This window comes from Pandoraea sp. 64-18 (assembly GCF_001899225.1).
In the GTDB taxonomy this organism is placed as follows: domain Bacteria; phylum Pseudomonadota; class Gammaproteobacteria; order Burkholderiales; family Burkholderiaceae; genus Pandoraea; species Pandoraea cepalis.
This window is the reverse complement of record NZ_MKVU01000006.1, coordinates 470,706-515,913: the sequence shown is the minus strand read 5'-3', so window position 1 is coordinate 515,913 and position 45,208 is coordinate 470,706. Positions and strand designations below refer to the sequence as shown.

Annotated in this window: 46 protein-coding genes and 1 tRNA gene (1 of these 47 running past the window's edge); 32 read left to right on the top strand and 15 right to left on the bottom strand. The window is 62.8% G+C overall.

Annotation, left to right across the window (positions count from 1 at the left end):
- The coding region (locus BGP02_RS05075) for a hypothetical protein (RefSeq protein ID WP_286798069.1) at window positions 1–215 on the bottom strand (215 nt) is incomplete at its 3' end.
- Between BGP02_RS05075 and BGP02_RS05070 the strand changes: the two genes are divergently transcribed.
- From BGP02_RS05070 to BGP02_RS04985, 18 genes are all read left to right on the top strand, one after another.
- Entirely contained in the window at window positions 214–2,139 is a 1,926-nt protein-coding gene (locus BGP02_RS05070; RefSeq protein ID WP_286798068.1) for a phage tail tape measure protein, read from the top strand. The genes BGP02_RS05075 and BGP02_RS05070 overlap by 2 nt on opposite strands.
- Window positions 2,136–3,095: a hypothetical protein gene (locus tag BGP02_RS05065; protein WP_286798066.1), complete on the top strand. Its 960-nt coding sequence runs from the start codon at window positions 2,136–2,138 to the stop codon at window positions 3,093–3,095. Before BGP02_RS05070 ends, BGP02_RS05065 begins: the two co-directional genes overlap by 4 nt.
- Window positions 3,088–4,218 (top strand): hypothetical protein, encoded by a 1,131-nt coding sequence (locus BGP02_RS05060; protein WP_286798064.1) that lies wholly within the window; start codon window positions 3,088–3,090, stop codon window positions 4,216–4,218. Before BGP02_RS05065 ends, BGP02_RS05060 begins: the two co-directional genes overlap by 8 nt.
- Window positions 4,219–4,259: 41 nt before the next feature.
- Window positions 4,260–4,868: a phage baseplate assembly protein V gene (locus BGP02_RS05055; protein ID WP_286798062.1), complete on the top strand. Its 609-nt coding sequence runs from the start codon at window positions 4,260–4,262 to the stop codon at window positions 4,866–4,868.
- Window positions 4,868–5,269 carry a phage tail protein gene (locus BGP02_RS05050; RefSeq protein ID WP_286798060.1) on the top strand — a complete coding sequence of 134 codons (402 nt, stop codon included), beginning with the start codon at window positions 4,868–4,870 and terminating at the stop codon, window positions 5,267–5,269. Before BGP02_RS05055 ends, BGP02_RS05050 begins: the two co-directional genes overlap by 1 nt.
- Window positions 5,266–6,390 (top strand): baseplate J/gp47 family protein, encoded by a 1,125-nt coding sequence (locus tag BGP02_RS05045; protein WP_286798058.1) that lies wholly within the window; start codon window positions 5,266–5,268, stop codon window positions 6,388–6,390. The genes BGP02_RS05050 and BGP02_RS05045 overlap by 4 nt, the downstream gene beginning before the upstream one ends.
- Complete coding sequence (locus BGP02_RS05040; RefSeq protein WP_286798056.1) at window positions 6,390–7,061, top strand: UCP028438 family phage-derived protein; 672 nt, start codon at window positions 6,390–6,392, stop codon at window positions 7,059–7,061. The genes BGP02_RS05045 and BGP02_RS05040 overlap by 1 nt, the downstream gene beginning before the upstream one ends.
- A 64-nt stretch (window positions 7,062–7,125) precedes the next feature.
- Window positions 7,126–8,841 (top strand): hypothetical protein, encoded by a 1,716-nt coding sequence (locus tag BGP02_RS05035; RefSeq protein WP_286798054.1) that lies wholly within the window; start codon window positions 7,126–7,128, stop codon window positions 8,839–8,841.
- Between the two features lie 2 nt (window positions 8,842–8,843).
- Window positions 8,844–8,996, top strand: a complete 153-nt coding sequence (locus BGP02_RS05030) for a hypothetical protein (protein ID WP_286798052.1) — start codon at window positions 8,844–8,846, stop codon at window positions 8,994–8,996.
- 66 nt (window positions 8,997–9,062) lie between these two features.
- Window positions 9,063–9,341, top strand: a complete 279-nt coding sequence (locus BGP02_RS05025) for a hypothetical protein (protein WP_286798050.1) — start codon at window positions 9,063–9,065, stop codon at window positions 9,339–9,341.
- A complete protein-coding gene (locus BGP02_RS05020; protein WP_286798048.1) occupies window positions 9,338–9,814 on the top strand; it encodes a lysozyme in 477 nt (158 codons plus the stop codon). Before BGP02_RS05025 ends, BGP02_RS05020 begins: the two co-directional genes overlap by 4 nt.
- Window positions 9,815–9,868: 54 nt before the next feature.
- Entirely contained in the window at window positions 9,869–10,111 is a 243-nt protein-coding gene (locus BGP02_RS05015; protein ID WP_174978294.1) for a hypothetical protein, read from the top strand.
- Window positions 10,112–10,171: 60 nt separating this feature from the next.
- The gene (locus tag BGP02_RS05010; RefSeq protein WP_286798044.1) at window positions 10,172–10,744 is read left to right on the top strand and encodes a hypothetical protein; all 573 of its coding nucleotides are present in this window, start codon (window positions 10,172–10,174) and stop codon (window positions 10,742–10,744) included.
- The gene (locus BGP02_RS05005; RefSeq protein WP_286798043.1) at window positions 10,741–10,956 is read left to right on the top strand and encodes a hypothetical protein; all 216 of its coding nucleotides are present in this window, start codon (window positions 10,741–10,743) and stop codon (window positions 10,954–10,956) included. The genes BGP02_RS05010 and BGP02_RS05005 overlap by 4 nt, the downstream gene beginning before the upstream one ends.
- Window positions 10,953–11,267 (top strand): hypothetical protein, encoded by a 315-nt coding sequence (locus BGP02_RS05000; protein WP_286798042.1) that lies wholly within the window; start codon window positions 10,953–10,955, stop codon window positions 11,265–11,267. Before BGP02_RS05005 ends, BGP02_RS05000 begins: the two co-directional genes overlap by 4 nt.
- 10 nt (window positions 11,268–11,277) lie before the next feature.
- Window positions 11,278–11,715, top strand: a complete 438-nt coding sequence (locus BGP02_RS04995; RefSeq protein WP_286798041.1) for a hypothetical protein — start codon at window positions 11,278–11,280, stop codon at window positions 11,713–11,715.
- On the top strand, window positions 11,712–12,074 hold the full coding sequence (locus tag BGP02_RS04990) for a DUF1353 domain-containing protein (protein ID WP_286798040.1): 363 nt from the start codon (window positions 11,712–11,714) through the stop codon (window positions 12,072–12,074). Before BGP02_RS04995 ends, BGP02_RS04990 begins: the two co-directional genes overlap by 4 nt.
- A 209-nt stretch (window positions 12,075–12,283) precedes the next feature.
- On the top strand, window positions 12,284–13,522 hold the full coding sequence (locus BGP02_RS04985; RefSeq protein ID WP_286798039.1) for a HEPN domain-containing protein: 1,239 nt from the start codon (window positions 12,284–12,286) through the stop codon (window positions 13,520–13,522).
- 285 nt (window positions 13,523–13,807) lie between these two features.
- Here the strand turns inward: BGP02_RS04985 and BGP02_RS22320 are convergent, their stop codons facing one another.
- The 3 genes from BGP02_RS22320 to BGP02_RS04970 form a co-directional block, all read right to left on the bottom strand.
- Window positions 13,808–13,990 carry a hypothetical protein gene (locus BGP02_RS22320; RefSeq protein ID WP_353744091.1) on the bottom strand — a complete coding sequence of 61 codons (183 nt, stop codon included), beginning with the start codon at window positions 13,988–13,990 and terminating at the stop codon, window positions 13,808–13,810.
- Window positions 13,991–14,066: 76 nt separating this feature from the next.
- The gene (locus tag BGP02_RS04975) at window positions 14,067–14,366 is read right to left on the bottom strand and encodes a hypothetical protein (RefSeq protein ID WP_286798038.1); all 300 of its coding nucleotides are present in this window, start codon (window positions 14,364–14,366) and stop codon (window positions 14,067–14,069) included.
- Between the two features lie 14 nt (window positions 14,367–14,380).
- Entirely contained in the window at window positions 14,381–14,638 is a 258-nt protein-coding gene (locus BGP02_RS04970; RefSeq protein ID WP_286798037.1) for a hypothetical protein, read from the bottom strand.
- A 128-nt stretch (window positions 14,639–14,766) separates the two neighbouring features.
- On the opposite strand from BGP02_RS04970, the gene BGP02_RS04965 reads away from it, so the two are divergent.
- The gene (locus BGP02_RS04965; RefSeq protein ID WP_286798036.1) at window positions 14,767–15,558 is read left to right on the top strand and encodes a DNA adenine methylase; all 792 of its coding nucleotides are present in this window, start codon (window positions 14,767–14,769) and stop codon (window positions 15,556–15,558) included.
- A gap of 66 nt (window positions 15,559–15,624) precedes the next feature.
- Here BGP02_RS04965 and BGP02_RS04960 read toward each other — a convergent pair.
- Window positions 15,625–15,699, bottom strand: a tRNA-Arg gene (locus BGP02_RS04960).
- A 158-nt stretch (window positions 15,700–15,857) separates the two neighbouring features.
- Entirely contained in the window at window positions 15,858–17,081 is a 1,224-nt protein-coding gene (locus BGP02_RS04955) for a CaiB/BaiF CoA transferase family protein (protein WP_017231884.1), read from the bottom strand.
- A 243-nt stretch (window positions 17,082–17,324) separates the two neighbouring features.
- On the opposite strand from BGP02_RS04955, the gene alaS reads away from it, so the two are divergent.
- The 5 genes from alaS (at window position 17,325) to BGP02_RS04930 (ending at window position 23,941) form a co-directional block, all read left to right on the top strand.
- The gene (alaS, locus tag BGP02_RS04950) at window positions 17,325–19,949 is read left to right on the top strand and encodes an alanine--tRNA ligase (protein ID WP_017231883.1); all 2,625 of its coding nucleotides are present in this window, start codon (window positions 17,325–17,327) and stop codon (window positions 19,947–19,949) included.
- A 373-nt stretch (window positions 19,950–20,322) separates the two neighbouring features.
- Window positions 20,323–21,588: a YbfB/YjiJ family MFS transporter gene (locus BGP02_RS04945; RefSeq protein ID WP_261938304.1), complete on the top strand. Its 1,266-nt coding sequence runs from the start codon at window positions 20,323–20,325 to the stop codon at window positions 21,586–21,588.
- A 54-nt stretch (window positions 21,589–21,642) separates the two neighbouring features.
- Entirely contained in the window at window positions 21,643–22,413 is a 771-nt protein-coding gene (locus tag BGP02_RS04940) for a class II aldolase/adducin family protein (RefSeq protein WP_017231881.1), read from the top strand.
- Window positions 22,414–22,520: 107 nt separating this feature from the next.
- Complete coding sequence (locus BGP02_RS04935; RefSeq protein ID WP_017231880.1) at window positions 22,521–22,721, top strand: 4-oxalocrotonate tautomerase; 201 nt, start codon at window positions 22,521–22,523, stop codon at window positions 22,719–22,721.
- An 86-nt stretch (window positions 22,722–22,807) separates the two neighbouring features.
- Entirely contained in the window at window positions 22,808–23,941 is a 1,134-nt protein-coding gene (locus BGP02_RS04930) for a threonine aldolase family protein (RefSeq protein ID WP_017231879.1), read from the top strand.
- A 42-nt stretch (window positions 23,942–23,983) separates the two neighbouring features.
- Here BGP02_RS04930 and BGP02_RS04925 read toward each other — a convergent pair whose 3' ends face one another.
- Window positions 23,984–25,210 carry a chloride channel protein gene (locus BGP02_RS04925; RefSeq protein ID WP_502688464.1) on the bottom strand — a complete coding sequence of 409 codons (1,227 nt, stop codon included), beginning with the start codon at window positions 25,208–25,210 and terminating at the stop codon, window positions 23,984–23,986.
- A 302-nt stretch (window positions 25,211–25,512) separates the two neighbouring features.
- On the opposite strand from BGP02_RS04925, the gene BGP02_RS04920 reads away from it, so the two are divergent.
- Window positions 25,513–26,043: an NUDIX domain-containing protein gene (locus tag BGP02_RS04920; protein WP_017231877.1), complete on the top strand. Its 531-nt coding sequence runs from the start codon at window positions 25,513–25,515 to the stop codon at window positions 26,041–26,043.
- A gap of 99 nt (window positions 26,044–26,142) precedes the next feature.
- On the top strand, window positions 26,143–26,370 hold the full coding sequence (locus tag BGP02_RS04915; RefSeq protein WP_017231876.1) for a sulfurtransferase TusA family protein: 228 nt from the start codon (window positions 26,143–26,145) through the stop codon (window positions 26,368–26,370).
- A 116-nt stretch (window positions 26,371–26,486) separates the two neighbouring features.
- Here the strand turns inward: BGP02_RS04915 and galU are convergent, their stop codons facing one another.
- Entirely contained in the window at window positions 26,487–27,371 is an 885-nt protein-coding gene (galU, locus tag BGP02_RS04910; protein ID WP_017231875.1) for a UTP--glucose-1-phosphate uridylyltransferase GalU, read from the bottom strand.
- Window positions 27,372–27,400: 29 nt separating this feature from the next.
- Window positions 27,401–30,262 carry a valine--tRNA ligase gene (locus tag BGP02_RS04905; protein ID WP_261938306.1) on the bottom strand — a complete coding sequence of 954 codons (2,862 nt, stop codon included), beginning with the start codon at window positions 30,260–30,262 and terminating at the stop codon, window positions 27,401–27,403.
- 111 nt (window positions 30,263–30,373) lie between these two features.
- Between BGP02_RS04905 and BGP02_RS04900 the strand changes: the two genes are divergently transcribed.
- On the top strand, window positions 30,374–32,695 hold the full coding sequence (locus tag BGP02_RS04900; RefSeq protein ID WP_286798032.1) for a UvrD-helicase domain-containing protein: 2,322 nt from the start codon (window positions 30,374–30,376) through the stop codon (window positions 32,693–32,695).
- Between the two features lie 88 nt (window positions 32,696–32,783).
- On the opposite strand, the gene BGP02_RS04895 is transcribed toward BGP02_RS04900, so the two are convergent.
- The 3 genes from BGP02_RS04895 to BGP02_RS04885 all read right to left on the bottom strand — a co-directional run bounded on the left by BGP02_RS04895 (window position 32,784) and on the right by BGP02_RS04885 (window position 35,093).
- Entirely contained in the window at window positions 32,784–33,593 is an 810-nt protein-coding gene (locus BGP02_RS04895; RefSeq protein ID WP_017231872.1) for a BPSS1780 family membrane protein, read from the bottom strand.
- Between the two features lie 31 nt (window positions 33,594–33,624).
- Window positions 33,625–34,596 (bottom strand): homoserine kinase, encoded by a 972-nt coding sequence (locus BGP02_RS04890; RefSeq protein ID WP_017231871.1) that lies wholly within the window; start codon window positions 34,594–34,596, stop codon window positions 33,625–33,627.
- A gap of 128 nt (window positions 34,597–34,724) precedes the next feature.
- The gene (locus tag BGP02_RS04885; protein WP_017231870.1) at window positions 34,725–35,093 is read right to left on the bottom strand and encodes a hypothetical protein; all 369 of its coding nucleotides are present in this window, start codon (window positions 35,091–35,093) and stop codon (window positions 34,725–34,727) included.
- Between the two features lie 355 nt (window positions 35,094–35,448).
- On the opposite strand from BGP02_RS04885, the gene BGP02_RS04880 reads away from it, so the two are divergent.
- Complete coding sequence (locus BGP02_RS04880; protein WP_286798029.1) at window positions 35,449–36,684, top strand: YeeE/YedE family protein; 1,236 nt, start codon at window positions 35,449–35,451, stop codon at window positions 36,682–36,684.
- A gap of 115 nt (window positions 36,685–36,799) precedes the next feature.
- On the opposite strand, the gene BGP02_RS04875 is transcribed toward BGP02_RS04880, so the two are convergent.
- Complete coding sequence (locus BGP02_RS04875; protein ID WP_026131582.1) at window positions 36,800–37,534, bottom strand: LOG family protein; 735 nt, start codon at window positions 37,532–37,534, stop codon at window positions 36,800–36,802.
- Between BGP02_RS04875 and polA the strand changes: the two genes are divergently transcribed.
- The 4 genes from polA (at window position 37,535) to BGP02_RS04855 (ending at window position 44,077) form a co-directional block, all read left to right on the top strand.
- Complete coding sequence (polA, locus tag BGP02_RS04870) at window positions 37,535–40,273, top strand: DNA polymerase I (protein ID WP_017231867.1); 2,739 nt, start codon at window positions 37,535–37,537, stop codon at window positions 40,271–40,273.
- A 215-nt stretch (window positions 40,274–40,488) separates the two neighbouring features.
- Window positions 40,489–41,880, top strand: coding sequence for an NAD(P)/FAD-dependent oxidoreductase (locus tag BGP02_RS04865; RefSeq protein ID WP_286798026.1), 1,392 nt, complete (start codon window positions 40,489–40,491; stop codon window positions 41,878–41,880).
- Window positions 41,881–42,144: 264 nt separating this feature from the next.
- Entirely contained in the window at window positions 42,145–43,020 is an 876-nt protein-coding gene (locus BGP02_RS04860) for a dienelactone hydrolase family protein (RefSeq protein ID WP_286798024.1), read from the top strand.
- Between the two features lie 139 nt (window positions 43,021–43,159).
- Window positions 43,160–44,077, top strand: a complete 918-nt coding sequence (locus tag BGP02_RS04855; protein ID WP_369751545.1) for a ZIP family metal transporter — start codon at window positions 43,160–43,162, stop codon at window positions 44,075–44,077.
- Here BGP02_RS04855 and BGP02_RS04850 read toward each other — a convergent pair.
- On the bottom strand, window positions 44,008–44,892 hold the full coding sequence (locus BGP02_RS04850) for a sulfurtransferase (protein ID WP_017231863.1): 885 nt from the start codon (window positions 44,890–44,892) through the stop codon (window positions 44,008–44,010). The two genes, BGP02_RS04855 and BGP02_RS04850, sit on opposite strands and share 70 nt — an antisense overlap.
- A gap of 51 nt (window positions 44,893–44,943) precedes the next feature.
- Window positions 44,944–45,208, bottom strand: partial view of a DMT family transporter gene (locus tag BGP02_RS04845; RefSeq protein WP_017231862.1) — the 3' end only. The gene runs 590 nt beyond the window's last position; 265 of the gene's 855 nt are visible here — the last part of the coding sequence; its start codon lies beyond the right edge, outside the window; it ends in the stop codon at window positions 44,944–44,946.

Here is a 45,208-nt window from a genome sequence, read left to right as displayed (position 1 = left end):
TGATTGCCGAAGCTTGCGAGCACGAAGAAGGCCACGACCAGCAGAACCGGCGCCCAAAGCCACCACATCAGAATCGCGAAGACGAGCCACTTCAACAGCGACCCCGCCCACGAGCCCGAAACTCGGTCCGCGCGTGCACGGCGGACCTTTGGGTATTGGACGAAGCTGAACCGATCAGCGGCCCATTCCTGCATCCGATAGAGAATCTTTCCCATGTTTGAAGCCTATTCGATTGGCATCCGCGTTCGGCTGGTCAATCTGGCCACGCAGGGGCTGGCGTTGCTGGGTAAGGACATCCTCAAGACGCACGGCCAAGCGGTCCAGCTCGAAAAGCAACTCAACGCGCTGAAGCTTGCGGGGGCGGGTTTTGCCGCGATGAAAATCGGCGACGGCATGCTCGGCTCGCTCGGAAAAACTCTTGAGGTGTCCAAGGAGTATACGCGACAGCTTTCCCTGATGGGAGCATCGGGGATGTCGCAGAAGGAAATCGCGGAGGCGACCGGAGCGGCATGGAAGACGTCCAAGGACGTACTCACGAGCAGTGCGGCCGAAAACCTGTCGGCCATCCGCGAACTGCGGTCCGTCTTTGGTACCGATCACATGCACGAAGCCTACGGCATTCTGCCTGTGGTGCAGCGCACGCGCGCAGTGATGGAAGCCCTGAGCGGCAAACCGCAAGAGCATGTCGCCTTCGATATGGTCAAGGCGATCGAGCTGCGCAACACGGGCGTGATGAGCATGGAAACCATGCAGCGCAACGCCGACATGATGGCCAGGACGCTGATGGCATTTGGCGGCACGCTGAATGTGCACGACTACCACATGGCACTCAAGACGGCGAAGACGTCCGGGATGCGTCTGGACGACGATTTCGTCTACAAGTACCTGCCGACGCTGATGCAGGAGGTCAAGACGGGCAGCGGCGGCGCGCAGTCCGCCGGTACGATTCTTGAGACCATGCGCCGCGCGATCGCGGGCGGCCGGATCCCCGAGAAGATGATTGGCAACTGGCTCGATGCTGGGCTGGTCAATGCGAATGGCGTCGGGCGGGGTGGGGCGGGCAATCGCCACATCAAGCCGGGGTCGATCGTCGGCACGGAACTGTTTCTGTCGAACCCGTTCGAGTGGGCAAACACGATTGCACGCCCGGCGATCGAGAAGCTGATGAAGACCCGCAACGTCGGCTTCGATACGGCCACGGCGATGCTCTTCGGCGATCGGAACGCAGAGTTCGGCGTTTCGACGCTGATCAAGAAGGCCGCTCAATTCGAGCGTGACCGCAAGCTGGTCGAGTCCGAAGGCAACAGCATGGACACGTACCAGAAGCTGCTGAAAACGAACCCTCAGTTGGCATCCGGCGCGATGCATAAGCAGTGGGAAAACGTCCAGGCTCGGCTTGGATATGAAGTGCTGCCGCGCCTGATCCCCTACATGATCAAGTTTGCGGATTCGCTCGACGGCATTTCCCAGTGGATGCAGCGCAACGGCGCGGCAACGAAGACGATTGTCCTCGGCTTTGCCGGTGTTGCCGTTGCGCTTTCCGTGCTTGGACGTGTGCTGATGACTGCTGGAATCATTAAGTTCCTCGGTCTGGGACCCGTCATCGGGCGATTTTTCGGTGTTCTCGGAACGGGGCTGATGTGGCTCGGCAGAGCGCTCCTGATCGCTGGTCGTGCGCTTCTTCTTAACCCCGTCGGGCTTGTGATAACCGCAATCGCTGCGGCCGCCTACCTGCTATGGCGGAACTGGGATGAAGTGGGGCCGAAGTTGACCGCCGCTTGGGAGATGGTGAAGTCGTCCCTTGGCGCCGTGGCCGATTGGATTGTCTCGAAATGGAAATGGGTGAAGTCGCTATTGCCATTCGGCGGTGACGACAAGGAATCGACTTCCCCGGCGGCGCCGGGAACGCCAAATGCGCCGAGCGTCGACGGCGTCAGGTACGAGAGCCGCCATATCGCAACCCGCGACCAGGGGCAGCGTCCACTTCAGGCGAAGCTCTTCCTGACCGAAAGCGGCCGGCGCGAGATTGCTTCAAGCACTTCCGCAATTCAGGCGCGGGAAGTGTCTCGTCCGCTCGGCTCTGGCATGTACGACGTCGGTCTCGGGCTGCCCCCGGTCGGCATGAACTACGCAAAATGACCCCAGACACTGTTCTCATGCTCGGCGACTTCAGCTTCACGCGCCATGAGGTCCCTGAAAGCATCCGCTTTGGCGGCCAGCAGGCGCTGGTCGTGCACAAGATGGTCGGTGGCGTGCGGCACGTTCAGGCAATGGGCGACGATCCGGAACCTTTGTCGTGGTCGGGCCTGTTTTTCGGTTCCAATGCCCTCGAGCGCGCGCTGTACCTGAAGACGTTGAAAGAGTCCGGCCAGGAACTCGAACTGATCTGGTCCGAGCTCTACTACCTCGTCGTCATCCGCGAATTCACGGCGGACTTCGAGCGCTGGCACCAGCTTCCGTACCGCATCACGTGTGAGGTCGTGGAAGACCTGACGCGCTCGGTGCGCGACGTGCCGGACGCGGGCATCGACGCTCTCGTGAGCGACGACATGCTATCGATCGGCGGCCTCTCTGACCTGGTCGGCGACGGTCCGCTGTCCGCGCTGGTAGGTGGCCTCAACACGGCAATCGGTCAGGTGTCGAGCTTCGCCAAGGCCGCGCAAAGCACCATAAACGGGGTGCTACAACCGCTCAATGCGGTGCGCTCGCGGGTTCAGACGTTGATTGCGTCGACGAACAACACGCTGCTCAATGTCACGACACTGGGCGGCATTCTGCCGAACAACCCGATTTCTCAGAATATCGCGCGCTTGACTCAGCAAGTGACCGCTGCAACGCAACTGCCAGTGCTGGCTCAGCTCAACACGGTGGTCGGGCGCCTCGGCAAGAACCTCGGCACGATCAACGCTGGAACGAAGAGCCTAACCCTCGCTGGCGGCAATCTCTATCGCGTGGCCGCCAACGAGTATGGCGACGCGATGGGGTGGACGACGGTCGCCGCGGCAAACGGCATCACCGATCCGGTGCTGAACGGCGTGAACTCGGTGAAGATCCCGCCGTACAACGTGCCCACGGGGGGCGTGTTCAATGCGTAGCCTCAACCAGGTGCCGATTGCAGCTGCTGCCACCCGGCCACGAGGGGCCGTAAAGCTGAATGACACGCTGATCACGGGCTGGGTGAGCTGGGAAGCTGAGTCGAACGGTTTCTACTCAGCGGACACCTTTCGGGTGACGTTCGTCGCCGACATGCTGCCAAGCGACCGCGACGCGCGCTGGTTTTCCGAGCAGTCGGACATGTTCGTCGAGCTTTTCGGGGGCTATCCAAATGACCCAGACAGGTATGAGTTGACGGACCTTGTCAGCGAACTGTACGGCCGCGTCGACGATATCGATTTCGACATCGTGGCCGGCACGATCGAGCTGGTCGGGCGTGATCTCACGTCGGTATTCATCGACGCAAAGACAACCGAGAAGTGGCCGAACCTGACCGCGTCGCAGATCGCCACGCAGCTCGCGCAGCGTCATGGCCTTACGCCGGTGGTCACTGCGACGAACGCCAAGGCTGGCAAGTACTACGAGATCGATCACGTCAACTTGACCGATCAGCGTAGCGAGTGGGACTTGCTGGCATATCTCGCGCACATCGAGGGGTTCGTCGTGTACGTCAAGGGCAAGGAACTGCACTTCGAGCCGAAGACGGATCCCGACTCGACGCCCTATCTGATTCAGTGGGTTCCGCCGGATGACACGAAGGGCTACCCCGAAGCGAATGTCGTGGACATGAAATTCAGCCGTGCGCTGACAGTGTCCCGGGGCATCCAGGTCGTGGTGCGGACGTGGAACGCCAAGCAAAAGAAGGGCTTCACGGTGTCGTACCCGAACAAGGCCAAGACGACACAGGCGGGCAAGGCGAAGCCATTCGGCGGCGCACAGATCTACAGCTACACCATTCCGGGCCTGACACAAGAGCAAGCGCTGGAACGCGCCCAGAAGATCTATGCGGAACTCATCGCGCACGAGATGAAGCTTCAGATTTCCCGCATGCCCGCCGACTCGATCCTCGGGGTCACAACGATGGTCGAGGTTGCCGGTACGGATACGGCCTGGGACCAGAAATATTTTCCGGACAGTGTCGTTCGCCGAATGAGCATGACCGATGGCTACGTGATGTCGCTGAACGCCAAAAACCATGCCCCTGATTCGACGGTGACGCTATGAACCCTCATGCGCTTGCGAACGCGATGCGCGGGCTGGCTCAGATGAATGCTGGCACGCGCTCGGAATCGCGCGACGGGACGATCAGCAGTTATGACCCGGCCGCGCACGCGGTCAAAGTGCTTCTGCAGCCGGAGGGGACGGAAACGGGCTGGATCCAGCTCGCGGCAGCGGCCGTCGGGGTAGGGTGGGGTGTGGTGTTTGCACCGTCCATTGGGGACGCGATAAAGGTCGATTTCGTCCTCGGCAACGCCGAGACGCCCGTTGCGGTGGCGCGATTCTTCAATGACGTCGACCAGGCGATGCGGGTGCCGTCCGGTGAGTATTGGATGGTGCACAAATCCGGCGCGTTCATGAAGATGACGAACGACGGGAAGGTCGCGATCAACAGCCTGGTCGAGATCGATGCCACGGCGCCGACGATCATGATCCAGGCCACCGGGAACGTGAACGTGCAAGCCGGTGGCCAGGCAAACATCACCGCGCCGGCCATCAACCTTGGCGCGGCGGGCCAATCGCTGCTTTCCATCATCACATCAGCGTTCATGTCCCTGTTCAACGGCCACACCCATAACGAGACGGGGACGGTCACGGCTGCCCCGAATCAACAGATGGGGGCGGCGCACATGACGTCTACGGTCAAGGCATCCTGATGAGCGATTTGAATCACATGTGGGGCTCAGACCTTACCGTCTCGGCCTCGGGCGATTTGCAGCTAGTCGGCGGAGCCGACCAGACGCAACAGCGTATCTTGCGGCGCCTGATGACCAACCCGCGCGGCCCGGCCGTTGGCGGGACGCCGCCGGAACCCGGCGATTACATCTTCCATCTGGATTACGGGGCGGGCCTGCCGCGCGAAGTCGGGCGCACGCTGGATGCGGGGCGCATCCGCGCCAAGATTCGCGGTCAGATCCTGCGTGAAGCCTCGGTTGCCCGCCGGCCGGCCCCTGTGATCGATGTTCAAGCCATCGCGCGCGGTGTCAGCGTGTCGATTCGCTATACGGACGCGGCCACCGGCCAGCCCGCCACCCTCAGTTTCAACGTGAATCAATGACCATTTCCACGAAAGACTTCGTGACGCTGGTGCGCGAGCAGGTGACGGCCATCCAGGGCGCTGCTGCGGGGCTCGTAGACCTCACCATCGGCTCGACGCTGCGCGCGGTCGTCGAGGCGACCGCAGCTGTTGCCTTGTGGCTGCAATCGCTGATTCTGCAGTTGCTGGTCATCACGCGGGCATCGACGTCGAGCGGTTCCGACCTTGATTCATGGATGGCTGATTTCGGGGTGACCCGAATTCCTGCTGACCCGGCCAGCGGGCTCGTGAAGTTCGCTCGGTTTACGCCGACGCTCAATGCGATCGTGCCGATCGGTGCGCGCGTGCAGACGGGGGACGGCACGCAGACGTTCGCAGTCACGCTGGATGCAACGAACCCGGCGTACGACGCGACTCAGAACGCCTATGTGTTGGGCTCTGGTACGCCTTACGTTTCGGTGCCGGTGCTCGCTCAAGTTGCTGGCGCGTCCGGCAATGTTGTTGCCGGTGCGGTGAACACGATCGTGCAGGGCATGCCCGGCATCGACACCGTGACCAACGCCGCAGCGTTTACCAACGGCGCCGATGCCGAGATCGACACGGCACTGCGCGCCCGCTTCGTCGCGTACATCGGCAGTCTGTCGAAGGCCACGAAGGCGGCGGTTCTCTATGCTGTGCTTTCGCTGCAACAGAACGTCAGCGCCACGGTTACCGAAAACCAGCAGCGCAGCGGCTTGGCGCAGCCCGGGTTCTTCTATGTGATCGTCGACGACGGCACGGGCAGTCCTTCGTCGACGCTGCTTGCGTCTGCGGCCAATGCGATTGAAGATGTGCGCCCGCTGAGCGTGACATACGGCGTGTATGGGCCCAATACGGTCATCGCCAACGTGGTCATGGCAATTGTGACAGCGAGCGGGTACGACCACGCTGCAACCGTCGCCCTCGTGGCAGCGGCGATTCAGAACTACATCAACACGCTCGGACTCGGCGTGTCGCTGAGCTTCACCCGCCTCGCGCAGGTCGCCTACGCGGCATCGGACGGGGTCACGAACGTTACCGGCGTCACGCTGAACGGCGGCACGTCGGACCTCGCTGCCACGTCGCAGCAGACCATCAAAGCCGGTACGGTGCAGGTGACGTGATGACGGGTGACCAACAGGACATGTTTCAGCGCCTGCGCGCGCTGCTCCCGACGGCCTGGTTCCCGGGCGTCGCCGAGATCCTCGACGCGCTGCTGGCGGGCATCGCGTACGGCCTGAGCTTTGTCTATTCGCTGTGGGCCTACGCGAAACAGCAGACACGTATTGCGACGGCCACCGACGGCTGGCTTGACATGATCGCGTGGGACTTCTTCGGCGCGGCGCTAATGCGCGAGCCTGGGCAGTCCGATGATTCGTTCCGTATTCGGATCGTCATCAACCTGCTGCGGGGAAAGGGTACCCGGCCGGCGATGGTCCAGGTGCTGAAGGATGTAACCGGACAAGCGCCGACCATCTTCGAGCCGAACCGGCCGATGGACATGGGCGCGCTGAACTCGCCAACGTCTGCCGGCTACTGCGGCGTCGCTCGGTTAGGCTCGATGGCCGTTCCTTACACGGCGATGATCACCGCGTTCCGTCCCGTCGCTACGGGCGGCACTGCTGGGGCGGCGTACTGCGCCGCGCCGTCGCAATCGGCACTGAACACGCCACTCGCTTCGTCCTACACGAACTCTTCGTCCTACACCCATTCGTCGGCGTCCGACGCCGACATCTACGCCGCCGTCGACGCTGTCAAGCCAGTGGGCACGGTCATGTGGGTGGCCATCCGCTGATTGCAGAATTTCTTCATTGACCAGGGTCGCCAAGTGCGGCCCTTTTTCATTTCGGGGGCAATCCTTGAACCGTCTCATTACCCAGATCGGGCAATCGATCTACGAGTGGTTTTTCACGAAGCCGGCGCAGGACAACATGATCGCGCACGGGAAGTTGGCTGCGGCTGTGCTCGGGACGTCCACAATCGCCAATGGGCTGGCGTGCGCGCCGACGTCGCCAGCCTCGCTGCAGGTCAGTCTCGGTCCAGGGGAAATTTACGCGCTTGCGCCGCTTGAGGCCACGGTGTTCGGGACGTTGGCTGCCGACACTACTCATCAGGTCTTTAAGCAGGGGATTCTTCTCGATCCGACGCTCGTGTCCTGCCCGCCGCCGCCGACCGCCGGCCAAGCGATCAACTACCTGGTCCAAGTCCAATATCAGGATCAGGACGTAAGCCTCGATCCGACGACTGGCAATGCAACGCCGGTGGTACTGCAGTTCTATAACTCGTCGAACCCTTCGCAGCCCTGGCAGGGGCCCAACAACAGCGGCCAAACCAGCAACACGTTCCGGAAAGGGATTGTTGCGATTCAGGCAAAGGCGGGCATCGCCGCGACGACGGGCACGCAGGTTACGCCGGCGGCCGACACCGGGTGGACTGGGATCTGGGTAGTGACGGTCGCGAACGGGCAGACGTCGATCACCGCGGGGAACATCACGCAATACAGTGGCGCGCCTATCTTGTCCGAGACGCTCACCCAGAAGATCAGCCAAGCAACGGGGGACGGGCGCTACGCGGCGCTTGCCGGGGCCGTAGCGCAATTGTTTTCCGTCGCTCCGGCGACGCAGCCGCAGCACGCGGTGCAGCTTGCCCAGCTTCAATCCAGTGTCGGCTCGACGGGGGCCGCGTCGTCTCGAAACAAGCTCTTCAACAGCGGCGCGCAGGTCGCGATCCAGTCGACTGTGCCGACGCTTACCACGTCGCCGCAGTACGGTCCGGTCGAGATGATTGCCGCGTGGGCGTCGGGCGGTGCGATCACCGCTGGCACGCTGACGCAAGACACGGCAGCGCCCGTTGGTCGAACTGGGTATGCGGCCAAACTCGCTGGCTGCACGCTGACCGGCGCCGGCCAAGTATCTTGGCGGTACCGAATGGAAGCGGCGGACGCAGTCAAATTCAAGAACCAGACCGGCACGTTTCAGATCGGTGTTCAGCACGATGTCGGCTCGGCCATCAATTACACGGTGGTGTTCCGCAAGCCGACCACGACCGCTGATGATTTCTCTGCGGTGACGACGATCGGCACCAGCTCGGCGTCGTCTGTGGCGAGCGCGACCGGCGCTGTGGTCACGGCAACTCAGGCTCTGGGCGATTGCTCGAAGGGCTTGGAGATCGAGGTTCAGGTCGCGTGCGGCGCGGTCACGACGAAGAATTTCTGGTTCACTGAGTGGCAGTTGGAGGAGGGCACGGTGGCTTCCGCCGTCACGCGCAAGAACTATCCGGACGACCTCAAAGACTGTCAGCGCTACGCGCTTAACGTGCCGGTGGGAGCGCTCTTCATCAGCGGTTGGGCGGGGTCCGTCAGTGCTCCGGTTGGAACCTGCGGAATTGACTATCCGGTCGAAATGCGAGTTGCCCCGTCCGTTCCGTCGATTTCATTCTCCCTGACTCAATGCAACACGCCTGTCATCAACTACAACTCAACACGCTGTTTGCGTCTGGCAGCTACCGGAACCGTAGCGTCTGGATCAGCAGGTGCAGCTAACAACGCCGCTTTCGTCATCACTGCGAGGCTCTGAACATGTATCAGCTCTACATCACCGAGGGCTTCGTCACGCGCCTTTCGGACGGCGCAACCATTCCGATGGCCGACGGTAACGTCGACTATGAAGAGTTCAAGCGATGGCTCGCGGCGGGTAACACGCCACTGCCAGCCGATAAGGTCGCGCCGTAATCCGGCAGCTACCACCCACGCATTCCACCGCCGCCTTCGGGCGGCTTTTTTCATTTCCGGGGAACCATGAATCAGGAACAGATCATGGAAATGTCCGAGAGCGATTTCCGCGCCTTCGTGACCCAGCATCTTGCCGCGATGCGGGCCGAAATGGTCGCAAACACAGAGCAGACCAAAGAGACCGGTGAGGCGATGAAGGGCCTGATCGAGGTCTTTCAGATCATGCAGGGCGGCATCCGTTTCCTGGGCGTGCTCGGGAAAATTGCCAAATTCCTGACGCCGTTCGTCGCGCTCGCGGGGGCAGTGTGGGCATTGATGCATGGCAAATGGCCGGATCGACTATGAGCGAGACGACCAATCCGCTAATCAAGCGGGCCGTCGCCGCGGCTGCGGGCGGCGCCATTGCGATCGCAGCCGTGATTGTGCCTGCGTTCGAGGGCTCACGGCTCTCGGCCTATCTCGATCCCGTCGGCATTCCGACGATTTGCTACGGCCATACGGCCGGCGTGAGGGTGGGGCAGGTGAAGAGCCAGGCGCAGTGCGACGAGCTGCTGCGCGGCGATCTGGGCATTGCGCTCACCACTGTCGACCGCATGGTCAAGGTGCCGATGCCTGAGACCCGCCGCGCTGCGCTCGCGAGTTTCGTCTACAACGCCGGCGCGGGCAATTTTGCGAGCAGCACCATGCTGCGCAAGATCAATGCTGGCGATCCTGTTGGGGCCTGCAACGAACTGCCCAAGTGGGTCTATTCCAAGGGGCAGGTGCTGCCAGGCTTGGTTCAGCGCCGCGAGCAAGAGCGACAGCTCTGCCTCATGTAACCGCCGCCATTTGAGCGGCTTCTTGCTTTTTCACCACCAGAAGGAACATCACTGATGCCCAACATGCGCGCCAAGGTCCAACTGAATCGGATCGAACAATTCCAGAGCAGCGAGATTCTGCACTTCAACGCCGTTGCAGCCAAGGCTTACCCGGCAGACGGGAGTGACGAGGACAACACCTATGCGAAGTACTCGCCGTCGGCCGAGTTCAAAATTCATATCAACAATCCATCCCTGTTGGGTCAGTTCAAGGTCGGCGAGAAGTACTACGTCGATTTCACCCCGGCCCCCGTCTGATCAAACTGCCATCGGCACCAACGAGACCGCCTTCGGGCGGTTTTTTATTTCCGAGGGCATATGTCCGACGTAACCCAGACCCACGAAGAGAAAGAAACCCTGAGCGTCGACGTGCTGCTGCCTGGCCACGTTCCGCGCACGACCACCGCGTTATTCACCCGCACGCGCAAGGCGCTGATCGAGCGCGAGGCTGGCAGGTGCTTCGTCTGCGGCGGAACCGATCACGACACAGGGCATCCGCTCGAGGCGCACCACAGCCCGATCGAGCGCAGCACCGCCAATCTGATCGACTGGTCGCGCTTTGCGGAAGACTGCCGCGCCGGTGTATGGGGTGCACGTGCCCAGGCATTCGACTGGGATGGTTTCCTCAAGGGCGCGCAGCAAATGACTGTCGCAGGCGAGACGCCACTTCACCCCGACGTCACCTACCTGGTGCCGGCTGATCCGTACCTGTTCATCGATGACATGACCGTCAACGGCTTATTGCTGTGCCGGGACCACCACATCGGCAAGGACGAGGGCATCCACGCGATGCCGTTCCCGCTTTGGGTCGCGCAGAAGTATGCGATCGAGGGCTACCGCTTCACGCCGACCGAGATCATTCACCACCACGAGAAGGACACGACGAAATGAACCAGACTTCGAGCGTAGTTACCGGCGGCATCACCATCAGCGCTGCAACCCTTGAGCCGGCCGTGAGCTGGGCCCTGGCCGCGATCTTCCATGCCCCGGTGCCCGACAGCGTGTCGGCCCTGGTCACGGGTGCGCTGGCCGCCAGCGCTCACCTTGCGATCAATGCGCTGAACAAGCGTTTCGCGGGCGCGGCCGCAGTTGCCCCGCAATGATCCGCGCCGCGCTCGCGTGTGCGGCTGGCCTGGCGCTGGCGGCCTGTGCCGGCACTGCTCGGTATGAGGTGCGGCCGTTCTATGACTCGACCGGCCGGCTGATCTGCTGCGAGGCGTCCGTCTCGAGCAGCAAGGACGTCGGCACCGTCACCGTGCGCGTCAGCAACACCCCCGACGGCTTCAGCCTCGACTTCGGCGAGACGGGCGTTTCCGCCAGCGCGCCGATCATCGCCGGCGGCGGCATCGCTTCCAGCATCTCGGCCGCAGTCACCAGCGCGGCGGCTGCCGCCGTCAAGCTCACCACCCCGTAAGGAAATCACCATGAAGCGTTTTGCCATTCTGGCCGCGTGCGCGGCCATGCTTTCGTTCGTCCTCGCGGCCTGTTCCACGACCGGCCAGACGGTACCGACGCCGGCGCAGGTCGCCGCCCGCGTGTGCCCGCCTGTCGAAGTGGCGCTCGCATCGCTGCAGCAGGTCAACGGCATGAGCGACACGGCGCTTCACGCGCTTTCCAACGCGCAGCCGGTCGTGAATGCGGTGTGTGCGTCGGGCTCGACTGTCGACGCCGTCAACCTTCAGACGCTCGCGAGCGCGGGCCTTCCCGCGATCATCACTGTGGCGAAGGCGTCGCCGCTGTCCGCGCAGGATCAGGACCGCATCGTGCTGGGCGTGACGTCCGCGCAGATTCTGTTGACCGCGGCGATCGCGGCCTGGCCTGCGGACATCCCGACGGGCGCGTCGGAGCCGACCGCGAAATGAGCCGGTTCCTCACGCGTCTGGTCATCGAGAACGCCACCGGTTGCGATGATGGCCGGTGGCGGCTCGCCGCGGCGCTCGTGTATCAATCCGACGTTGCCGACGAAGTTTTCATCGTGCCGCGCGGATTCATCACCGACCTGGCGTCGGTGCCCAGGCTGCCGGTCGTGTATTGGCTGACAGGAGGGACGTCGAACGAGGCGGCCGTCGTGCATGACTGGCTTTACACGACTCAGCCGGTGCCGCGGGCGCTAGCCGACAAAGTGCTGCGTGAAGCGTCAGCGGTGACGTGTGTGCCCGCGTGGCGCCGGTGGCTGATGTACTGGGGCGTGCGGCTCGGAGGTGCATCACATTGGGGTTGACGTTGGCAAAATTGTCTAAGCGGCCGGCGTCTCAGGCCTACACCGCGACTTGCCAGTCGTGCCATTGACGGCGATGAAGCGTCTACGCATTCGCAGAAAAGTGCGCGAGAGAATTGACATCTTGAGCCGAGATCACGTTCATAGGGGCAGGCACGATGGGATAATGATAGTTGTGATCCAACAATTGTTTTGAAGGACGGAGCGTCAGTATGACTGAGAAGTTGAGTATGCGAACCGCGCTTGATCTGGCGATTGAATCCGGCGCGCGGTTCCTTGAGCTTCCCGCCCATGACACTCCTGCGGGTGGGAGAGCTGTCTATGTGCCGCAGCAATTCTGCGAATATGTTGAACGTCTCCCGGAGTGTCGAGAGTTTGAGGGGAAACTGCTGAATAGCGGCATGGGAGCGTCCACGCTTCAACCATTTGCGCTTGCTAACGCGTTGATACAACGCTCTCTCGAGCAAGGAACGGAGTCAGCTGCTCAGGCCTTTGAAGATTTTTTTCGATCCGACTACTTGCCGAGTGTCGAGATCGTCATGTTGAGCGGGGTTAAGGTCACTGAGAAAGTAGAACTGATGGATGGAGTTTTCTTGGCGCCCATTGACGATGTGCCATCCAGCACGGTACGTTGGTTCCTATCTCAGGAAGCCAGAACGACGCTCAAAATGCATTTTCCTGACTTCAATTCTTTGGGTGCGCTGCCGGCCGGTGCGGTCCTATATCGCAACATTAATTTGCATCCGAAATATATTGCCCCTCTGCAACCCGGCGAGTTCCGTCCAATACGCGAAGGGGCACAGACTTTACATCAGGTGGCAAGGCTTCTCGCATTGATCGGGCCTAGTTCTCCGCATGTGTTCCGGGCATTTTTTGAGCTGAGGGACGGCGAACTTTTGAAGGGGCACTCTGGATATAGCTGGTCGATGACCAGCGAAGAGACCCGTGTTCAATCTCACGTTTCCGTCGGAGGTGGCGAAATCCGTGATCTTGTACCAATAATTCGCGCGTATTTTGAACTGAACGAGAGTGTGAGACGTCGCCTGGACGTGCCATTACATCGACTGAATGAAGCTGTAAGACATCAAACCGCTGTCGACCGGGCCCTCGATCTTGGCATCGCATTGGAATCCTTGCTTCTTCCAGGGAACGTAAAAGACCAACTGACCCTGCAGTTTCGACTCAACGGTGCTTGGTTGCTCGGTTCTGACGTCGCTCACCGAAAGGAACTGAACGAGAAACTGAAAGTTCTCTATAGCCTTCGATCCAAGGCTGCCCATAATGGCAAGTTTTCGTCTAAGGAAGGCAACGTAGAAGATGTCTTGAAGGATGGACTAGCGTTTTGTGCCAAGGCAATCCGAAAGATCATCTTGGAAGGGGGACATCCTCGCTGGGAGGATCTCGTGCTGGGTGCGGGATACGTTGTGGACGCACCCAAGGCGAATGGCTGACGTCCGACATGACCTTCACATTTCTTGTGACTGGCTGATTTGCTGTAGCGAATATCCCTCGCAGGGGGCATTTGATTGCTACCGCTCGGAGCGGGTAGAGATCATATACGAGAAATGCTCTCATGAATTATCATTCAATAAAAAATGATAATTAAAATGATCTTTTTTAATGGTGTTGATCTAGCTCGATCTCAGCCCCGATCTCACGCATTCGAGCAAGAACGCAATCCAACTCTTCTCGCACAAGCACCAAGCGCGCGGCACCGAAAAAGATCATCTGAGGGCTCATCTCGCGAGACTCCGCTCACCGGTGTACTTGCGCCATTGCTGACCGCCAGCAATCCCAAACAGTTCGGCGATTTGCTCGCCGGTTTTGTCGAGTTCGTTCTTAAGCGATTGGAAGTCGGATGCGGAGGGGGCTTTGTAGTGCATATGATAATGCCGCCTTCCGGCGGCTCTTGGTTTCATGCTGGGTGTCGGTCTGCACGCTGCGCACTGCCACCACACCATACATTAACACCGATGGGCGCGGTATCCAGCGCTTCTATCGGGGCGGCGCACCGGGTATTCCGTGAGGCTCTCCCCGGCGCTGCCTCTGGTCGGAGAGAATGGCCCGAAGGCACTCGAGCGCGATCAGTGTACCGAGGCCTGCATCCTTCCACTCCTGGTGGATGATCGCGTAGAGTTTTTCGATTTCCCCGAGCACCCTTTCCTTTCGCTGGGCATCGAGCCGACGAAACGCCACTTCCTCGATCGCTCGGCGCACGTTCGGATCCTTGTTCGTCAGCCACAGGCTGCGCAACTGATCGATGGTCAGGTCTGACGGGCGGGGATTCAACGGCATAGCACACCCCGCAGCTACGCCGCCGCGTACTCGTCGAGTACTGTGATTCGCCCGTGCTCGAACAGGACCTTCGGCGATTCCATGGCACCAGTCTCGGGGTCGAGCAGAACCTCGTAGGCTGCGACGCCGGCGTGCCGCTCGCGCATCGAGTGCGCGACACGCACGGCGCCGACGCTGGTGCTGGCCGGCCGCACTTCAACGGGAAGCAGCTCGTCGCCTTTCCCTTTGCGGAACGGGACGACGATGAATCGGGTGACGTGTGGGTCTCGCATGGTGGCCTCCCTCTCGCGCGGATGAGGGACGTAAACTAGCATGAATTACTGTATAAAAACACAGTATAATTTTGAGTGAAATTCGCTGGTCCCGGCGAATCTGTCTGATAGGACTTCTCGCTCACACCATGACCAAACCTATCATCCCGTGGATTGGCGGTAAGCGCCGTCTGGCTGATGATCTCATTCCCCGGTTCCCGCCCCACAAGACCTACGTCGAAGTGTTCGCCGGCGGCGCGGCCCTCTATTTCATGCGGCACCCCGCTCAAGTCGAAGTCATCAACGACATCAACGGCGAGCTGGTGAATCTCTATCGCGTGGTGCAGAACCACCTCGAGGAGTTCGTGCGCCAGTTCAAGTGGGCGCTTTCGAGTCGCGAGGTATTCAAGTGGTTGCAAGACACGCCGCCGCGTGTGCTGACGGACATCCAGCGCGCCGCGCGCTTCTACTATCTTCAGCAGAATTGTTTCGGCGGGAAGGTGCAAGGGCAGACGTTCGGAACGGCCGCGACGACACCGCCTGGACTCAACTTGCTTCGGCTTGAGGAGAACTTGTCAGCCGCGCATCTGCGCCTCTCGAGTGCATATATCGAGAACCTGGACTGGCACGCATGCATCGAAAAGTACGATCGCGAGCAGACCTTCTTCTACCTCGATCCGCCGTATTGGCAAACCGAGGGATACGGCGTTGAATTTCCGCTCGCAGAGTACGAGCGCATGGCGGCGCTCTTACGTAGCATCAAGGGCAGAGCGATCGTGAGTTTGAACGACCACGCGGACGTGCGGCGGGTGTTCGATGGATTCGAGATTGATACCTGCGAGATCAAGTACACGGTCGGCGCAGACAAGCCGGTCGATCGTACTGAGGTGATCATCTACAGTTGGGACCGGCACGCCGAACCCGCGGGGCTGTTTGGATGAGTGGCGATGAAGGCCCGCAGATTTGACACAAACGTGTCACGGCGAGCGCCGAAACCCTTGTCCGGCTGGTCCCCCCGACAGGAATCGAACCTGTATCTAGCGCTTAGGAGGCACTCGTTCTATCCATTGAACTACAGGGAGGGCGCGATGACGGTTTGACGCAGGCATCCTTCAGTCTCGCGAGCGCAAGAGTATAACAAAAAGACCTTGCGCGACACCGTCAAAGCAGCGATCGCGATCTGGCTCATGCCGCTGACGCGTCGCCGAACACGTCGGTTGTGTATGCGGGCGTGGCCGTGTCAAACCACACCCTCGGCGCGCAGCTGCTCGATCCTGGCGTCGTCGAAGCCGAGGCGTTCACGCAGGATGTCGTCGCTGTGCTGCCCCAACGTGGGCGGCGCGGTGCGCGCGATCGGCGGCGTCTCGCTCATCTTCATGGGACTCGCGACCACCCGGGCGACACCCCCAGACGGATGCGGCAACGCCACTTCCATGCCGCGCGCCTTCACCTGCGGATTCGCGAACACCTCCGGCAACGTGTTGATCGGCCCGCATGGCACGCCCGCCGCTTCCAGCTTGTCGATCCAGACATCCTTCCCGAACTTGCGCACCATGTCGGCGAGCATCGGCACGAGCACTTCCCGTTGCCGCACGCGCGATGGATTCGTCGCAAAACGTGCGTCGTCCGCCAGTGCCGCTTCGCCGCCAGCCTCCACGAACTTGCGGAACTGGCCGTCGTTGCCCACCGCCACGATGATCCAGCCGTCGTCCGCCGTCTGGAATGTCTGGTACGGCACGATGTTCGGATGCGCATTGCCCCAGCGAACCGGTGCCTCGCCGCTTGCGAGATAATTCGTGTTCATGTTCGCCAGCATCGCCACCTGCGTGTCGAGCAGCGCCATGTCGATGTGTTGACCGACTCCCGTGCGGTCACGATGCGTGAGCGCTGCCATGATGGCGATGGTCGCGTACATCCCGGTCATCAGATCGGCAATCGCGACGCCCGCCTTCTGTGGGCCGCCGCCCGGCAGGCCGTCACGCTCGCCCGTAATGCTCATGAAGCCCCCGATCCCCTGCACGATGAAGTCGTAGCCCGCGCGCGACGCGTAGGGGCCATCTTGGCCGAAGCCTGTCACCGAGCAATAGACGAGATCGGGCTTGATGGCGCGCAACGACGCGTAATCCAGCCCGTATTTCGCCAACTGACCAACTTTATAGTTCTCGACGATCACGTCGCTCTGCGCCGCCAATGCCTTGACGATCGCCTGCCCTTCGCCAGAGGCGATATCCAACGTGAGCGAGCGCTTGTTGCGGTTTGCGGCGAGGTAGTAGGCGGCTTCGCCCGTCTCGCGTCCGTCGGCGTCACGCTGATAAGGCGGCCCCCATCGGCGAGTGTCGTCCCCGACACCGGGGCGCTCGACCTTGATCACGTCCGCGCCCAGATCGGCCAGATTCTGTGTGGCCCATGGGCCGGCCAACACGCGCGAAAGGTCCAACACCCGGATATGACTCAGCGCACCCATCGTCCGCTCTCTCCTCGATTTCATCGTCTGATTGCTGTCCCGACGTTGTGATCGGAACATTGTTTTGCATTGCGGAACTAGCGCGTTGAAGTCTACGGTGTGCAATGCGCAACTGACCAGCGCCGTTTCGCAGTGCGGTTGTTGGCTGGGCGCTGTGGGGGGACTGATTTCCCGTATAATCAAAAGTTTGCAAAATACCCCGCCCAGCTTGACTGGCCCGGTCCCCACGCTCCTTCGCACGCTATGAAAGTCGCAGACATTCGGGAAAAATTCCTCACCTTCTTCGAGTCGAAGGGGCACACCATCGTGCGCTCGTCGAGCCTCGTGCCGTCCAACGACCCCACGCTGCTGTTCACGAACTCCGGCATGGTGCAGTTCAAGGACGTCTTCCTCGGTCTCGAAACGCGCCCCTACAAGCGCGCGACCACGGCCCAGCGCAGCGTGCGCGCGGGCGGCAAGCACAACGACCTCGAAAACGTCGGCTACACGGCCCGCCATCACACGTTCTTCGAAATGCTGGGCAACTTCTCGTTCGGCGATTACTTCAAGCGCGAAGCCATTCAATACGCTTGGGAACTGCTGACGGACGTCTACAAACTGCCCAAGGACAAGCTGTGGGTGACCGTATACCAGGAAGACGACGAAGCCTACGACATCTGGGCAAAGGAAGTCGGCGTGCCGACCGAGCGCATCATCCGCATCGGCGACAACAAGGGCGCGCGTTACGCGTCGGACAACTTCTGGCAGATGGCCGACACCGGTCCGTGCGGCCCGTGCTCGGAAATTTTCTTCGACCACGGCGCAGACGTGTGGGGCGGCCCGCCCGGATCGCCGGAAGAAGACGGCGACCGCTATATCGAAGTCTGGAACCTCGTGTTCATGCAGTTCAACCGCGACGAGCAGGGCAACATGACGCCGCTGCCCAAGCCGTGCGTGGATACCGGTATGGGGCTGGAGCGTATCGCGGCCGTGCTGCAACACGTACACAGCAACTACGAGATCGACCTGTTCCAGCACCTGATCAAGGCGGCCGGCCGTGAGACCGGCGTGACCGATCTCGCCGCGAACTCGCTCAAGGTGATCGCCGATCACATCCGCGCGTGCTCGTTCCTGATCGTCGACGGCGTGATTCCGGGCAATGAAGGCCGCGGCTATGTGCTGCGCCGAATCATCCGCCGTGCGATCCGCCACGGTTACAAGCTCGGCTGCAAGACGCCGTTTTTCTACAAGCTCGTGCCCGACCTGGTCGCCGAGATGGGCGCGGCCTATCCGGAACTGGCGCAGGCGCAGCAGCGCGTGACCGACGTGCTCAAGCAGGAAGAGGAACGCTTTGGCGAGACCATCGAGAACGGCATGGAGATTCTCGACGGCGCCCTGGCCGATCTGGCCAAGCGCGGCGTGACTACGCTCGACGGCGAACTCGCCTTCAAACTGCACGATACGTACGGCTTCCCGCTCGACCTGACGGCGGACGTCTGCCGCGAGCGCAGCATCACCGTGGACGAAGCGAGCTTCGACGCCGCCATGGCGCGTCAACGCGAACAGGCGCGTGCCGCCGGCAAGTTCAAGATGGCGACGGCCCTCGAATACAACGGCGACAAGACGCGCTTCCAGGGCTACGACAAGCTCGCGCTCGACGGCGCGAAGGTGACCGCGCTCTACGTCGACGGCACGAGTGTGAACAAGCTCGCCGCCGGGCAGCAGGGCATCGTAGTGCTCGATACCACGCCTTTCTACGCAGAGTCGGGCGGCCAGGTGGGCGATCAAGGGCTGATTACGGCGGGCAGCGCCCGCTTCGGTGTGTCGGACACGCAGAAGATTCAGGCTGACGTCTTCGGTCACTACGGCAAGCTGGAATCGGGTGAATTGACCGTGGGCGCGGCGGTCACGGCGCAGGTCGATGCCGTGCGTCGCGCACGCACCGTTCGCAACCACTCCGCAACGCACCTGATGCACAAGGCGCTGCGCGAAGTGCTGGGCGGCCACGTGCAACAGAAGGGCTCGCTCGTCGACGCCGACAAGACCCGTTTCGACTTTGCCCACAATGCCGCGATGACGGCCGACGACATCCGTCGTGTGGAGGACATCGTCAACGCCGAAGTGCTGGCCAATGCTCCGACGCAGGCCGCCGTGATGTCGTTTGACGACGCGGTGAAGGGCGGCGCGATGGCTCTGTTCGGTGAGAAGTACGGCGACGAAGTGCGGGTGCTCGATATCGGCACGTCGCGCGAACTGTGCGGCGGTACGCACGTGGCGCGCACGGGCGACATCGGCCTGTTCAAGATCGTGATGGAAGGGGGCGTCGCCGCCGGTATTCGCCGCGTGGAAGCGATCACCGGCGACAACTCGGTGCGTTTCGTGCAGAAGCTCGACGATCAGGTCAACGAAGCGGCTGCGGCGCTCAAGACCCAGCCGGCCGAACTGACGCCACGCATCGCGCAGGTGCAGGAACAGGTCAAGTCGCTGGAAAAGGAACTGGCGGCACTCAAGTCTAAGCTGGCGTCGAGCCAGGGCGACGAATTGCTCGAGAAGGCCGTCGATGTGAGCGGTCTGAAGGTGCTGGCCGCGCAACTCGAAGGCGCCGACGTCAAGTCGCTGCGCGAGACGATGGACAAGCTCAAGGACAAGCTGGGCAGCGCGGCAATCGTGCTCGCGGCGGTCGAGGGCGGCAAGGTCAGCCTGATCGCCGGCGTGACGGCCGACGCCACCAGCAAGGTCAAGGCGGGTGAGCTGGTCAACTTCGTCGCGCAACAGGTCGGCGGCAAGGGCGGTGGTCGTCCCGACATGGCGCAGGCCGGTGGTACCGATCCGTCGCAGTTGTCGCAGGCGCTCGCCGGTGTGCAGGGCTGGGTGGCTGGCAAGCTGTAACGGTGAGGCGAGCGCGGCGGTGTCCGTCGCGGCTCGCTGTGGGACCTGCCAGCCCCGGTAGCGCGTCGGGATCGCGCTTGCCGCTTGCCGCACGCAAGTTGCACAGAACCCCAAGCGTTGGATCGCGATCCGACCCTTGGGGTTTTTTTATCATGTGGCCTGATGCCCCAGCAGTACAGTTTCGGTATTCGAAAGGATCTGTAAGCGGGAGAGGTCAGTGTTTCGCAAGCGAAAGGATTCAGGCGGACGCGCACGGAAAATGCCGCGCATTGCCCCTGATGCCACAGGGGAACCCCCGCTTGTCCTGATGGTTTGCATGTAAAGTATTCGGCAGACCTCGCGTGTCGTCGCGCGATTTTCCCCCGCTACCGTTATGCCCGCCACTTTCACCGAATCCGACCGCGCCATCTCGTCGCGCCAGCCGTCCCCTGAGCGCGCGGCGTGGCGCATTGCGCTGTCTTGCATGCTCGCGCTCGCCATTGCCATGGGGATTGGCCGCTTCGCGTTCACGCCGATGCTGCCGCTGATGCTGCATGAGCACCTCACCGACATTCAACACGGCAGTTGGCTCGCGTCGCTCAACTATGCGGGCTACTTCGTCGGCGCGCTGTCGTGTATGTGGCTGCGCTTCACCCCGACGCGCATCGTGCGTTTCGCACTGGCGCTCACGGTCGTGCTGACGCTCGCCATGGGCCTGCTCGATTCGTTCGCCGTGTGGGCCGTCGTGCGTACGCTGGCGGGGATCATGAGTGCCTGGGCGATGGTGTTTTCGGCCGGCTGGGCCTTCCGAAAGCTCGGTGAGCTACACATGCCGAGTCTGGGGGGCGTGATTTTCGCGGGCCCCGGCGCCGGCATCGTGGTGACGGGGCTGCTCGCGAGCCTGAACAGCTCGCTCGCGTGGCCTGCGCGCGGGGGTTGGCTGCTGTGCGGGGGGCTGGCGCTGGCGCTGCTCGCGTTGATCTGGCGCACCTTCGAGCCGGATGGCCCCGCACCCGCGACGGCAGCTGGCGCGGCAAACCCCGGGCACGCTACGCACGCCGCACAGGCGCAAACCGCGGCGCATGCCGTCAATCATGGCAGCGGCGAGACGGTGATTCCCGTCACTGTGCTCTACGGATTTGCCGGCTTCGGCTACATCATCACCGCCACCTTCCTTCCGGTGATTGCGCGGCAGGCGCTGCCTGGCTCTCCGTGGCCGGATCTCTTCTTTCCGTTGCTCGGCCTCATGGTGATGCCCGGTGCGATCATCGGTGCACGGGCGCCACAGGCCTGGGACAATCGTCTACTGCTCGCGGCATGCTATGTCACGCAAGGGGTGGGCGTTGGCATCGGCATCGTGCTGCCGAACGTCGTGGGGTTCGCGGTGGGTAGCGTGCTGGTCGGACTGCCGTTCACGGCGATTACCGTGTACGCGGTGCGCGAGTGCCGACGCCTGCGTGGGGACAATGCCAATGGTCTGATCGGCCTGGTGACGGCATCCTACGGGATCGGGCAGATCGTTGGACCGCTGGTCGCGGCGCCTCTGGTCGCGGCGACCGGTAACTTCACGGCAGCACTGCTATGTGCGAGTGGCGCGCTGGTGTTCGGGGCGATCGGCTTCGTATGGGACTGGCGACGCTCGCTCGAGCGCGCACCTTGATGCGCCCGGGCGCCAAGGCGCCGCGGCGACACTCTCATCCCCTTGGAACTTGCTATGTCTTTTACCCTGCAGGCGGGCAGAAAAGCCGCCACCGCCATCAGCGACGCCGAGCGCCAGATGCGTGTCGACCTTGCAGCGTGTTACCGGCTCGTTGCGCTGTATGGCTGGGACGATCTCATCTACACCCATATCTCGGCGATGGTGCCGGGAGAGCCGGGGCACTTCCTCATCAATCCATTCGGTCTGACGTTCGATGAGGTGACAGCGTCGAACCTGGTGAAGATTACGATGACCGGCGAGATCGTGGGCGAGAGCGAACATCCGGTGAACGTGACCGGGTTTGCGCTGCATGGCGCGGTGCACGCGGCACGTCCGGACGCCGTATGCGTCATGCATTTGCACAACACGGCAGGTATCGCGGTGTCGATCCAGCCGCAAGGTCTGCTGCCGATCTCGCAGCACGCGCTGCGTTTTCACGAGCGTATCGGATATCACGATTACGAGGGGCTGGCGTTTTCGCCGTCCGAGGGCGAGCGGCTCGTGGCGTCGCTCGGCGCGCATTCGGCCATGCTGTTGCGCAATCACGGCACGCTTACGACGGGACGCTCGGTGGCCGAGGCCTTCGTGCTGATGGCAACGCTCATCAAGGCGTGCGAGATCCAGTTGCAGGCGCTGGCGGGCGGTACGGCGCCCCATCTGCCGAGTCCGGCCGTGCAGGACAAGACCGCGCTTCAGCTCGAAGATGGGGGCGCCATCGAAGGCGTGCTCGAGTGGCCTGCGCTGCTGCGCAAACTGGATAGAATAGACGCCTCGTTTCGCGATTGAACGCCGCCCGGGCGCAACATCGGGAACGCACGGCAAGCCCGCGAGCTTTGAATGCGAGCATGGGCGGCGCTGCCGATCTTGATAACGACACAAGGAGAGAGACTGCAATGCCAACGTTTCACGTCGAGATGTTCGAGGGGCGCTCGATCGAGCAAAAGCGCGCATTCGTCAAAGCGGTCACGGAAGCGGCCGTCGCGACGATCGGTTGCACGCCGGAGTCTGTCGACATCATCATTACTGACGTCAAGCCCGAGAACTGGGCCACCGCCGGCGCGCTGTGGTCGGATCCGCGTCCCGAGTCAGTCTGAAGGTGCCGGTGGTCTCCCGCAGGGGCGCCACCGGTAGGTCGAAGGCAGGGGGCTCGCAGGATCCCTGCCGCATTGATGAGGTTGTCATGTCGCAAGTCCCGTCTGCATCGAACATTCTCGCCTCCGCCCTCACGAACGCTCCGTCCCTGACGGCCGCCGATGGTGGGGCGGCCCAAACGCCACAACATTTTGCCTCCGACAACTACGCCGGGATTTGTCCCGAGGCGTTGCATTATCTGATTGAGGCCAATGCCAGCGGCCACGAAGTCGCTTATGGCGACGATACCTGGACGCAGCGTGTCTGCGACGGTATTCGCAATCTGTTCGATACGGATTGCGACGTCTTCTTCGTCTTCAACGGCACGGCGGCAAATTCACTGGCGCTGGCCTCGTTGTCGCAGTCGTATCACTCCGTGATCTGCCACGAACTGGCCCACGTCGAGACCGACGAGTGCGGCGGTCCCGAATTTTTCTCCAATGGCGCGAAGCTGCTTACCGCCCGCGGTCGCGAGAACAACGGCAAGCTCACCCCGGACGCCATCGAGTCCGTCATCAATCGACGCTCCGATATTCACTTCCCGAAGCCCAAGGTCGTCACGCTGACGCAGGCCACGGAGGTCGGCACGGTCTACTCGGTCGACGAGGTCAAGGCGATCTCGGCGTTGGCCAAACGGCGCAACTTGCGCGTGCATATGGATGGCGCGCGCTTTGCCAATGCGGTCGCGACGCTGGGCTGTCATCCGGGCGACGTGACGTGGCGGGCCGGCGTGGACGTGCTTTGCTTCGGCGGTACGAAGAACGGGCTGCCGGTCGGCGAGGCAGTGGTGTTCTTCAATCGCTCGCTGTCGGAAGACTTCGCGTATCGGGTAAAACAGGCCGGGCAATTGGCCTCGAAGATGCGGTTCATTTCCGCGCCCTGGCTTGGCATGCTGGAGAACGACACCTGGCTGCGCAACGCGCGTCACGCGAATGCGATGGCGCAGTTGCTCGCGCAGCGCATTCGCGACGTGCCGGGTGTGTCGATCATGTTCGAGACGCAAGCCAATGCCGTATTCGCGGAACTGCCGCTGCATGTGATCGAGGCGCTCCGCGCCAAGGGCTGGCGCTTCTACACGTTCATCGGCGCGGGCGGTTGCCGCTTGATGTGCGCGTGGGACACCCGGCCGGAGACGGTCGAGCGTCTGGCGGCGGATATTCGGGCGCTGTGCGCGAACCGGTGACGCACACGTCATCGATCCCGGCACGGCAGTCCGTCGCGCGATTTATGCTTGTCGCGGTGTGGGCGCCGTGGGGGTGAGAAAACGATGCGCCAGCGCGTGATAGAACGACGGCGCGATCGTTTTCGACACCTGGGTCGAGAGCAGGGCCACGGCCATGAGCGGGATCACCATCTGGTGGCCGTCGATCATCTCCATGACAATCACGAACGACGTGATCGGTGATTGCGTGACCGCCGCCAGATACCCGACCATACACAACGCGGCAATGGCCGGGAGCGGTACCACCGATGTGAGATGGGCCATCACGTTGCCCAGCCCGGCCCCAATGGCGAGCGACGGCGCGAAAATGCCGCCAGGGATTCCTGACATATAGGACACGCACAACGCTGCAAACTTGAGCAGCGCGTAAAGCGGCGAGAGTGCGACATGCGACTCCAGCAGGCCGCGCGCCTCAGCGTAGCCGCTGCCGAAGGTTGTGCCCCCCGAGGCGAGTCCGATCAACGCGATCGCCAGGCCACACAGGAACGCGAATCGCACCGGATGCGCACGGCGCATGCCGACCAGCGGCCCGGGCAACCAGCGTGGCACGTTGAGCATCAGCCAGCCGAACAGTCCACCGGCCACGCCGCTCAGCAGACTGGCGGCAACAAGTACCGGGATCAGCGTCCAGTGAAAGTCGCTGATCGCCTTGATCTGTCCGAAGTACAGGTAGTTGCCCTGTAGACCGAGTGCCACGACGCCGGAAAAGATGATGGCCGTGATGAGCGTGCCACTGCTGCGTGCCACGAAGCTACGGCTCAGTTCCTCGATCGCGAACACGACCCCCGCGAGCGGGGTGTTGAAGGCCGCCGCGAGACCGGCGGCGGCGCCGGCCAGCGTTAATTGACGCTCGATGTGCACGCTGCTTCGCCGATACCCACGCCGCATCGCATACATGAGCGACGCACCGATCTGCACCGTCGGCCCCTCGCGACCGATGGTGAAGCCGCAAAGAATGCCGAGAAACGAAATCGCGATCTTGCCGATCATGATGCGCATCGACAACAGCGACGACGACAGCCGCGGCTCCTGGAGCGTTGCGATGACTTGCGGAATCCCACTTCCCTCCGAGCCGCGGAAGAACTTCTGCGTCAGCCAGATGGCCAGCGCGGCGCCCAGCGGCGTCACGATCAGCGGCATCCAGATGCCATACGACAGCATGCGCTGAAACAGCTCGAAACCGAAGTCGATCAGCTTGGAGTACACCACCGAGACCAGACCAACGAGCACCGCACCCAGCCAGAAGACGCCGTAGTTGTGCCAGAGGCGACGAGAGCGATGGATGCCTCGTTTGGCCAGGCGCGCGGAAAGCGATGCGGGCGCAGACGACGATGGTGACGGGGGCGGTGAAGCCGGCGTTGCGGCAGTATGGGGAGGGACGTCTGACACGTGGCGCGGGTGAGAATGGGAAGATAAACGATGATTATACGCCCCGCACCCCCTCGCCATTTTCCACAGGTGTCTCGGAATCTACCGAATGTGCAGCGCGTCATGAGTTCATTTAAGATATTCGAATTCGCCAAACAACGATCATGAACGAACTCATTTTCTGTCCCCGCTGTGCCTCGCCGCTCGACTCGCGCGCGGTCGCCGGGCGCATTCGCCGCGCCTGTCCCGACGCGGCTTGCGGTTTCGTCCACTGGGACAATCCGCTGCCGGTCGTGGCCGGACTCGTGGAGTACCGCGGCCAGATCCTGCTGGCGCGCAATGCCACCTGGACCGAGGGCATGTTTGCGCTCATCACGGGCTTTCTCGAGCGCGACGAAACGCCTGAAGACGGCATCCGGCGCGAGATCAAGGAAGAGACCAATCTGGATGCTGGCGCGATTTCGCTGCTCGGCGTCTACGAATTCATGCGCAAGAACGAGCTGATCATCGCGTATCACGCGGTCTGCGATGGCGACATTCGTCTGTCGGACGAACTCGCCGAGTTCCGGCTTGTCGAGCCTGAGCGGGTGCGTCCGTGGCGCGCCGGCACCGGGCACGCGGTGGCCGAGTGGCTGCGGCGGCGCAATCTGCCGGTCGAGTACGTCGAATCGGCCCGGCTATCCATTGCCGGCTGACAAGCGGGCGCGAGGACTGCGGTAGAATCGCAGCTTGCGGGCCAACCCCCGGTACACGATCAGAACGAGTCGGATCCAAGGGACATCAGGAACATGAGCATGGAATTTCAGAAAGAAGTCGACGCAAGCGGACTGAACTGCCCGCTGCCGATCCTGCGCGCCAAGAAAGCGCTCGCCGACATGCAGAGCGGCGAAGTGTTGCACATCATTGCCACCGATCCGGGCTCGGCGCGCGACTTCAGCGCGTTTGCCAAACAAACCGGCAACGAACTCATCGAATCGCGCGAAGAGGGCAAGACGTTTCACTTCCTGATGCGCCGCCGCTGATCGCGTGGCGGCATCTCGCCGAACCCGACCGCCGCAGCGTGATGGGCGGCACAGCGGGCACAAAAAAGCCGACGGACAACTGCCGTCGGCTTTTTCTTTGACACAAGGCCTGGCGCTTATGCCAGATCGAGTTGCGTCTCGCGCAGGTATTCGCGGAAGGCATCCTTGAGTTCCGGATGGCGCAGCGCGAACTCCACGGTGGCTTTCAAGTAGCCGAGCTTGCTGCCGCAATCGAAGCGCTTGCCCTGGTAGCGATACGCCAGCACGACTTCATCCTGCATCAGCTTCTGGATGGCGTCGGTCAACTGAATCTCGCCGCCAGAGCCCGGATCGATTTCGCGGATGCAATCGAAAATGCGCGGGCGCAGCACATAACGGCCGACCACGCCCAGATTCGACGGGGCATCTTCCGGCGCCGGCTTTTCGACGATATTCGTGAGCTTGACGATATCCTTCTCGCCCCACTCGTTGCCCGCGACGATCCCGTACGAGCGGCTTTGCTCGATGGGGATCTCTTCCACGCCGATGATCGAGTTGTGATAGTGGTTGTACAGGTCGACCATCTGCTTGAGCACCGGCGGCTCGCCGTCGAGCAAGTCGTCGGCGAGGATGACGGCGAACGGCTCATCGCCCACGAGCTTCTCGGCGCACAGCACGGCGTGACCCAGGCCCAACGCCTTGGGCTGGCGCACGTAGAAGCAATCGATATGCGGCGGCTTGATCGAATGCACCACGTCGAGCAGCGCCTGCTTGTTCTTGGCCTCGAGTTCCGCTTCGAGTTCGAAGGCCGTGTCGAAGTGGTCTTCGATCGCGCGTTTGTTGCGGCCCGTCACGAAGATCATCTCCGTAATACCGGCGGCCGCCGCTTCTTCCACCGCGTATTGAATCAGCGGCTTGTCCACGACGGGCAGCATTTCCTTCGGGCTTGCCTTGGTGGCCGGGAGGAATCGGGTGCCGAGGCCCGCAACGGGGAACACGGCTTTGGTCACAACGGTTTTCATTGGTATCTCCCTGGTGATATGAGCACGTCTCAGGCGGGCAGGCGAGCGAGCTGGGCCTGCAATTTACCGAGAACCGCTTCAAAGTCGACCAATCGTTGCTTCTCGAGTTCCACCACATTGGCGGGCGCACGTGCCACGAAGCTCTCGTTGGAAAGCTTGCCGCGGCATTTGGCGATCTCGCCTTCGAGGCGCTTCACTTCCTTGCCGAGTCGCTCGCGCTCCGCGGCGACGTCGACTTCCACCTTCAGCGCCAGTTTGTTCGCACCCACGACAGCAAGCGGCGCACCGGCCGCTTGCGCGTCGAGCGTTGCTTCGTCTGCCAGCACTTGCACTTCAGAGAGCTTGGCGAGCGTTTGCAGATACGGCGCAATCGACGTCAGGAAGTCCACATCGCCCGCGACCAGCAGCGGCACGCGTTGCGCGGGCGAGAGGTTCATTTCGCCGCGCAGGTTGCGGCAGGCGTCGACGGCGGTCTTCAACTGCTGCATCCAGGCTTCATCGCCTTCGTCGATCTTGCTCGCGTCGGCCACCGGATACGGCTGCACCATGAGACTGGCTTCGCCTGCTGCCTTGTCCGCCGGATAGCGGCCCGCCAGCGGTGCCACCTTCTGCCACAACGCTTCGGTGATGAACGGAATGATCGGATGCGCCAGACGCAGCACCGTTTCGAGCACGCGCAGCAAGGTGCGACGCGTGGCGCGTTGTTGTGCCGGGGTGCCGTTCTGAATTTGCCACTTGGCCAGTTCAACGTACCAGTCGCAGTACTCGTCCCAGACGAACTTGTAGATCGCGCTGGCGATGTTGTCGAAGCGGTAGTCGGCGAAGCCCTTCGCGACATCGGCTTCCACGCGTTGCAGCAACGACACGATCCAGCGGTCGGCGCGCGAGAAGTCGAGCTGGCCGTCCGGGCCGCAATCGCCTACGCACGGCGCAAGACCGCAGTCGTGACCTTCGCAGTTCATCAGCACGAAGCGCGTGGCGTTCCACAGCTTGTTGCAGAAGTTGCGATAGCCTTCGCAGCGCGCCAGATCGAAGTTGATGTTCCGGCCAAGCGTGGCCATCGAGGCGAACGTGAAGCGAAGCGCGTCGGTGCCGAACGGCGCGATGCCGTCCGGGAACTCCTTGCGCGTCTTCTTCTCGATGCTCGCTGCCTGCTTCGGGTTCATGAGACCCGTCGTGCGCTTGGCGAGCAGGGCGTCGAGCGACACGCCGTCGACGATGTCGATCGGATCGAGCGTGTTGCCCTTCGACTTGGACATCTTCTGACCTTCGGCGTCGCGCACCAGACCGTGCACGTAGACCGTCTTGAACGGTACCTTGCCGGTGAAGTGCGTGGTCATCATGACCATGCGCGCCACCCAGAAGAAGATGATGTCGAAACCGGTCACGAGTACCGACGACGGCAGGAAATGCTTGAGTTCGGGTGTTTCTTGCGGCCAGCCGAGCGACGAGAATGGCACGAGCGCCGACGAGAACCACGTGTCGAGCACGTCTTCGTCGCGCTTGAGCGCGCCGGTGTAGCCCGCCGCGCGGGCCTTTTCGGCCGCTTCTGCTTCCGTGCGGGCGACGTACACGTTGCCGGCGTCGTCATACCAGGCCGGAATCTGGTGGCCCCACCAAAGTTGACGCGAGATACACCAGTCCTGAATGTTCTCGAGCCACTGGTTGTATGTGGTCGTCCAGTTCTCCGGGACGAACTTGATCTCGCCGCTGCGCACGACGTCGAGCGCGGTTTCGGTGATCGACTTGCCCGGATGGAACGTGCCTTCGGGGGCCGGTTTGCTCATCGCCACGAACCACTGGTCGGTGAGCATCGGCTCGATGATCGTGCCGGTGCGATCGCTGCGGGGCACCATCAGCTTGTGCGGCTTGACCGATTCGAGCAGGCCGAGGGCGTCGAGATCGGCCACGATCTGCTTGCGCGCGTCGAAACGATCGAGCCCGCGGTACTTCTCCGGGGCGTTGTCGTTGATCTTCGCGTCGAGCGTGAGAATGTTGATCTGCGGCAGGTTGTGGCGCTGACCGACAGCGTAGTCGTTGAAGTCGTGTGCCGGCGTGACTTTCACCACGCCCGTGCCGAATTCGAGATCGACGTAATCGTCGGCAATGATCGGGATTTCACGATCGCACAGCGGCAGCCTGGCCGTCTTGCCGATCAGGTGCTTGTAGCGCTCGTCTTCCGGATGGACCATCAGTGCGGTGTCGCCGAGCATCGTTTCCGGACGCGTGGTCGCCACCGTGAGCGAGCCCGAGCCGTCGGCGAGCGGGTATCGGATGTGCCACAGCGAGCCGTCTTCTTCCTCGCTCACCACTTCCAGGTCGGACACGGCCGTGAGCAGGGTCGATTCCCAGTTCACGAGACGTTTGCCGCGATAGATCAATCCTTGCTCGTGGAGCGTAACGAACACGTCGCGCACGGCGCGCGACATCTTCTCGTCCATCGTGAAGTATTCACGGCTCCAGTCGATCGATGCGCCCAGGCGGCGCACCTGACGCGTGATCGTGCTGCCCGATTCTTCCTTCCATTCCCAGACGCGCTCGACGAATTTCTCGCGGCCGAGGTCATGGCGCGAGACTTTCTGGGCATCGAGCTGGCGCTCGACGACGATCTGCGTGGCGATGCCCGCGTGGTCGGTGCCCGGTACCCAGAGGGTGTTGGCGCCTTTCATGCGGTGATAGCGGGTGAGGCCATCCATGATCGTCTGGTTGAACGCGTGACCCATGTGCAGCGTGCCGGTCACGTTCGGCGGCGGCAACTGGATGCTGAAATCTTCGCGGGCGTCGTCGAAAGTCGGCCGGGCATAGCCGCGGCGCTCCCATTCGGGGCCCCAGTGGGCTTCGACGTCCTGCGGCTCGAAGCTCTTGGCAAGCGTATTGTCGCTGTCGCTCATGGATTGAATGGACCGTGTAATGCGTGAAACCCTGAATTATAAAAGATTCGGTGGCATTTCCGCGTCGCAGCAGGATTTATAATCGAGCTTCACTCGAATTTCCTTCCCGACATGCCCGATCTGCTCGCCAATCTGAACCCCGAACAACTGGCCGCCGTAACCCTTCCGGACGAGCCGGCCCTTATTCTGGCGGGCGCGGGTTCCGGCAAGACGCGCGTGCTGACCACGCGTATTGCCTGGCTGATCCAGCACGGGCACGTGGGGCCGGCCGGGATTCTGGCCGTCACCTTCACCAACAAGGCGGCCAAGGAAATGCAGGCCCGTCTGGGCGCGATGCTGCCGATCAGCACGCGCGCCATGTGGATCGGCACCTTCCATGGGTTGTGCAACCGTATGCTGCGCGCGCATTTTCGCGACGCCGGGCTGCCGCAGAGCTTCCAGATCCTCGACCAGGCCGACCAGCTCTCCGCGATCAAGCGTCTGCTGAAGGGTTCGAATGTCGACGACGAGAAGTATCCGCCGAAAAACCTGCAGTATTTCATCAACAACGCCAAGGAACAGGGCCTGCGCCCGCACGAGGTCGAGGCCAACGACGCCTTCAACCAGAAGTTCGTCGAGCTTTACGCCGCCTATCAGGCGCAGTGCCAGCGCGAAGGCGTGGTCGATTTCGCCGAACTGCTGCTGCGCTGTTACGAGCTGCTCAAGCACAACGAGCCGTTGCGCGTGCACTACCAGTCGCGCTTCCGGCACGTTCTGGTCGACGAGTTCCAGGATACGAACAAGCTCCAGTACGCGTGGCTCAAGATGCTCGCGGGATCGAACGCCGCGGTATTCGCCGTGGGCGACGACGATCAGAGTATTTATGCGTTTCGTGGCGCCAACGTCGGCAATATGGCCGACTTCGAGCGTGAATTCCGCGTGCGCCACCTGATCAAGCTGGAACAGAACTACCGCTCGCACGGCAATATCCTCGACGCGGCCAACGCTTTGATTTCCAACAATGCGCGGCGTCTGGGCAAGAATTTGCGCACCGACGCGGGGCACGGCGAGCCGATCCGTGTCTATGAGGCGGCCACCGACCTGCAGGAAGCGAGCTGGCTCGTCGAAGAGATCAAGGCACTCGTTGCGCAGGGTCTCTCGCGGCAGGACGTCGCCATTCTCTATCGCAGCAACGCCCAGTCGCGGGTGATGGAGCACGCGCTCGTGGGGGCGGGCATCGCCTATCGGGTGTATGGCGGTTTGCGCTTTTTCGAGCGTCAGGAAGTCAAGCATGCGCTGGCGTATCTACGCCTGATCGAGAATCCGAACGATGATACGGCGTTCGCGCGGGTCGTGAATTTCCCGACGCGGGGGATTGGCGCGCGTTCGTTGGAGCAACTGGCCGACGCGGCGCGACTCTACAACTGCTCGATGTATGCCGCAGTGCCCTACATGACCGGCAAGGCGGGCACGAATCTGACGGCATTCGTGCGGCTCGTGGAGCAGATGCGCCACGATACCGAGCGGCTCACGCTGCCGGAGGTGGTGGCGCGGGTCATCGACGCCAGTGGGTTGATGGCGCATTATCAGACCGAGAAGGAAGGCCAGGATCGCATCGAGAACTTGCAGGAATTGGTGCATGCGGCCACGGCATTCGTTGCCGAGGAAGGTTATGGGCTCGATGCCCCGGCGCGGTTGATTGCCATGCGTCCTGCGCTGCCGGGCGCGCCCGACGTGCTGGCCTCGCCCGACGGCGTGGTCGACGCCGATACGCCGGTGGAGATGACGCCGCTTGCCGGCTTCCTGTCGCACGCGTCGCTCGAAGCGGGAGACAACCAGGCCGAGGCCGGGCAAGACGCTGTGCAATTGATGACGGTACACGCGGCCAAGGGGCTTGAATTTACGGCGGTGTTCGTCACCGGTCTCGAAGAGGGACTCTTCCCGCACGAGAACAGTGCGCTCGAACTCGACGGTCTCGAAGAAGAGCGGCGCCTGATGTACGTGGCCATTACGCGTGCCAAGGAACGGCTGTATCTGTCGTTCACGCAAAGCCGCATGCTGCACGGACAGACGCGTTACAACGTGCGCTCGCGCTTCTTCGACGAAATCCCCGAGACGGTGTTGAAGTTCCTGACACCGCGGGCGCAGCCGGGCGCGCGGCTGGGGCAGGCCGAGCCGGCCTGGGGGCGCGATTGGTTCGGGCGGGGCAAGACGAGTGCGCCGAAGCCGGAAGAATGGGTGGCCACCCAGTCGGAGCAGGCGCTGGCCGACCGTTCGCGCGCGTCGGAGACGGGCTTCAAGTTGGGGCAGGGCGTTTTTCACACCAAGTTCGGCGAAGGCAAGATCATCGGCCTGGAGGGCGCGGGGGCGGAAGCCCGCGCCCACGTGAAATTCGGGCGACATGGTGAGAAGTGGCTGGCGCTGGCTGTCGCGAAGCTTCAGCCGATCGAGTAACGGCGCGGCCGTCATCGTCACCCACGACAAAGGGCACCCGCGGGTGCCCTTTGTTTTGCGCGTCTGACGGTGACGCCGACGTTTCCGCTTACGCTTCAGGCGGGGCGACGTTCGGATCGATGGCGCCGATCTCCTGCACGCCGAAGCAACCGCGATAGCTCGCGTAGAACGAGCAATACAGCACGGCCGTGAACAGGATCGAGTAAGGCATCAGCAAGAGCATCGCGTATTGATGAATGCCCATCGCAGCCATCGCCAGCGTCACGATCAGCGGCAACACGGTGGCGACGACCGCCGTGCACAGGCCGTAGACGACGAACGCACGGAAGTTGCGCACGCAGGCCGTCCAGCTGAAGAACAGCGCCTTGATGGGTGGGATGTCGTGCCAGGCCACGAGCACCGGCGCGAACCAGAACATCATCGCCACCGGTATGTAGGCCACCGCCACCGCCAGCATCGCCTGGCCCATCGAGCCGTTGGTGAGCGACTCTTCGCTGATGCGGCCATCGAAGAGCATCTTGTTGACCAGGTCGCCGCCGTCGAACAGCGCCGAGAACAGGAACACGACGGTCATCGCCACAATGTAGTAACCGCCTAGCATGAGCAGCCGGCGCGAGACTTCCTTGCCGTGGCCGCGAAAGCCGTCGAGCAATACGTGGGGCAACACCTGCTTGTTCTTGATGATGTCGCGACAGGCCGCCATGAAACCCACCGACAGGCCTGGGATGAACAGCAGCGGCAGGAAGGCGCCCACGACCGGCAGGATCGAAAGCACCATCACCCCGAACAGATAGGCGAAGAGCAGCGTCAGAATGGCGAGCGGGTTCTTGCGGAACAGCCAGATGCCTTGGCGCAGCCACACATATCCACTCTTCGGCGGGACTTCAAGCAATTGCATAGGGTTCGAATGACTCCGATAGGATGTCGAGTTACCGCCAGGGGATGGAATGGGCTTCGATGCGTTGGCGCAGGATTCGTTCGAAATGCCCCGGATCGTGCGGCTTGAGCATTTCGGCCGCCCGTGGCAGGTGAAAATCATACAGGCGCGACAGCCAGAAGCGCAGCGCGGCGGCGCGCAACATGTCGCGCCAGTGCGACGCTTCGATGTCGGTCAGTGGGCGCACCGTCTCGTAAGCGCGCAACATGGCATGCACACGCGCCTCGTCCAGCACGCCGGTCGACAGGTCGCAGCACCAGTCGTTGACCGTCACGGCCAGATCGAACAGCCATTTGTCGCAGCCCGCGAAGTAGAAATCGAAGAATCCGCCCAATCGTGGCGAACCGTCGTCGGCCTTGTCGAACAGCACATTGTCACGGAACAGATCGCAGTGGCACGGACCCGCCTGCATGGCACGATAGTGACTCGACGCGAAGAACGCCGTCTGATGCGCCATCTCGCTATCCAGTAAGGCGCGTTCGGCGGAGCTCAGGAACGGCGTGACCTCGGGGGCGGCTTCGCGCCACCAGGGCAGGCTGCGCAGATTGGCTTGCTCCAGCGTGAAGTCGCGCCCGGCCAGATGCATGCGTGCCAGCATCGCCCCGACATGCGCACAGTGTTCGGGCGTGGGGGCCAGCTCGGAGCGTCCGGCCAGCTTGGTGACAATGGTGGCGGGCTTGCCGTTCAACTCGCTCAGAATCTCGCCCGTGCGATCGGGCATCGGATCGGGCACCGGCACGCCGTGATGGGCGAGATGGCCCATCAACTGGAGGTAAAACGGCAGCTGCGTGGCCGTGAGCTTCTCGAACAGCGTCAGCACGAACTCGCCGCGCTCGGTCGTCAGGAAGTAGTTGGTGTTCTCGATGCCGGAGCTGATGCCCCGAAAATCGAGAACATTCCCCAGATCGTAGCGTTGCAGCCATGCCTGGAGCTGCTCGGGCGAGACGGTAGTGAAAACGGCCATGCGTGCGTTAAGTGGAGATGTCTCAGACAAACGGCCCGCGCACGTGCAGCGGGCCGCTGGTGTGAAACAGACAGGATGCAGGCGCACCGCTGGGCGGCGCGCGGAGGTGGCTCAGATTACCAGAGACGTCAGAACTTCAGGCCGACGGACGGCAAACGGTCGTTTTGCGACGTGTTGTCGCGCGTGCGCGGCGCGTTGTCCGGCGGCGTGGTCAATTGGTAATTGGTGCCGAAACGCGAATGGACATCGACCTCCGTGGGTTTGCCGCGGTCGCGGAACTCGGTCACGGTGGTGCCTTGGTCGTTGACGTAGTAGCTCGGCTTGCGCTCCTGGTTGACGTCGACCGACGATTTGCTGGTGGCGGCGGCGCGGGCGTCGGCCTCGCGTTTGGCGGCCTGCGCGGAGGTCTCCTGACCATCCTGGGCGAAGGCATGGCCCGCGAACAGCAGGCCCGCACCGATCATCAGGGGCAGGACACGGGAAAAGCGCGTTGTCATCATTATTCTCCGAGGGCGGGAACGCATTCGCGGCGCGTGAGGCAAGCCTGGCCGACGCAACGGGTTCCAATGTTTACATTCTATCAAACGTCCCCCGCTTCGCATCGTGAAATCGCGTCGAATGTGCCGTCGTGGCTGGCCTGTCGAGGGATGCCATGCCGTAGACGCGTATTTTTTCTCGTCATCGGCGCAGGGTTAAGCGATTCGATTGCATACGCTTAGCATCTTTATATTGCTTTTGGTTATAAATAAATCGCGAGACAATCGTTTTCGTTGAAGTCATCTTCTGGCATCCTGCGTCATTGTCTTGATGGGCGGCCGTGTGTCGCCCATCTGCATTCTGGAGTCCCAAATCATGTCGTTATCCGCCGCCTCGGCCGCCGTCAAAACGGCCCCGCCTTCGCCGTCCTCCTATAACGCGCGGCCGCTCGCCATCGCGCTGGTGCTGATCGTTGTGGGCATCGCCTACGTGCAGGCCACCGTAGGGCCGAAGCAGGCCGCACTGGCCGGTATCGGCGCCTTGCTTGGCGTGACGCTTTACCACGCCGCATTCGGCTTCACGTCGGCCTGGCGCGTGTTCATCGCCGACCGGCGCGGTGCGGGTCTGCGCGCACAGATGGTCATGCTCGCGGTTGGTGTCGTGCTGTTCTTTCCCGCGCTGGCGGATGGCGTGCTCTTCGGTAACAAGGTAGCCGGCTTCGTCTCGCCGGTTGGCGTGTCGGTGGCGTTCGGCGCCTTCATGTTCGGTGTCGGCATGCAACTCGGCGGCGGTTGCGCGTCGGGCACGCTCTATACCGTGGGGGGCGGCAGCACGCGCATGATCGTCACGCTAGCGGCGTTTGTCGTGGGGTCGGTGGTGGCAACGGCGCATCTGCCGTGGTGGGAAGCACTGCCGCATATCAAGCCGGTCTCGCTGGTCATGACGTGGGGCTTGTGGCCTGCGCTCGTCGCCAACCTGGCGTTGTTCGCCGCGATCGGTGGCTTGACGCTGTGGGCGGAGAAGCGTCGTCACGGCCGTGTCGTCGGTGTGCCGATGACGCGCAGCGCAACGGGCACGCCCGCGTTGCTGCGTGGCCCCTGGCCGCTGGTGTGGGGTGCGCTGGCGCTCGTGCTGCTCAATTACGCCACGCTGGCATTGGCCGGCCGTCCGTGGGGCGTGACATCGGCGTTCGCGTTGTGGGGCGCCAAGGCGTTCATGGCGCTGGGCATTGACGTAGCCTCGTGGCCGTACTGGGCGAAGCAGGCCAATGTACTGAACGCGCCGATCGCACAGGACGTCACCACCGTCATGGACATCGGGATCATTCTCGGCTCCCTCGCGGCCGCGTCCATCGCAGGCAAGTTTGCCCCCGTGTGGAAGATTCCAGCGCGTTCGCTGCTCGCGGCGGTCATCGGCGGATTGCTGCTCGGTTACGGCGCACGTCTGGCGTACGGCTGCAATATCGGCGCGTACTTCAGCGGCATCGTCTCGGGCAGCCTGCACGGTTGGCTGTGGTTGGCGGCGGCGTTTGCGGGCAACGTGTTCGGCACGCGCCTGCGCCCGTTGTTCGGTCTGGCCGTGGAAACGACACCACGCGACACCGGCTGCTGATCGACATCCCCCGCCGGCAGATATTCCGTCTGCCACATAAGAATACGGCGCCAGCGATCATTCGCGGCGCCGTATTGACTTTGGACGATGACGCTTGGGCGGCTGCCCGTCGCGATTACAGGTAGAACATCTTCTCGCTGCTTTCCGTTTCGGGCTCGATGTGGCCGTCGTAGAACGCGAACACCGCTTTGAGGATGTCGTCGGGGTCGTCCATGACCTGCACCAGATCGAGATCCTTTTCGCCGATGAGGCCCATCGGCAACATCGTCGAGCGCACCCATTCGAGCAGTCCCTTCCAGAATTCCGTGCCGACGAGAATCACGGGCACCTGGCGCGACTTCTGCGTCTGGATGAGCGTGAGGACTTCGGACAGTTCGTCGAGCGTGCCAAAGCCCCCCGGCATGATGACGAACGCGTCCGAGTTCTTCACGAACGTGACCTTGCGCGTGAAGAAGTGTCGGAAACGCAGTGAGATGTCCTGGTACTGATTGCCCTTTTGTTCGTGCGGCAGTTCGATGTTCAGGCCGACGGTCGGCGAGGCGCCACCGTGCGCGCCCTTGTTGGCGGCTTCCATGATGCCGGGCCCGCCGCCGGAGATGACGGCAAAGCCATTGTCGGAGAATTTCCGGGCGATGGTCATCGTCAGTTTGTAAAACGGCGATTTCGGCTTGATGCGCGCGCTGCCGTAGATGCTGACGGCCGGCCGGATCTCGGACAGGTACTCGGTCGCCTCGATGAACTCTGCCATAATCGTGAACATCTGCCACGACGCGCGCGCCTTTTTTGCGGTGGCGCGCTCATGGTCTGCCAGCATGCGCAGACTCGGTATTTCTTTTCTTCTCTTGGTCATATGTCGGAACAGCAAAGTCTGGAAGGTAAGACGCTCTTATTGGTCGATGGTTCGAGTTATCTCTATCGAGCCTATCACGCCCTGCCGGATTTGCGCGGTCCCAATGGCGAGCCGACGGGGGCGCTTCACGGCATCGTCAATATGCTGCGCCGCATGCGTAAAGACGTCCACGCAGAGTATAGCGCCTGCGTTTTCGATGCCAAGGGCAAGACGTTTCGCGACGATTGGTACCCCGAATACAAAGCGAATCGACCGTCGATGCCGGAAGATCTGCGCGCGCAGATCGAGCCGATTCACGAGGCGGTGCGCGCCATGGGCTGGCCGCTGTTGATGATCGATGGCGTGGAGGCCGATGACGTCATCGGCACGCTGGCAAGGCAAGCGGCCGAGCGCGGCATGCGCGTGGTCGTCTCCACCGGCGACAAGGATCTGGCGCAACTCGTGAACGACCGCGTGACGCTGGTCAACACAATGACGAACGAAACGCTCGATGCCGCCGGCGTCACCGCGAAATTCGGCGTGCCGCCCGAGCGCATCGTCGATTACCTCACGCTTGTCGGTGACACGGTCGATAACGTGCCGGGCGTGGACAAATGCGGGCCGAAGACGGCCGTCAAGTGGCTCGCGCAATACGGCGATCTCGACAATCTCGTGGCGAACGCCGCGGAGGTGAAAGGGGCGGCGGGCGAGAACCTGCGCCGCGCGCTCGACTGGCTGCCGATGGGGCGCAAGCTGGTGACGGTTGCGCTCGATTGCGATCTCGCACCGCAGGTCACCTCCATCGACGCGAGCTTGCAGTCGCAGCCCGAAGATGTCGAAACGCTGCGCGATTTCTTCGTGCGTCACGGCTTCAAGACCTTGCTGCGCGAAGCGCAGGCCGCCGTTGCCACGCAGGCCGGTGAGCCGGCGCCGGCACCTGTGGCCGACACGATCGAGCGAGAGTACGAAGCGGTGCTGACGTGGGCGCAGTTCGACGCATGGCTGAAGATCATCGAGTCGGCCGAGTTGACGGCATTCGATACCGAGACCACCTCGCTCGACGCGATGCAGGCGCAACTGGTTGGCCTGTCGTTGTCCTGCGAACCGGGACGCGCCGCCTACATTCCGGTGGCGCATCGCGCGCCGGGCGATGTCGACCAATTGCCGCGAGACGAAGTCCTGGCGCGCCTGAAGCATTGGCTCGAAAGTCCGGACCACAAGAAGGTGGGACAGAACCTCAAGTACGATGCCCACGTGCTGGAGAACTACGGCATCGTGTTGCGCGGCATTGCACACGACACGATGCTTCAGTCGTACGTGCTCGAATCGCACCGCGGCCATGACATGGACGGCCTGGCCGCGCGCCATCTCGGCGTGACGACGATCAAATACGAAGAGGTGTGCGGCAAGGGCGCCAAGCAGATCGGCTTCGACGAAGTGACCGTCGAGCGCGCGACTGCCTACGCCGCCGAAGACGCCGACATCACGCTGCGACTGCACCGCGCGATCTATCCCGATGTGGCGCGTGAAGCCACGCTGGAGTTCGTCTACCGAGACATCGAAATGCCCACGGCGCGCGTGCTGCAACGCATGGAGCGCAACGGCGTGCTTGTCGACACTGCCCGTCTGGCCGCACAGAGCGACGAGATCGGCCAGAAGCTGGTCGCGCTCGAAGCCGAAGCGTACACACTGGCCGGGCAGCAGTTCAATCTGAATTCGCCCAAGCAGATCGGCGACATTTTCTTCACGCAGCTGCAACTGCCGATCGTCAAGAAGACGGCGAGCGGTGCCCCGTCGACCGACGAGGAAGTGCTGCAGAAGCTCGCCGAAGACTATCCGTTACCGAAGGTGCTGCTCGATTACCGCGGCCTTGCCAAGCTCAAGTCGACGTACACCGACAAGTTGCCGAAGATGGTCAATGCCTCGACTGGCCGCGTGCACACGAACTATGCGCAGGCCGTGGCGATCACCGGTCGCCTGGCGTCGAACGATCCGAATTTGCAGAACATTCCCGTGCGCACGGCCGAGGGGCGCCGCATTCGCGAGGCGTTCATTGCACCCCAGGGCAGCCAACTGGTGTCGGCGGACTACTCGCAGATCGAGCTGCGCATCATGGCGCATATCTCGGGCGACGAAAGTCTGCTGCGCGCATTCGCCAACGGCGAGGACATTCACCGCGCCACGGCGGCGGAAATCTTCGCCGTCACGCCGATCGAGGTGTCGAACGAACAACGTCGCTACGCCAAGGTCATCAACTTCGGTTTGATCTACGGCATGAGCGCGTTCGGGCTGGCCGCGAACCTCGGTATCGAACGCGACGCCGCCAAGCAGTACATCGACCGCTATTTCATGCGCTACCCGGGCGTGGCGCGTTACATGGACGAGACGCGCAAGAGTGCGAAGGCGCGCGGCTATGTCGAAACGGTCTTCGGACGCCGTCTGTGGCTACCGGACATCAATGGCGGCAACGGACCGCGCCGCCAGGCCGCCGAGCGCGCCGCCATCAATGCCCCGATGCAGGGCACGGCCGCCGATCTCATCAAACTCTCGATGATCGCCGTGCAGCGCTGGTTGGACGACAGCGGCCTGCAGACGCGTCAGATCATGCAGGTGCACGATGAACTGGTGCTTGAAGTGCCCGACCATGAACTGGCCGAGGTTCGCAAGCGTTTGCCGGAACTGATGTGCGGCGTGGCGAAGTTGCGCGTGCCCCTCGTGGCCGAGGTCGGCGTGGGCGAGAATTGGGAACAGGCCCATTGAACGGCGTTGGGTTGACACCTAAAGTGAGTGCGTCGCACGGGCGGCCCCCCGCCTTGGCCGACGCCGCTGTCGGCCCGTATCGCATGGCTCAATAGCGGGAATAGGGTGACAGCCATACCCGAACTCCGCACTCTGCGGTAAGGTAATCGCTATCGCCGGCGCGGCAAATGCCGACCGGCCGGACGGTTTTCCAAGCACGGGGAGTTATTGTGAGTGTGCATCGTATCGTTGTGGTCGGCGGCGGCGCCGGCGGTCTGGAGCTTGTCACCCGACTGGGCGACAAGTACGGGCGTGGCAAGGACGTTCAGGTGACGTTGGTCGACCGGTCCTTGTCGCACATCTGGAAGCCGCTGTTGCACGAGGTCGCTGCCGGTGTCATGGACACCGCAACGCATCAGCTCTCGTATGTCGCTCAGGCCAACTGGCATCGATTCGAGTTTGCGGCCGGCGAGATGATCGGTCTGGATCGCGCGAACCGGACGATCCGGCTGGCGGCGGTGCCTGCGGCAGCCGACGAAGGCGAGGGCGATTTGCTGCCCGAGCGTACATTGGCGTATGACACGCTCGTGCTCGCCATCGGCAGCACGACCAACTTCTTCGGGGTGGCCGGCGCTCAGGAAAATACCATCGCACTCGATACCGTCGAGCAGGCCGAGCGCTTCCGTCGTCGGCTGATGGCCGCCTGCGTGCGCGCGCAGAATGAAGCCGAAGCGCCCGTGCCGAGCGCGCTGGCGGCGCCGGTCGCGCAAGACATTCATGACGTGCCGCCCGATACGGCGGTTTCACCGGCCCCCAAGGTTGAAGGCCGCCCCAAGGTCAACCTCGTCATCGTGGGGGCCGGCGCGACCGGCGTTGAACTGTCGGCGGAGCTGCGCAACACGGCGGAAGTGTTGCGCTCCTACGGGTTGAAGCTCGATCCGCGCAAGGACGTGCGCATCACCATCATCGAATCGAGTCCGCGCATTCTGAAGGCGCTGCCGGAGCGTGTATCGGGAGCGGTGGCCGGGTTGCTGGGCAAGCTCGACGTCGACATCCTGTGTGGCGATTCGGTCGCCGAGGTGCGCAAGAATGAAGTCACGACGACCGGGGGCCGTGTGCTGCCGGCGGACATCACGGTCTGGTCGGCGGGCATTACGGCGCCGCTGGTGCTGGGACAACTGGGGCTTGCCGTCAATCGTCTGAACCAGATCGAAGTGTTGCCGACGCTGCAAAGCAAGTCGGATCCGGACATCTTCGCGTTCGGCGACTGCGCGAGTTGCGAGTGGCCGGAGCATGGCTTCGTGCCGCCGCGCGCGCAAGCGGCGCACCAGCAGGCGAGCTTCCTGGTCAAGGCGATTGACGCCCGGCTCAAAGGGCAAAGCCTGCCGACGTTCACTTATCGCGATTTCGGTTCGCTTGTCTCGTTGGGCAAGTTCAGTGCGGTGGGCAATCTGATGGGCGGGCTCATCGGCGGCAGCATGTTCATCGAAGGGCTGTTTGCGCGGGTGATGTACACGTCGCTCTATCGCATGCACGTGGCGGCGCTGCATGGGGTCTGGCGCATGATGCTCGATACCGTTGCCAATCGCCTGCGTCGTTCGACCGTGCCGCGCGTGAAGCTGCACTGACGATGGGCTGACGCTGGGTTGGCGTTTTGCCGCTGGTCCGTTCGGACGGGGTCGCGGCCTGACCGTGTGCCAGGCGGCCTGCGCTGTGGCGGTGGGTACCCGTTTCGGAGGGTTCCGATCGCCGTCGCGCCGGCGTCCGAGTGCAAGCGCATCTTCACTCTAGTAAGATCCCAACGTCCGGCCCCGGGGCGGTGGCGCATCCCGACGTTTCCGTTGGCGGTCTCCCCGGCATGCCTTTACTGACGTGTTTCCCTGGAGTACGACATGTCGCAAGCGGATCTGGATAGTCTTGTGCCCGAAGTGGCGCCGAGCAACCGGCGCGATTTTCTGAAGACCGCCGTCGGTTCGGCGTTTGCGCTGGCCGTGCTGCCGGTGGCGGCCGAAACGATCACGACCGACACGCAAGGGCTGGAGGCGGGCGAAACCCTGCTCGACGTGCCCGACATCAAAATGCCGGTCTACTACGCGAAGCCTGCGGGCAAGACGCATCTGCCGACCATCGTCGTGGTTTCGGAGATCTTCGGCGTGCATCAGCATATCGCCGATATCTGCCGACGTTTCGCCAAACTCGGTTATTTGGCGGTCGCGCCGGAACTGTTCGCGCGCGCGGGCGATCCGCAGTCGCTGGGCACGATTGCCGAGATTCAGTCGCAGATCGTCGCCAAGACACCGGACGAACAGGTGATGCGCGACATCGACGCGACGCTCAAGTGGGCGCTGGCCAATGGCGGAGACGAGAAGCGTATCGCCATTACCGGCTTCTGCTGGGGCGGACGCGTCGCCTGGCTCTACGACGCGCACAATCCCAACGTGAAGGCGGCGGTGGCCTGGTATGGGCGCATCGTTGGTGACAGGAGTCCGGATTTCCCGAGCCAGCCGATCGATATCGCGGGCAAGCTGCACGGACCGCTGCTCGGCCTGTACGGCGGCAAGGACCAAGGCATTCCCGTGACAAGCGTGGAACAGGCACGCGAGGCCCTTGCACGGGGCAATGCGGCGTCGAGGGCCTCGAAGTTGAAGGTATTCCCGAATTCAGGGCATGCATTCTTCGCAGATTACCGGTCGAGCTATGTCGAAGCCGACGCGAAGGAAGGTTGGGCATTGGCATTGGCCTGGCTGCACAAACACGGCGTGGCGTGAGCCGCCGCTGTTGCGGGCCGGCTGGCGGAGCCATTGAGCCCGTCGGTGGGGCGGTACGCCACTGTGCTTCCGGACCCGACGGTTTGCCTGTCACGGGAAAAGCTGGTTAAATCGCCGCCTTGCCTGCGGGAGAATCACCATCGACGCCATCTTTCTATTCATCGTTATCGCCACGCTGGCTTCCGGCGTGCTGAGCCTTGCCGGCGCGGCGTCGCTGTCGCTTGGCCTGCTCTCGAAGCTCATCGACAAGATGGTCAGCTTTTCGGCGGGCGTGCTGCTTGGCACGGCGCTGCTGCATCTGCTGCCGGAAAGCCTTGAGTCGCACGTCGATGCGCACGTCATCACCGGTTGGCTGCTGGGCGGTTTGCTCGGCTTTTTCCTGCTGGAGAAGCTGGCGCTGTTGCGCCATAGCCATCATCACGAGGGCGATGGGCATCACCATGAGCACGGGCACGACGCCCATGAAGCAGGCAAAGGCGGCTGGATGATTCTGGTCGGCAGCGCGATTCACAACTTTGCCGATGGTGTCGTGATCGCGGCGGCGTTCCTCACCGATCCGCGCCTCGGGGTTGCGGCAACGGTATCCATCACGGTCCACGAGGTGGCGCACAAGCTCGGCGACTTCATGGTGCTGCTCAACGCCGGCTTTCCGCGTCGCAAGGCGTTGGTGCTGACGCTGGCCTCGAGCCTCACGGCGCTGGCCGGCGGTGTGCTCGGTTACTTCATGCTCGACCGTCTTCAGAGCCTGATCCCGTATTTGCTGGCGCTGGCGGCAAGCAGCTTCATCTATATCGCCGTGTCGGATCTGATGCCGCAGATGCAGCGCCGCACGTCGCCGCGCGACGCGCTGCCCCAGATTCTGCTGATCGCGGTGGGACTGGCGCTGGTGGTGTGGCTCAACGGCCACGATCACGAGCACGCCCACGGTCGCGACCATGAGGCCCCCAGCAGCGCCCTGGCGATGTCGTTGGCAGGTGCCGGCGGGGCTTACGGCTGGGCGCCGGTGGCGACCGGGCGGCGCTTGTCCGCACACCACTCGCTCCACGACCCCGCATAGAGGCTGGCCCCATGAAGGCCCGCGACCTCCATCGCCAGTAGATTGTGGCAAGCCGTCACGCCTGAGCCGCATTGCGATATGACGCGCTCGGGCAGGCGGTCCTTTCCTAGGACCTGCGCGAACGCTTCCCGCAGGGCGGCGGCGGGTTTGAAGCGCCCATCCGGGCCGAGGTTGTCCTTGAAGAAGTGATTGACCGCACCGGGAATGTGGCCGCCGATCGGATCGAGGGTTTCGTTCTCGCCGCGATACCGATCCGGTGACCGTGCATCGACGACCAGTCGCTCGTGCGACGTCAGGTTGCGCTCGATGGCCGCCGCATCGGCGGTGGTGGCGAGCGGCTCGCCTGCGGTGAAATCACCCGGTGGCGGCGCTTCGGGCGGGGCGGCGTCGAGCGTGAAGCCGGCCGCTTCCCAGGCCTGCAAGCCGCCATCGAGCACGGCAACCGACTCGTGGCCGAGCCAGCGCAGCAGCCACCACAGGCGGGCGGCGTAGACGCCACCTTGCGCGTCGTAAGCCACCACTTGCTGGCCCTTCGACAACCCGCACGCGGCGAGTTGGCGGGCGAGGGTGTCGCGCTCGGGCAGCGGATGGCGACCGTTCTTGCCTGTCGTCTTTCCCGACAGGTCGCGTTCGAGGTGAGTGTAGAAGGCACCGAAGAGGTGGCCGTCGACATACGCCGTTTCGCCGGCCGTCGGATTCGCGAGATCGAATCGGCAATCGAAGAGGATCACCGGGGCACCGCCGTCGGCGGCGGTTTGCATCAGCGCGTCAAGATTTTGCGGGCTGATGAGCGTGGTGAAGTGCGTGTGAATCATGGCGTCTCCGCAGGCGGGCGTGGGGGAACGGGCAGCGGGAACCGCCCGGCATCAGGCCGTGGCCGACGGTCGGCGCAGTGCGGTCATGCCGCTCGCCACAATGAGCAGCATGCCGATCCAGCCGGCCAGCGCGGGCCAATCGTCCCAGACAAGCATGCTGATCAGTGTAGCGAAGATTACGCCGGAATATTGCAGATTCGCAGTGACCAGCGTGTTGCCCAAACTGAAGGCTCGGGTGAGTGCCGTTTGGGCGACGAGCGCCGCGATACCGACTCCGAGCATGAGGCCGGCGCTGCGCCAGGTCAGCGCGTGCATG

What these genes read in the sequence shown, in the direction of transcription:
- BGP02_RS05070 (WP_286798068.1), top strand. Translation starts at nt 214, where the DNA reads ATGTTTGAAGCCTATTCGATTGGCATCCGCGTTCGGCTGGTCAATCTG.
- BGP02_RS05065 (WP_286798066.1), top strand. Translation starts at nt 2,136, where the DNA reads ATGACCCCAGACACTGTTCTCATGCTCGGCGACTTCAGCTTCACGCGC.
- BGP02_RS05060 (WP_286798064.1), top strand. Translation starts at nt 3,088, where the DNA reads ATGCGTAGCCTCAACCAGGTGCCGATTGCAGCTGCTGCCACCCGGCCA.
- BGP02_RS05055 (WP_286798062.1), top strand. Translation starts at nt 4,260, where the DNA reads ATGAATGCTGGCACGCGCTCGGAATCGCGCGACGGGACGATCAGCAGT.
- BGP02_RS05050 (WP_286798060.1), top strand. Translation starts at nt 4,868, where the DNA reads ATGAGCGATTTGAATCACATGTGGGGCTCAGACCTTACCGTCTCGGCC.
- BGP02_RS05045 (WP_286798058.1), top strand. Translation starts at nt 5,266, where the DNA reads ATGACCATTTCCACGAAAGACTTCGTGACGCTGGTGCGCGAGCAGGTG.
- BGP02_RS05040 (WP_286798056.1), top strand. Translation starts at nt 6,390, where the DNA reads ATGACGGGTGACCAACAGGACATGTTTCAGCGCCTGCGCGCGCTGCTC.
- BGP02_RS05030 (WP_286798052.1), top strand. Translation starts at nt 8,844, where the DNA reads ATGTATCAGCTCTACATCACCGAGGGCTTCGTCACGCGCCTTTCGGAC.
- BGP02_RS05025 (WP_286798050.1), top strand. Translation starts at nt 9,063, where the DNA reads ATGAATCAGGAACAGATCATGGAAATGTCCGAGAGCGATTTCCGCGCC.
- BGP02_RS05020 (WP_286798048.1), top strand. Translation starts at nt 9,338, where the DNA reads ATGAGCGAGACGACCAATCCGCTAATCAAGCGGGCCGTCGCCGCGGCT.
- BGP02_RS05015 (WP_174978294.1), top strand. Translation starts at nt 9,869, where the DNA reads ATGCCCAACATGCGCGCCAAGGTCCAACTGAATCGGATCGAACAATTC.
- BGP02_RS05010 (WP_286798044.1), top strand. Translation starts at nt 10,172, where the DNA reads ATGTCCGACGTAACCCAGACCCACGAAGAGAAAGAAACCCTGAGCGTC.
- BGP02_RS05005 (WP_286798043.1), top strand. Translation starts at nt 10,741, where the DNA reads ATGAACCAGACTTCGAGCGTAGTTACCGGCGGCATCACCATCAGCGCT.
- BGP02_RS05000 (WP_286798042.1), top strand. Translation starts at nt 10,953, where the DNA reads ATGATCCGCGCCGCGCTCGCGTGTGCGGCTGGCCTGGCGCTGGCGGCC.
- BGP02_RS04995 (WP_286798041.1), top strand. Translation starts at nt 11,278, where the DNA reads ATGAAGCGTTTTGCCATTCTGGCCGCGTGCGCGGCCATGCTTTCGTTC.
- BGP02_RS04990 (WP_286798040.1), top strand. Translation starts at nt 11,712, where the DNA reads ATGAGCCGGTTCCTCACGCGTCTGGTCATCGAGAACGCCACCGGTTGC.
- BGP02_RS04985 (WP_286798039.1), top strand. Translation starts at nt 12,284, where the DNA reads ATGACTGAGAAGTTGAGTATGCGAACCGCGCTTGATCTGGCGATTGAA.
- BGP02_RS22320 (WP_353744091.1), bottom strand. Translation starts at nt 13,990, where the DNA reads ATGAAACCAAGAGCCGCCGGAAGGCGGCATTATCATATGCACTACAAA.
- BGP02_RS04975 (WP_286798038.1), bottom strand. Translation starts at nt 14,366, where the DNA reads ATGCCGTTGAATCCCCGCCCGTCAGACCTGACCATCGATCAGTTGCGC.
- BGP02_RS04970 (WP_286798037.1), bottom strand. Translation starts at nt 14,638, where the DNA reads ATGCGAGACCCACACGTCACCCGATTCATCGTCGTCCCGTTCCGCAAA.
- BGP02_RS04965 (WP_286798036.1), top strand. Translation starts at nt 14,767, where the DNA reads ATGACCAAACCTATCATCCCGTGGATTGGCGGTAAGCGCCGTCTGGCT.
- BGP02_RS04955 (WP_017231884.1), bottom strand. Translation starts at nt 17,081, where the DNA reads ATGGGTGCGCTGAGTCATATCCGGGTGTTGGACCTTTCGCGCGTGTTG.
- alaS (WP_017231883.1), top strand. Translation starts at nt 17,325, where the DNA reads ATGAAAGTCGCAGACATTCGGGAAAAATTCCTCACCTTCTTCGAGTCG.
- BGP02_RS04945 (WP_261938304.1), top strand. Translation starts at nt 20,323, where the DNA reads ATGCCCGCCACTTTCACCGAATCCGACCGCGCCATCTCGTCGCGCCAG.
- BGP02_RS04940 (WP_017231881.1), top strand. Translation starts at nt 21,643, where the DNA reads ATGTCTTTTACCCTGCAGGCGGGCAGAAAAGCCGCCACCGCCATCAGC.
- BGP02_RS04935 (WP_017231880.1), top strand. Translation starts at nt 22,521, where the DNA reads ATGCCAACGTTTCACGTCGAGATGTTCGAGGGGCGCTCGATCGAGCAA.
- BGP02_RS04930 (WP_017231879.1), top strand. Translation starts at nt 22,808, where the DNA reads ATGTCGCAAGTCCCGTCTGCATCGAACATTCTCGCCTCCGCCCTCACG.
- BGP02_RS04920 (WP_017231877.1), top strand. Translation starts at nt 25,513, where the DNA reads ATGAACGAACTCATTTTCTGTCCCCGCTGTGCCTCGCCGCTCGACTCG.
- BGP02_RS04915 (WP_017231876.1), top strand. Translation starts at nt 26,143, where the DNA reads ATGGAATTTCAGAAAGAAGTCGACGCAAGCGGACTGAACTGCCCGCTG.
- galU (WP_017231875.1), bottom strand. Translation starts at nt 27,371, where the DNA reads ATGAAAACCGTTGTGACCAAAGCCGTGTTCCCCGTTGCGGGCCTCGGC.
- BGP02_RS04905 (WP_261938306.1), bottom strand. Translation starts at nt 30,262, where the DNA reads ATGAGCGACAGCGACAATACGCTTGCCAAGAGCTTCGAGCCGCAGGAC.
- BGP02_RS04900 (WP_286798032.1), top strand. Translation starts at nt 30,374, where the DNA reads ATGCCCGATCTGCTCGCCAATCTGAACCCCGAACAACTGGCCGCCGTA.
- BGP02_RS04895 (WP_017231872.1), bottom strand. Translation starts at nt 33,593, where the DNA reads ATGCAATTGCTTGAAGTCCCGCCGAAGAGTGGATATGTGTGGCTGCGC.
- BGP02_RS04890 (WP_017231871.1), bottom strand. Translation starts at nt 34,596, where the DNA reads ATGGCCGTTTTCACTACCGTCTCGCCCGAGCAGCTCCAGGCATGGCTG.
- BGP02_RS04885 (WP_017231870.1), bottom strand. Translation starts at nt 35,093, where the DNA reads ATGACAACGCGCTTTTCCCGTGTCCTGCCCCTGATGATCGGTGCGGGC.
- BGP02_RS04880 (WP_286798029.1), top strand. Translation starts at nt 35,449, where the DNA reads ATGTCGTTATCCGCCGCCTCGGCCGCCGTCAAAACGGCCCCGCCTTCG.
- BGP02_RS04875 (WP_026131582.1), bottom strand. Translation starts at nt 37,534, where the DNA reads ATGACCAAGAGAAGAAAAGAAATACCGAGTCTGCGCATGCTGGCAGAC.
- polA (WP_017231867.1), top strand. Translation starts at nt 37,535, where the DNA reads ATGTCGGAACAGCAAAGTCTGGAAGGTAAGACGCTCTTATTGGTCGAT.
- BGP02_RS04860 (WP_286798024.1), top strand. Translation starts at nt 42,145, where the DNA reads ATGTCGCAAGCGGATCTGGATAGTCTTGTGCCCGAAGTGGCGCCGAGC.
- BGP02_RS04850 (WP_017231863.1), bottom strand. Translation starts at nt 44,892, where the DNA reads ATGATTCACACGCACTTCACCACGCTCATCAGCCCGCAAAATCTTGAC.